General features: G+C 32.1%; 52 protein-coding genes, 1 other RNA gene and 1 pseudogene. 15 read left to right on the forward strand and 39 right to left on the reverse strand.

Going from position 1 to position 54,426, the window contains the following annotated elements:
- Positions 1 to 2,416 (reverse strand): SprB repeat-containing protein (locus HB672_RS14315; protein ID WP_208864233.1); only part of this gene is annotated, 2,416 nt, incomplete at its 3' end.
- 401 nt (positions 2,417 to 2,817) lie between these two features.
- Between HB672_RS14315 and HB672_RS14320 the strand changes: the two genes are divergently transcribed.
- Both HB672_RS14320 and HB672_RS14325 read left to right on the forward strand, forming a co-directional pair.
- On the forward strand, positions 2,818 to 3,303 hold the full coding sequence (locus HB672_RS14320) for a histidine phosphatase family protein (RefSeq protein ID WP_167770218.1): 486 nt from the start codon (positions 2,818 to 2,820) through the stop codon (positions 3,301 to 3,303).
- A gap of 127 nt (positions 3,304 to 3,430) precedes the next feature.
- The gene (locus tag HB672_RS14325) at positions 3,431 to 4,339 is read left to right on the forward strand and encodes a rod shape-determining protein (protein WP_167770219.1); all 909 of its coding nucleotides are present in this window, start codon (positions 3,431 to 3,433) and stop codon (positions 4,337 to 4,339) included.
- Here HB672_RS14325 and HB672_RS14330 read toward each other — a convergent pair.
- From HB672_RS14330 to HB672_RS14340, 3 genes and pseudogenes are all read right to left on the reverse strand, one after another.
- The gene (locus tag HB672_RS14330) at positions 4,336 to 4,917 is read right to left on the reverse strand and encodes a tRNA-(ms[2]io[6]A)-hydroxylase (RefSeq protein WP_167770220.1); all 582 of its coding nucleotides are present in this window, start codon (positions 4,915 to 4,917) and stop codon (positions 4,336 to 4,338) included. The two genes, HB672_RS14325 and HB672_RS14330, sit on opposite strands and share 4 nt — an antisense overlap.
- 10 nt (positions 4,918 to 4,927) lie before the next feature.
- Positions 4,928 to 5,482 (reverse strand): hypothetical protein, encoded by a 555-nt coding sequence (locus HB672_RS14335; RefSeq protein WP_167770221.1) that lies wholly within the window; start codon positions 5,480 to 5,482, stop codon positions 4,928 to 4,930.
- A pseudogene (locus HB672_RS14340) lies at positions 5,482 to 7,231 on the reverse strand (DNA polymerase III subunit gamma/tau). Before HB672_RS14340 ends, HB672_RS14335 begins: the two are co-directional and overlap by 1 nt.
- A gap of 125 nt (positions 7,232 to 7,356) precedes the next feature.
- Between HB672_RS14340 and rnpB the strand changes: the two are divergent.
- Positions 7,357 to 7,677, forward strand: an RNA gene (rnpB, locus tag HB672_RS14345) — RNase P RNA component class A.
- Positions 7,678 to 7,711: 34 nt separating this feature from the next.
- On the opposite strand, the gene rsmD is transcribed toward rnpB, so the two are convergent.
- Genes rsmD through HB672_RS14360 form a run of 3 tightly spaced genes read right to left on the reverse strand, consistent with a single transcriptional unit; the run spans position 7,712 to position 9,800 of the window.
- Complete coding sequence (rsmD, locus tag HB672_RS14350) at positions 7,712 to 8,257, reverse strand: 16S rRNA (guanine(966)-N(2))-methyltransferase RsmD (RefSeq protein ID WP_167770222.1); 546 nt, start codon at positions 8,255 to 8,257, stop codon at positions 7,712 to 7,714.
- The gene (locus HB672_RS14355; protein WP_244306628.1) at positions 8,258 to 9,037 is read right to left on the reverse strand and encodes a DUF3822 family protein; all 780 of its coding nucleotides are present in this window, start codon (positions 9,035 to 9,037) and stop codon (positions 8,258 to 8,260) included.
- 25 nt (positions 9,038 to 9,062) lie between these two features.
- Positions 9,063 to 9,800: a hypothetical protein gene (locus tag HB672_RS14360; protein ID WP_208864234.1), complete on the reverse strand. Its 738-nt coding sequence runs from the start codon at positions 9,798 to 9,800 to the stop codon at positions 9,063 to 9,065.
- A gap of 124 nt (positions 9,801 to 9,924) precedes the next feature.
- Here HB672_RS14360 and HB672_RS14365 point away from each other — a divergent pair, with 124 nt between their 5' ends.
- Genes HB672_RS14365 through HB672_RS14390 form a run of 6 tightly spaced genes read left to right on the forward strand, consistent with a single transcriptional unit; the run spans position 9,925 to position 15,055 of the window.
- Positions 9,925 to 11,349 (forward strand): AAA family ATPase, encoded by a 1,425-nt coding sequence (locus HB672_RS14365; RefSeq protein WP_167770223.1) that lies wholly within the window; start codon positions 9,925 to 9,927, stop codon positions 11,347 to 11,349.
- Between the two features lie 29 nt (positions 11,350 to 11,378).
- Positions 11,379 to 11,954: a DUF4126 domain-containing protein gene (locus HB672_RS14370; RefSeq protein ID WP_167770224.1), complete on the forward strand. Its 576-nt coding sequence runs from the start codon at positions 11,379 to 11,381 to the stop codon at positions 11,952 to 11,954.
- Positions 11,955 to 11,990: 36 nt separating this feature from the next.
- Complete coding sequence (gene kdsB, locus HB672_RS14375; protein WP_167770225.1) at positions 11,991 to 12,719, forward strand: 3-deoxy-manno-octulosonate cytidylyltransferase; 729 nt, start codon at positions 11,991 to 11,993, stop codon at positions 12,717 to 12,719.
- Positions 12,710 to 13,414 carry an HAD family hydrolase gene (locus tag HB672_RS14380; protein WP_167770226.1) on the forward strand — a complete coding sequence of 235 codons (705 nt, stop codon included), beginning with the start codon at positions 12,710 to 12,712 and terminating at the stop codon, positions 13,412 to 13,414. The genes kdsB and HB672_RS14380 overlap by 10 nt, the downstream gene beginning before the upstream one ends.
- 14 nt (positions 13,415 to 13,428) lie before the next feature.
- Complete coding sequence (locus tag HB672_RS14385; RefSeq protein WP_167770227.1) at positions 13,429 to 14,511, forward strand: iron-containing alcohol dehydrogenase family protein; 1,083 nt, start codon at positions 13,429 to 13,431, stop codon at positions 14,509 to 14,511.
- Between the two features lies 1 nt (position 14,512).
- A complete protein-coding gene (locus HB672_RS14390; RefSeq protein ID WP_167770228.1) occupies positions 14,513 to 15,055 on the forward strand; it encodes a 1-acyl-sn-glycerol-3-phosphate acyltransferase in 543 nt (180 codons plus the stop codon).
- On the opposite strand, the gene HB672_RS14395 is transcribed toward HB672_RS14390, so the two are convergent.
- The 5 genes from HB672_RS14395 to HB672_RS14415 form a co-directional block, all read right to left on the reverse strand.
- On the reverse strand, positions 15,056 to 15,661 hold the full coding sequence (locus HB672_RS14395; protein WP_167770229.1) for a peroxidase-related enzyme: 606 nt from the start codon (positions 15,659 to 15,661) through the stop codon (positions 15,056 to 15,058).
- Between the two features lie 20 nt (positions 15,662 to 15,681).
- Positions 15,682 to 16,176: a VOC family protein gene (locus HB672_RS14400; protein ID WP_167770230.1), complete on the reverse strand. Its 495-nt coding sequence runs from the start codon at positions 16,174 to 16,176 to the stop codon at positions 15,682 to 15,684.
- Between the two features lie 319 nt (positions 16,177 to 16,495).
- Positions 16,496 to 16,945, reverse strand: a complete 450-nt coding sequence (locus HB672_RS14405) for a hypothetical protein (protein ID WP_167770231.1) — start codon at positions 16,943 to 16,945, stop codon at positions 16,496 to 16,498.
- A gap of 14 nt (positions 16,946 to 16,959) precedes the next feature.
- Complete coding sequence (locus HB672_RS14410) at positions 16,960 to 17,322, reverse strand: DUF1801 domain-containing protein (protein WP_167770232.1); 363 nt, start codon at positions 17,320 to 17,322, stop codon at positions 16,960 to 16,962.
- Positions 17,323 to 17,326: 4 nt separating this feature from the next.
- Positions 17,327 to 18,559, reverse strand: a complete 1,233-nt coding sequence (locus HB672_RS14415) for an aminotransferase class V-fold PLP-dependent enzyme (RefSeq protein WP_167770233.1) — start codon at positions 18,557 to 18,559, stop codon at positions 17,327 to 17,329.
- Positions 18,560 to 18,711: 152 nt separating this feature from the next.
- On the opposite strand from HB672_RS14415, the gene HB672_RS14420 reads away from it, so the two are divergent.
- Complete coding sequence (locus HB672_RS14420) at positions 18,712 to 19,779, forward strand: aldose epimerase family protein (RefSeq protein ID WP_167770234.1); 1,068 nt, start codon at positions 18,712 to 18,714, stop codon at positions 19,777 to 19,779.
- Positions 19,780 to 19,869: 90 nt separating this feature from the next.
- Here the strand turns inward: HB672_RS14420 and HB672_RS14425 are convergent, their stop codons facing one another.
- The 20 genes from HB672_RS14425 to HB672_RS14520 all read right to left on the reverse strand — a co-directional run bounded on the left by HB672_RS14425 (position 19,870) and on the right by HB672_RS14520 (position 39,004).
- Complete coding sequence (locus HB672_RS14425; RefSeq protein WP_167770235.1) at positions 19,870 to 20,409, reverse strand: hypothetical protein; 540 nt, start codon at positions 20,407 to 20,409, stop codon at positions 19,870 to 19,872.
- 164 nt (positions 20,410 to 20,573) lie between these two features.
- On the reverse strand, positions 20,574 to 20,987 hold the full coding sequence (locus HB672_RS14430) for a VOC family protein (protein WP_167770236.1): 414 nt from the start codon (positions 20,985 to 20,987) through the stop codon (positions 20,574 to 20,576).
- 205 nt (positions 20,988 to 21,192) lie between these two features.
- Positions 21,193 to 22,419: an alpha/beta hydrolase-fold protein gene (locus HB672_RS14435; RefSeq protein WP_167770237.1), complete on the reverse strand. Its 1,227-nt coding sequence runs from the start codon at positions 22,417 to 22,419 to the stop codon at positions 21,193 to 21,195.
- A gap of 239 nt (positions 22,420 to 22,658) precedes the next feature.
- Positions 22,659 to 23,135, reverse strand: a complete 477-nt coding sequence (locus HB672_RS14440) for a DinB family protein (protein WP_167770238.1) — start codon at positions 23,133 to 23,135, stop codon at positions 22,659 to 22,661.
- Between the two features lie 188 nt (positions 23,136 to 23,323).
- Positions 23,324 to 23,722 carry a VOC family protein gene (locus tag HB672_RS14445; RefSeq protein WP_167770239.1) on the reverse strand — a complete coding sequence of 133 codons (399 nt, stop codon included), beginning with the start codon at positions 23,720 to 23,722 and terminating at the stop codon, positions 23,324 to 23,326.
- A gap of 262 nt (positions 23,723 to 23,984) precedes the next feature.
- Positions 23,985 to 24,773, reverse strand: coding sequence for a hypothetical protein (locus tag HB672_RS14450; protein WP_167770240.1), 789 nt, complete (start codon positions 24,771 to 24,773; stop codon positions 23,985 to 23,987).
- A gap of 617 nt (positions 24,774 to 25,390) precedes the next feature.
- On the reverse strand, positions 25,391 to 27,535 hold the full coding sequence (locus tag HB672_RS14455) for a CHAT domain-containing protein (protein WP_167770241.1): 2,145 nt from the start codon (positions 27,533 to 27,535) through the stop codon (positions 25,391 to 25,393).
- 138 nt (positions 27,536 to 27,673) lie between these two features.
- Positions 27,674 to 28,573, reverse strand: a complete 900-nt coding sequence (locus tag HB672_RS14460) for an ATP-grasp domain-containing protein (RefSeq protein WP_167770242.1) — start codon at positions 28,571 to 28,573, stop codon at positions 27,674 to 27,676.
- Positions 28,574 to 28,731: 158 nt separating this feature from the next.
- Positions 28,732 to 29,103, reverse strand: a complete 372-nt coding sequence (locus tag HB672_RS14465) for a hypothetical protein (protein ID WP_167770243.1) — start codon at positions 29,101 to 29,103, stop codon at positions 28,732 to 28,734.
- A gap of 445 nt (positions 29,104 to 29,548) precedes the next feature.
- On the reverse strand, positions 29,549 to 30,286 hold the full coding sequence (mddA, locus tag HB672_RS14470) for a methanethiol S-methyltransferase (protein ID WP_167770244.1): 738 nt from the start codon (positions 30,284 to 30,286) through the stop codon (positions 29,549 to 29,551).
- On the reverse strand, positions 30,283 to 30,870 hold the full coding sequence (locus tag HB672_RS14475; RefSeq protein WP_167770245.1) for an OsmC family protein: 588 nt from the start codon (positions 30,868 to 30,870) through the stop codon (positions 30,283 to 30,285). Before HB672_RS14475 ends, mddA begins: the two co-directional genes overlap by 4 nt.
- 105 nt (positions 30,871 to 30,975) lie before the next feature.
- On the reverse strand, positions 30,976 to 31,842 hold the full coding sequence (locus tag HB672_RS14790; RefSeq protein ID WP_167770246.1) for a helix-turn-helix domain-containing protein: 867 nt from the start codon (positions 31,840 to 31,842) through the stop codon (positions 30,976 to 30,978).
- Positions 31,843 to 32,016: 174 nt separating this feature from the next.
- Positions 32,017 to 32,718 (reverse strand): hypothetical protein, encoded by a 702-nt coding sequence (locus tag HB672_RS14485; RefSeq protein ID WP_167770247.1) that lies wholly within the window; start codon positions 32,716 to 32,718, stop codon positions 32,017 to 32,019.
- A 427-nt stretch (positions 32,719 to 33,145) separates the two neighbouring features.
- A complete protein-coding gene (locus HB672_RS14490; RefSeq protein ID WP_167770248.1) occupies positions 33,146 to 33,592 on the reverse strand; it encodes a DUF1772 domain-containing protein in 447 nt (148 codons plus the stop codon).
- A 21-nt stretch (positions 33,593 to 33,613) separates the two neighbouring features.
- Positions 33,614 to 34,915, reverse strand: a complete 1,302-nt coding sequence (locus tag HB672_RS14495; RefSeq protein WP_167770249.1) for a ferric reductase-like transmembrane domain-containing protein — start codon at positions 34,913 to 34,915, stop codon at positions 33,614 to 33,616.
- 18 nt (positions 34,916 to 34,933) lie between these two features.
- Positions 34,934 to 35,686, reverse strand: a complete 753-nt coding sequence (locus HB672_RS14500; protein WP_167770250.1) for a hypothetical protein — start codon at positions 35,684 to 35,686, stop codon at positions 34,934 to 34,936.
- A 22-nt stretch (positions 35,687 to 35,708) separates the two neighbouring features.
- A complete protein-coding gene (locus HB672_RS14505; protein ID WP_167770251.1) occupies positions 35,709 to 36,467 on the reverse strand; it encodes an AraC family transcriptional regulator in 759 nt (252 codons plus the stop codon).
- Between the two features lie 122 nt (positions 36,468 to 36,589).
- The gene (locus tag HB672_RS14510) at positions 36,590 to 37,045 is read right to left on the reverse strand and encodes a hypothetical protein (protein WP_167770252.1); all 456 of its coding nucleotides are present in this window, start codon (positions 37,043 to 37,045) and stop codon (positions 36,590 to 36,592) included.
- A 396-nt stretch (positions 37,046 to 37,441) separates the two neighbouring features.
- Positions 37,442 to 38,014: a hypothetical protein gene (locus HB672_RS14515; RefSeq protein WP_167770253.1), complete on the reverse strand. Its 573-nt coding sequence runs from the start codon at positions 38,012 to 38,014 to the stop codon at positions 37,442 to 37,444.
- A 243-nt stretch (positions 38,015 to 38,257) separates the two neighbouring features.
- Positions 38,258 to 39,004 carry a phytanoyl-CoA dioxygenase family protein gene (locus tag HB672_RS14520; protein ID WP_167770254.1) on the reverse strand — a complete coding sequence of 249 codons (747 nt, stop codon included), beginning with the start codon at positions 39,002 to 39,004 and terminating at the stop codon, positions 38,258 to 38,260.
- A 447-nt stretch (positions 39,005 to 39,451) separates the two neighbouring features.
- On the opposite strand from HB672_RS14520, the gene HB672_RS14525 reads away from it, so the two are divergent.
- Positions 39,452 to 40,519 (forward strand): tyrosine-type recombinase/integrase, encoded by a 1,068-nt coding sequence (locus tag HB672_RS14525; RefSeq protein ID WP_167770255.1) that lies wholly within the window; start codon positions 39,452 to 39,454, stop codon positions 40,517 to 40,519.
- A gap of 13 nt (positions 40,520 to 40,532) precedes the next feature.
- Here the strand turns inward: HB672_RS14525 and HB672_RS14530 are convergent, their stop codons facing one another.
- The 4 genes from HB672_RS14530 to gcvT form a co-directional block, all read right to left on the reverse strand.
- Positions 40,533 to 41,252, reverse strand: a complete 720-nt coding sequence (locus HB672_RS14530) for a YebC/PmpR family DNA-binding transcriptional regulator (RefSeq protein WP_167770256.1) — start codon at positions 41,250 to 41,252, stop codon at positions 40,533 to 40,535.
- Between the two features lie 124 nt (positions 41,253 to 41,376).
- Complete coding sequence (locus HB672_RS14535; RefSeq protein ID WP_167770257.1) at positions 41,377 to 41,667, reverse strand: 4a-hydroxytetrahydrobiopterin dehydratase; 291 nt, start codon at positions 41,665 to 41,667, stop codon at positions 41,377 to 41,379.
- 51 nt (positions 41,668 to 41,718) lie between these two features.
- Positions 41,719 to 42,549 carry a sugar nucleotide-binding protein gene (locus HB672_RS14540; RefSeq protein WP_167770258.1) on the reverse strand — a complete coding sequence of 277 codons (831 nt, stop codon included), beginning with the start codon at positions 42,547 to 42,549 and terminating at the stop codon, positions 41,719 to 41,721.
- A gap of 23 nt (positions 42,550 to 42,572) precedes the next feature.
- Positions 42,573 to 43,655 carry a glycine cleavage system aminomethyltransferase GcvT gene (gcvT, locus tag HB672_RS14545; protein ID WP_167770259.1) on the reverse strand — a complete coding sequence of 361 codons (1,083 nt, stop codon included), beginning with the start codon at positions 43,653 to 43,655 and terminating at the stop codon, positions 42,573 to 42,575.
- Between the two features lie 130 nt (positions 43,656 to 43,785).
- Here gcvT and HB672_RS14550 point away from each other — a divergent pair, with 130 nt between their 5' ends.
- Entirely contained in the window at positions 43,786 to 45,273 is a 1,488-nt protein-coding gene (locus tag HB672_RS14550) for an aminopeptidase P N-terminal domain-containing protein (protein WP_167770260.1), read from the forward strand.
- On the opposite strand, the gene thrC is transcribed toward HB672_RS14550, so the two are convergent.
- The 3 genes from thrC to thrA form a co-directional block, all read right to left on the reverse strand.
- Positions 45,270 to 46,562, reverse strand: coding sequence for a threonine synthase (thrC, locus tag HB672_RS14555; RefSeq protein ID WP_167770261.1), 1,293 nt, complete (start codon positions 46,560 to 46,562; stop codon positions 45,270 to 45,272). The genes HB672_RS14550 and thrC overlap by 4 nt on opposite strands.
- 1 nt (position 46,563) lies before the next feature.
- A complete protein-coding gene (locus HB672_RS14560) occupies positions 46,564 to 47,487 on the reverse strand; it encodes a homoserine kinase (RefSeq protein ID WP_167770262.1) in 924 nt (307 codons plus the stop codon).
- A 100-nt stretch (positions 47,488 to 47,587) separates the two neighbouring features.
- Positions 47,588 to 50,038: a bifunctional aspartate kinase/homoserine dehydrogenase I gene (thrA, locus tag HB672_RS14565; protein WP_167770263.1), complete on the reverse strand. Its 2,451-nt coding sequence runs from the start codon at positions 50,036 to 50,038 to the stop codon at positions 47,588 to 47,590.
- Positions 50,039 to 50,474: 436 nt separating this feature from the next.
- Between thrA and HB672_RS14570 the strand changes: the two genes are divergently transcribed.
- The 3 genes from HB672_RS14570 to HB672_RS14580 form a co-directional block, all read left to right on the forward strand.
- A complete protein-coding gene (locus tag HB672_RS14570; RefSeq protein ID WP_167770264.1) occupies positions 50,475 to 52,070 on the forward strand; it encodes an NAD(P)H-hydrate dehydratase in 1,596 nt (531 codons plus the stop codon).
- Positions 52,071 to 52,167: 97 nt separating this feature from the next.
- On the forward strand, positions 52,168 to 53,679 hold the full coding sequence (hutH, locus tag HB672_RS14575; protein ID WP_167770265.1) for a histidine ammonia-lyase: 1,512 nt from the start codon (positions 52,168 to 52,170) through the stop codon (positions 53,677 to 53,679).
- Positions 53,680 to 54,086: 407 nt separating this feature from the next.
- Positions 54,087 to 54,426: hypothetical protein (locus HB672_RS14580; protein ID WP_167770266.1), on the forward strand; the 340-nt coding region annotated here is incomplete at its 3' end.

Genomic DNA, 54,426 nt, shown 5'->3' on the forward strand with positions numbered 1-54,426 from the left:
CTACAGTTATAGTTTGAGTGTGAGACGTTGTATTACCAGCACAATCACTAACAGACCATACACGAGTAATTGTGTACTCAGAAGGACACGCATCAGCGTCACCATCAGTAGTTTCAGTGAAAGATACTGTTACAGAAGCATCACAGTTATCAGTAGCAGTTAAAACATCAGCAGTAGGAACGTTATCACATTCTACAGTTGCATCAGCAGGAAGTGCTTCAACAAATGTAGGCGCAGTCGTATCTTGAACAGTGATTATTTGAGTATGTGAAGTTTCTAATCCACATGCATCAGTAGCAGTCCATGTTCTTTCCAAAATATAATCTGAATCACAACTACCATTTGTTCTTTGTTCGTCAAATGTAACAACAGCATCACCACAGTTATCTGTAGCAGTTAATACTTCTGCTGTTGGTAAAGCATCACATTCTACAGTTACATCGGCAGGAAGTGCTTCAACAAAAATAGGTGCAGTCGTATCTTGAACAGTTATTGTTTGTGTATGAGTAATTTGGTTACCACATTCATCTATAGCAGTCCAAGATCTTTCTAAAATATAATTAAAATCACAACTACCATCAGTTCTATCTTCTTTAAAAACAACACTAGCAATTGTACAATTATCTTTAGCAGTATAGGTTTCTGGAACAGGTACGGCATCACACTCAACAGTAATATCACTAGGTAAAACTTCGTTAAATGTAGGAGCTGTGGTGTCTTCGATAATAATTGTTTGTGTATCTGATGCTGTTTTTCCACAGGTATCAGTTACAGTAAATGTTCTTTTTATTTCTGTAGAACAAGTATCACTTGATATAATTTCGTCTATATAAGTAATGGTATCAATTGCAATATCGTCAGAGGCATTTCCACCACCATCTAATGCAGATTGTAGTTCACTTAAAGTAATTTCCTCCAGTGTATTACTAAATATTAAATTACTAATATTATCTTGATCACATCCTTCAATAGTATAATCTCCAGGGGCTGTTATAATTGGATCTTCTTTATCTGTTGACAAAATTGAAGTACTTACCTCAACTGTACAATCCGCAGAATCTTTTATTAATATTGTATGAATTCCATAGCCTAAATTAGAAAAGGTATCACTACTTTGATAAGTAGTTCCACCATTTATTGAATAGGTATAAGGAGGCACACCTTCTATTCCTTCTACAGTTATTTTTCCAGTTGTATCATCTTCACAAACAACATCTGTTTTAGATACAACATTTCCATCCAGATTTGTTAAAGCTAAAATCAACTCAGCTGCAGGTGATGCACAATTATCAACTTTATTATAATAAAAAGCATAATATGTACCAGGAGCCGTAACATTAGTATTTGTTAAATGGTCACTTAATACTAATGGATCTACATTTGTGCTCCATGTTAGAAAAGAATTTGGAGGCTTAATTGATGTAGTTGATATATAAGTATCCAAATCTACAGTTGTAGGATCGCAAAATGTAACAGTCTTACTACTTTCAACAGTACTTGTAAATTTTGGAGGATTTGCATATCCTTCCATACTTAATCTTAAACCATCAACAAGAACAACAGACTCTCCAGGGTTACCAGTTCTGTAAAATACATTAACATTACCTGAATTATCAGATTTAAATGTCACACATATTGTCTCCCAAAAAGGATCAATTTCTGTCCAACCACCGGGATTTTGAAACCCATTATTACCGCTAGTGGCATTTGTAAGTTTTGGTGGAAAATCTGAAGCTGGATGTATTGTTAAGTCATTATGGGTATAAGTTAAGGCATCTGAAATTTGAACACCACCTGAACCAATTCCAAACTCTAAATTAGGGTTGAATTCATCGAACTCACCATTTGAATTACTATATCTTGGAATAACTGCTAATTCGAAACAAACAGTATAGTTTGTATTTGGTGATACAGCCAAATCTTGATGTATAGATTCATTTTTGTATGAAAAAATAGCAAATCCCCCTCCATCTGGAGAAGGTGATATGATTCCTGGGGTATCAATATTTGCATCTGAGTTGGAATATGAAATGTATTGTCCTTCAGAATAATCAACGGTTCCGTTATCTTTCCAGCAGTCATACATTACATTCGCAGCATATCTACTACCATCCAAGGCTGTTTTAAAACCACCCCAACCACTGTTAGGTGTGGTTTCTCCAAGACCAAATCCACCACAAGTAATAATATTACAAGTTCCAACTAAACTTGGAGTCGATGCGCTTGAACGTAGTGAAATTGCCTTTTGAGCATTGTACTTCAATGCTCTTTTCTTTAATAATGTTTCAAAGGCGGCCTTTTCTTGAACAGACTCTGTTCTTTTTGGCCAATCGGCAGATTCGCCACCTGTTTGCTGACCAAACATGGTCAACACATTGAAACAAATTAAAATTACTAGTGTAGCAGTTGTTTTCATATCTAATAATGATTAACTAAAACTTTTCGCTAAGCGATTAAATCTTTTATTGTTTGTTGATTAAAACCCAAATATTCATGTACGATCTTACACGTAATGAACTAATTCGATTATAATGTGAGGGAAGAGCACTAAAAAGTGCGAATGGATTAGAATGTTGAATTAGATTTGGGATCATTTTCATTAATTTCTATAACAAAACAAAAGATATACTGTATCGTTAACAAATATTAATGCTATATAACTTAAAAATTCGTTAAAACGATTTGGGTATACTATTAAACGGTTAATTTGGTATTTAGTCGGTTGTACATTATTTATTATTTTAGAGTGCCAAAGTAAACGTTAAAACCGAAAAAAACAACATTTTATCGATAAAAATTGCATTTAAACGATATATTATGAAAAAAATTACTTTTGTTAGACACGCAAAATCATCATGGGAGCATAATGTTAGTGATAGAGAGAGACCATTAAAAAAACGTGGAATTAATGACTCTCACTTGGTTTCAAGTTCTTTTAAAGAAACTAATTTCACTCCTGATACTATTTTTACAAGTCCAGCAGTACGTGCAAGAAAAACCTGTAAAATATTTGTAGAAAATTTGTATAAATCTAGTATTGATGTAAGAATTGAGGAGGAGATTTATGATTTTGGTGGCAGTCAACTAATCAATTTCATCAAATCTTTAGATAATGAATTGAATAAGGTTATGATTTTTGGACATAATTATGCCTTAACTTCGATTGTAAATTCGTTTGGTTCTAAGTATATTGATAATGTTCCTACATCTGGGTTGATTAAAATATCTTTTGATGTTGATGATTGGAATGATATTAAAAAAGGAATAACCACTTTAACTATTTTCCCAAGAGATTTAAAGTGATTTTTAATGAATTGTTAAAAACTACACCAAAGTTTTTAATCTTAAAAATAAAAGACTTTATATATTTGAAGTATTGATAAATCTGCTTTTTATTTTTTATGCCAACAAAAAAACACTTCAATAATTAATGCTAGTTATAAAAAAATATGCAGCTATAGATATTGGTTCAAATGCTGTTAGATTATTAATTGCAATAATTATTGAGGAAGAAGGGAAACCTGCACGCTTTAAAAAGAGTTCTCTAGTAAGGGTTCCAATTAGGTTAGGAGCCGATGTGTTTTTAAAAAACACAATTTCCAATGTAAACAAAAGACGCCTAAAGGACACAATGATGGCGTTTAAATTGCTTATGAAATCGCATAAGGTTGAAAAATATAAAGCATGTGCAACCTCTGCTATGCGAGAGGCTACTAATGGAAAAGAAATTTCACAGGAAATATTTGAACATTCTAAAATTCAAATTGATATTATTGATGGTGAAGAGGAAGCTGCTATAATTGCAGAAACGGACTTGCATGAATATATAGATAATAACAGAAATTATGTCTATGTTGATGTTGGTGGAGGGAGTACAGAATTTTCTATTATTCATAATGGCGAAAAAGTGACTTCTAAATCCTTTAAAATTGGAACTGTAAGACTTTTAAATGATATTGTAAAACGGGAAACTTGGTTAGAACTGGAAAATTGGATCAAAACCAATACAAACAAATACGATAAAGTTGATGTGATTGGTTCTGGTGGAAATATTAATAAAATTTTTAAAATTTCTGGTAAAGCTATCGGTAAACCACTTACATACTTTTATTTGAGCACTTATTATCATACACTAAAATCCTATTCGTACGAAGAACGAATTACAGAATTAGATTTAAATCAGGATAGAGCCGATGTTATTATTCCTGCAATGCAAATTTACTTATCGGCAATGAAATGGAGTAAGGCGAAGCACATCTATGTACCAAAAATTGGATTGTCTGATGGAATTATAAAGAGTTTGTACTACGAAACTATTTCTAGTAAGGTTATTAGTTAACCGTGAACGGTTTCCTTATTTCCTAAATTTTTCATGATTTGAGCTTCATATTCCAATAAATCTTGCCATTTATTATCAACTTCTTTTCGATCTCCATATTGTCTCGCATAACCTAAAAACATTGTATAATGGTTGGCTTCACTAATCATTAATTTTTTATAAAATGATGCCAGCTTTTTGTCTTGTAACTCTTCAGATAATAACCTAAATCGTTCGCAGCTTCTAGCTTCTATAAGAGCTGCATATAGTAAACGATGCACCAATTGTGTGGTTCTACTACCTCCTTTTGGGAAGAATTTTAGTAACTGCACTACATAATCATCTTTTCTATCTCTACCTAAGTTATAACCACGTTCTAGAATAATGTCATGTACCATTTTAAAATGACTCATTTCTTCTTTAACTAGCTCAATCATTTCTTGAACCAACTCAGTATATTCAGGAAAGCTCACAATTAGAGAAATTGCTGTACTTGTTGCTTTTTGCTCACAAAAGGCATGATCAGTAAGTATTTCTTCAATGTTTTTTTCTACAATGTTAACCCAGCGAGGATCTGTTGGTAGTTTAAGTCCTAACATAATTATTTGATTATGAGGTTTCAATAAGCCTTATTGTTTTCTCTCCAGAATTGTTAAAATGAATACTGTACATTTTATAGTTTTCAGATTCTGGCACTAAAAAGGAGCAAAATAGTTTATAATTATCATCACTACTCTCAAAATCGTCTAACCAAACATATTGCAAAACAGCATTTTCCCAAAAATTTTGCTCATTAGTTATGAAATTGCTTTTACTAATAATGTCTTTAAATAAAAGTTTATCATTTTTAAAGACTTTTATCTCAGATTCAAACTCTCTATAATGTGTTTCATTATGTCTATTATGCTCATTATTTGCAATAATTACAGACTTATTAGATGATGAGTAGTAAGACACTTGAATATTTGTTTTAGAATCTATTATAGTATCTGTAACAGTTTTAAGATATTGTTCGGGAACAAATTTGATAACTTCAATAGCATCAATAGATAAATTGCTTTTAGATACGCGCTCTTTATTACTTTCTAGAGCTCTATCTCTTCCATCACAGGATGTTACTATAGTTATTACTATAAGAAATAATATGATTGAGTAATTCTTCATTATATATCTAAGTCAAAGGTTTTACGCAACAAGTCTATATTTGGGTTTTTCTCCTTTAGTTTTTCATACTTTTCAATAGGCGTGTATGCATATTGTTTTTCTAACTCTTCATTAACAGTAATATCTAGAGTTACTGAAAAATTGTTCAGTTTTTTTCTAAGATAAGCTAGTAAATCGTATTGCTGTCTTTCTACTTCTACCTTATTTGTTGAATTTGGAAAAACCACGTTAATCACTGTTTCCGATGATAGTTTAGGTGTGTCTATTCGTAAAATGGAAGCTAAATTGTATTTTCCTTTTTTTTCAAGATTAACAACAAACTCTTCCCAAGCTGCTTGCATGTGCTTTTCAGAAAATGAATCTGTTGGAAGATTTTCTTCATCAATCACAACTTCCATTTGTCTAATAAGATGCTCTTTTTTCTTTTTTATACTGCTAAGGGACAGACCAGAAGTAGCTTTTGATTGCTTGTTCAAAATTATTTTAGGTCTCTTTTCAGCTAGCTTTTTTGCAATGTCTTTCTCAGGCGATGCTTCTTTAGCAATATTAGGATCTGGTTCGTTAACAACAGATGACTCTAATGGGTTTTCGGTTTTACTAGGTCTTTTAACAGGAATAGGAGTGATGCCTTTGCTTTTAAAGTATGAAGCAGGAATTATAAAGTGGCTACTGCTGTTTTTTTTTTTTTTCTCCATCATAAGTGATAGAGGCAAGTTGCATGAGGCATAATTCTACAAGCAAACGCTGATTTCGACTAGTTTTGTATTTAAGGTCACAATCGTTTGCAAGTTCAATTCCCTTTAATAAAAAACTTTGTGAAGCTTTTTGCGCTTGCTTTAAATATTTTTCTTTTGTTTGGTCACCTACTTCTAGTAAATCTATAGTTTCAGGTGTTTTACAAACTAATAAATCTCTAAAGTGCGATGCTAAACCAGCTATATAATGATGACCGTCAAACCCTTTTGAAATAGTATGGTTGAATTGTAATAGCAATTCAGGAATTTTATTTTCAAGAATTAGGTCAGTACTTTTAAAATAGGTTTCGTAGTCTAATACGTTTAAGTTTTCTGTAACAGCTTGTCTTGTTAAATGTTTTCCAGAAAAACTTACCACTCTATCAAAAATAGATAACGCATCACGCATTGCGCCGTCAGCTTTTTGCGCAATTATATGGAGTGCATCATCCTCGGCATCTACATCTTGTTGTTCGGCAATATATTTTAAGTGTTCTTTTGCATCCTTTACGGTAATTCTTTTAAAATCAAATATTTGACAACGAGATAGGATGGTTGGAATAATTTTATGTTTTTCGGTAGTTGCAAGAATAAAAATGCAATGCTTTGGAGGTTCTTCCAGTGTCTTTAAAAAGGCATTAAATGCCGATTGCGATAGCATGTGTACCTCATCAATAATATAAACCTTGTATTTGCCAACTTGTGGCGGAATACGAACCTGATCTGTTAAATTTCTAATATCATCAACAGAGTTGTTGGATGCTGCATCCAGTTCAAAGATGTTAAACGCAAAATCTTCATCCTCTCTTTCGTTACCATCGCTATTTATCATTTTGGCAAGAATTCGCGCACATGTAGTTTTACCAACACCACGAGGACCTGTAAACAATAAGGCTTGAGCCAAATGGTTATTTTCTATAGCATTTAATAAAGTATTTGTAATAGCTTGCTGACCAACAACATCTTTGAATGTTTGTGGTCTGTATTTACGTGCTGATACTACAAAGTGTTCCATTAAATAATCTTAGAATAGCAAAGTTAAAAATTCAGCTTAAATTTAAGAATTATGGTCACTAAATTTAAAGCGAGTTATTAACAATTGTCATTCCTTTTATGGCATTATTATTGTAATTTTGCATGCAAGTAGATTGCCTTATCGCAGTGACTATAAATGCCACTGAGGAAAGTCCGAACACCATAGTGCAACATAGTGGCTAACAGCCACCAGTCGTGAGGCTAGGAAAAGTGCAACAGAAAGAATGTACAGGTCATGCTGTAGTGAAACCAGGTAAACTCTATGTGGTGCAATGTCATGTAAACCAATGTTTGAGCGTAGCACGCGCGATGTTGGAGGGTAGACAGCTAAAGTTTGCTGGTAACAGTAAATGTAGATAAATGATAAGGCCGTGACACGGTAACGTCGTCATCGGACAGAATTCGGCTTATAGATTTACTTAATTAAACAAGCTCCATGATAATTCTTGGAGCTTTGTTTTTATTCTGATGTATTTTGAAAAAAGCTAAACCTATTGCCTCCATAGCTTTTGGAATAGGAATAGTTTGCTAAACTTGACAAATCGGTATGTTTGGAGTGCTCAACAATCAAAATCCCATCTTCTTCAAGTAATTCATTTTCAAAAACTAGTTCAGGGATTTTTGAAAATGCATCAATGTCAAAATCGTAAGGAGGGTCGGCAAAAATAATATTGTGCTTTTGCTTAGTTTTTTCTAGATATTTAAAAACATCGGCTTTTATCACTTGAATATCAAATTCAAATTCTTCTGCAGTTTGCGTAATGAATTTTGTACAACCATAATCTTTATCAACTGCAGTAATATTTTCAGTTCCTCTCGAAGCAAATTCATAGCTTATATTTCCAGTTCCAGCAAAAAGATCGAGTATTGATATGTCATCAAAATAGTAGCGATTGTTTAAAATATTAAACAAAGCTTCTTTTGCCATATCTGTTGTTGGTCTAACAGGTAGCTTTTTTGGCGCAGTAATACGCCTGCCTTTGTATTGCCCAGAAATAATACGCATTTAGAAACTATTTAAAAGCACAAGATTTGACAAACAATCTTCGTTAACACCATTTGCTAAGGTGATTTTTGTGCTGGTTTTTATAATTGAAACATTGCGAATATAAGTATAAGCAATTTTAAAGAGCTCATCTTCTTTAGTAACATTACCCAATAAAACAAGAGGAAACTCTTCAGGGTTTAGACCTAGTTGCTCTGCCGTAAATAATAGATAGTAAATAAAATCTTCTTTAGTAGTATAATCAAACGTATTGTACAATTGTAATTGTCCATTTTTAGTAACAATAATTTCAAAATGTGAATTGCTTACGTGTGCATACATTTTGGTATCACTAGTGTTTTTTTCTAGCTTCAGAATGGTTTCTATAACGATGGTAGAAAAATGCTTAAACTCAAATTCACCAAAAATATCGTATAAATAATTATTAATATTTACGTAAGGAACATATACATTAACACTTTCGTTTGCTGAGATTTCGTCATAAGTTATAAAATCTGAGCGAAGAATTTTAGAATTAAATTTTAAATAATCTACCAAATGGTCTTCGTTGAATAACGATTTTGGGACTAACGCTGATAATTCATTTTCATGAATAACAGTTACTGATTTGAAAGATTGTTTTAAAGTACTTTCAGTATTAAACAGGTGTGTCAATTTATCAAGCAAGTCATTAGGATTTCCTTTTTTTTCAAAAGGAAAACTTTTAAAAAAAACGACCGACTGTGTATTTGTATTCAAGATGCAAAAAGAAAGTCCACTCAAGCTAACTTGAATGGACAATGCAGTATTCTGTAATATGTTTGTTTTACTGTTCGTTTGAAAAGTTTTTAGGCCAGTTACCAGTTGTTTTAACTTCTTCCATTGATCCTACTTTTATTGCGTCACCATTTACACCATCAACCGAAACCACTTGGTTTTCTTTTGCAACAAAGTTTTTATCTTGATCGAATAATATTACCGATTTCATTGCTATTGCCTCAAAAACAGGAATTCTAAATCCATTCTCTTCTAAGAAACCAGCTTTTAACTCAAACTTAGACCCTGGCTCTGCAGACGGGATGTTCATCATTGTTTTATATCTAGGATCTGCGCCAAATAAAGAATCTTTTACAGATACGTAACCAAGAGTGTCAACAATTATTTCGTCTTTGTATGTGTCAACTCCAAAAAGTCTAGTTTTTTCAACATCGATAACTGAAGTGTCACGACGCTCTGTAATTGTAAATTCAGCAGTATCAATAAACTTAACTAAGTTGTTAAAATCACCTTCAAATCTTCCAGTAACAGTTCTATGTGCTAATTCAGCATCTCTAATATCAATTAAATTTTCAATGACTTCAGCGTAGCGCTTATCTTTTAGTTTGTTAAATTGAATTTCTCCATAAACAGACATGAAAGTGGAATATCCTAAGTAACCAATGAGTACCCAAAGGACAATCATTATTAATGGCTTAACCTTTTTTGGAACATATTTATCTATTACCCAAACGATTCCAATTGTGAGAGCGATTACAACTACAGCTGCAACAATAATATTCAACATAGTGATTTTATTAAAATTAATTAATGGACTAACGCAAATCTACAATTTTTTTTTATTCACGAAAGTTATTGTTAGTAAAAATCATTTATATCTTTGATAAATTCAATAATTGTATTAAAACTTAATGAATTCCTCAGAATTTTATAAACTTATAAATAATGATTTTTCCTTTGAGCCAACGCTTAAACAAAACATTGTTTTACAGCAACTTGCAGATTATATTATTGACACTTCACCAAATGCATTATATGTCTTAAAAGGTTTTGCAGGAACAGGTAAAACAACAATTATTGGTACCATTGTTAAAAATTTATGGAAAGCAAAAAAAAGTGCTGTATTAATGGCTCCAACTGGTAGAGCAGCAAAAGTGATTTCTAATTACTCTAAAAAAGAAGCGTTCACTATTCATAAAAAAATCTATACAGCAAGAATTTCAAACAGTGGTAAAATGTCGTTTGTATTAGCGCCCAACAAGTATAAAAAAACTATTTTTATAGTAGATGAGGCTTCGATGATATCAGATATTCCAGGTCAAAGTAGTTTGTTTGGAAGTGGATCTTTATTAGACGATTTAATGCAATATGTGTATTCTGGACACCAATGTAAATTATTGTTAATTGGAGATACTGCACAATTACCACCAGTTAAACTCGATTTAAGTCCAGCTTTAAACGAAAATATATTGAGCTTGAGTTACAATAAAGAAGTAACTATAATGGAGTTAGATGAAGTTGTTAGACAGGAGCAAGATTCTGGCATTCTATTTAACGCAACTTTATTGCGAGAAACTATAGCTGGTTCTTATTTTGATACATTCCAGTTTAATTTAAGAGGCTTTATAGATATTGTGCGACTCGTAGATGGCTACGAAATCATGGATGCTATTAATGATGCTTACAGTACTCTTGGTAATGAAGAAACAGCCATTATTGTTCGCTCTAATAAGCGCGCCAACATGTATAATCAACAAATTCGTTCTCGAATTTTATTTAACGAACATGAATTGACAGCTGGTGATTATTTAATGATTGTTAAAAACAATTATTTCTGGCTAAAGCCAACTAGTGAGGCAGGTTTTATTGCTAATGGCGATATTATTGAAGTGCTAGAAGTTTTTAGCATTAAAGAATTATATGGTTTTCGCTTTGCTGAAGTTAAAGTGCGAATGGTCGATTATCCAAAGATGCGTCCTTTCGAAACAGTATTAATGCTAGATACCATTAACTTGGAAACACCATCATTACCTTATGAAGAAGCTAATAACCTTTATCAAGAAGTGTTAAAAGATTATGAGGATGAAACATCATCTTACAAGAAGTTCTTAAAAGTGAAAAACAATAAATTTTTGAATGCTTTACAGGTAAAGTTTTCGTATGCCATTACGTGTCATAAATCTCAAGGAGGTCAATGGAACACGGTATTTGTTGAACAACCATATTTACCAGAAGGTATTAATAGGGATTATTTAAGATGGCTTTACACGGCAGTTACAAGAGCAAAAGAAAAACTATATTTAATTGGCTTTAAAGATGACTATTTTGAGACATAGTTTTTGAAATCTATTTAGTAAATTTAAGCATGACAACAGAAACTATTATTAGCATATTTTTGGGTATTGGGCTTGCAGCATCAGTAGGTTTTAGAATTTTCTTACCACTATTTGCCTTAAGTCTCGCATCCTATTTTAATGTTTGGGAACTTAACGAAAGTTGGCAATGGATTGGCAGTATGACTGCTTTAATCATTTTAGGAGTAGCAACGTTAGTAGAGGTTTTCGCTTACTACATTCCTTATATCGATAATTTATTAGACACTATTGCTGTGCCTTTGGCAGCCATTGCAGGAACAGCAGTTATGGTTTCTACGGTTGCCAATTTAAGTCCTGAAATTACTTGGGCTTTGGCTATTATAGCAGGAGGAGGCACAGCAGCAGCAATCTCTGGAGCCTCTGGAGCTACAAGATTAGCATCAACTGCAACAACTGCAGGAATAGGAAATCCAGTAATTTCAACTGTAGAAACAGGAACAGCAGTAGTTACCTCTATTGTATCTATTTTTTTGCCTATCATTGGCTTTATCCTAGTTTTAATAATTGGATTTATCATTTTTAAAATTTATAAAAAGATTAAAAGAACAAGCACTAAAATCTTTTAAAAACTGTATTTTTGAAATTAGAGAAAGCACAACCAAATGAAAATAATTTCGATGATTCCAGCACGCTATAGTGCGTCTCGATTTCCTGGAAAATTAATGCAAGACCTTGAAGGTAAAACAGTAATACTTCGTACATACGAAGCGACTGTTGCCACAAAGTTATTTGATGATGTGTATGTGGTAACTGATAGCGATGTTATTTTCAATGAAATCATGTCCAATGGTGGGAAAGCTATTATGAGTAAGAAAGAGCATGAATCTGGAAGCGATCGTATTGCTGAGGCTGTTCAGGACGTAGATTGTGATATTGTTGTGAATGTTCAAGGCGACGAACCTTTTACTGAGCGCTCTAGTTTAGAAAAAGTACTGAATGTATTTCATGACGACTCAGATAAAGAAATAGATTTAGCGTCTCTTATGGTAGAAATTAAAGATTGGGACGAAATTTCAAACCCAAATACTGTAAAAGTCATTGTAGACCAACGAAATTTTGCATTGTATTTTTCCAGAAGCCCAATTCCTTATCCTAGAGACAAACAAGCAGGCGCAAGGTATTTTAAGCATAAAGGTATTTATGCTTTTAGAAAGCAAGCACTCATAGATTTTAGTAATTTACCAATGCAATTTATTGAGGCTACCGAGAAGATTGAATGTATTAGATACCTTGAATATGGTAAAAAAATTAAAATGGTAGAGACGAATATAGAAGGTGTAGAAATTGACACACCTGAAGATTTAGCAAGAGCAAAAAAACTGTGGAAGTAGACTATAAACATATAAAAGTTATAGGCTTTGATGCCGATGACACCCTTTGGGTAAATGAAACATTCTTTAGAGACGCTGAGCTGGAGTTTGCACGTTTGTTAAGTCCATACGAAACTGCGAATAAGATTGATCAAGAGCTCTTTAAAAAAGAAATGGACAACTTAGGGTTGTATGGTTATGGTGTAAAAGCATTTGTGTTGTCTATGATCGAATCTGCTATCGAAATATCTAATGGCTCTGTATCTAATAAAACTTTGTCTAGTATTTTGAATATAGGAAAATCAATGCTTAATCAACCAGTTGAATTGTTGGATGGTGTAGAAGACGTCTTAAAAACACTTTCAAAAAAATACCGATTAATTTTAGCGACTAAAGGTGATTTATTAGACCAAGAACGAAAACTGGAAAAATCTGGATTGACAGATTATTTCCATCATATAGAAGTGTTAAGCGACAAAAAGGAAGCAAACTATTCTAAATTATTAAATCATTTAGATATTAATCCTTCAGAGTTTTTAATGATTGGAAATTCATTAAAATCGGATATTTTGCCATTAGTTAATATTAAAGCACATGCTATTCATGTACCTTTTCATACCACATGGGCTCATGAACAAGTAACTGAAGAAGAAACCAACGGAAAAGCCTATAAAACAGTAAGTAGCTTACGAGATATTATAAAATTTTTAAATTAGATAAAAAAGAATAAATGAGTTATAAAAATTTCCCAATGGTACCAAGAGTTGTTTTTGGTCGTGGTAGTTTTAATCAATTAAACGATATTATCACCCCAAAGCGTTTAAGTAGTCATGCTCCTTTTATTTTTTTGGTAGACGATGTCTTTAAGGGTAATTACTGGTTAACGTCAAGAATTCCGTTGTCTTATCAAGATAAAATTATATACATCTCAGCAAATGAAGAACCTAAAACTTCTCAGGTAGACGAATTGGTTGAACAGTTAATTCTAACCAATAAAGAGTTACCTTCTGGTATTATTGGTATTGGTGGTGGAACTATTCTCGATTTGGCAAAGGCAGTTTCCATAATGTTAACCAATAAAGGAAGCGCTAGTGATTATCAAGGTTGGGATTTAGTTAAAAACCCAGCAGTTTATCACGTTGGTATTCCAACAATTTCAGGAACAGGCGCCGAAGTGTCTCGAACAACTGTATTAACTGGTCCTGAAAAAAAATTAGGCATCAATAGCGATCACACACCTTTTGATCAAGTTGTTTTAGACCCTGAATTAACCAAGGATGTACCAAAAGACCAATGGTTTTATACAGGAATGGATTGCTATATACATTGTATAGAATCACTTAATGGTACTTATTTAAACGCTTTTAGCCAAAGCTATGGCGAAAAGGCTTATGACCTTTGCTTAGAAGTATTTGTAAAAGATGAATTATCTATCGAAACATCTCAAGATAAATTAATGATGGCGTCTTGGCATGGAGGTATGAGTATTGCATATTCGCAAGTTGGTGTAGCTCACGCCATGAGTTATGGTTTGTCTTACTTATTAGGTACAAAACATGGAATTGGTAACTGTATAGTGTTTAATCACTTAGAAGAGTTTTATCCAGAAGGTGTGGCACTGTTCAAAAAAATGATGACTATTCATGACATAGAACTTCCTAAAGGGATTTGTGCACATTTAGATGACCATCATTTTGATACGATGATAGATGTGGCACTTAGTTTAGAACCACTTTGGGAAAACGCTATAGGCAAAGACTGGAAGAAATCCATTACCAGAGATAAATTAAAAGCATTATACCAAAAAATGTAGTATGCGTTGGCTAGCAAAATTTATATATCACAAAATTTTAGGTTGGAAGGTTACAGGGTTTAACGATTTTGAAAGCGTTAAAAAAGCAGTCATTATTGCTGTACCTCATACCAGTTGGCACGATTTTTATATTGGTGTTTTGTTGCGTTCGGTTATTGGTATAGAAACAAATTACGTTGGTAAAAAAGGACTTTTTAAGTTTCCTTTTGGTTGGTTTTTTAGATGGTTAGGAGGTGCTCCAGTGGAAAGAAAGAACAATGAAAATCAAGTTGAGGCAATCGCTAGGTTATTTGAAGAAAAAGAGGTTTTTAGAATGACCATGGCACCAGAAGGCACACGAAAAAAAGTGGACGAGTGGCGAACTGGGTTTTACTATATAGCCAAAGCTGCCAAAGTCCCAATAGTGATGTTTACCTTAGATTTTGAAAATAAAGAGAACAAATTTTCAGAGCCCTTTTATCCTACGGATGATAAAGACGCCGACTTTAAATTTATGCACAAATTCTTTGAAGGTGTTAAAGGGAAAGTTCCTGAGTATTCTTAATTATTCATGACCCCAAGCACTTTCATCATCTTTATTCTTAGGAGATAAACCTAATACTTCACCATCGGTATTGACGCCTAAACCCATAACTGTACGGTTAGCATAATTAAAATAAGCTACTACTTGATTGACTTCTAATATCTCACCATCATTATAGCTTAAGCTTTTTAAATAACTAATGGTTGCTTTAGAAAGTGTATCTGCTTCTAACGTTAGTTTGTGTGCATAATCTATAAGCGCATATTCTTTTTCTGTTAGGTAATTAGCTAAGGTGTCATGTTCTATATGGTGTCTTAACGCATCAGCTTTTTTATCGTCGTTTAAAAAGCGTTTCATACCAGCAAAATGATGTTCATAGCAATAGTCACACTTATTAATAAAGCTAGTGTAAGTACCTAAAAGTTCCAGCATCCAGTTTGGAAAACTATTATTACTATGGTGCAAGGTGTTCTTGTATAAGGACATGTGTCCTACAAGCGTGTGCGGTCGCAAACTATGAATGCTCAACACATTATCAATTTGGTTGTTAGGTCCTTTTATTTTTTTATAAATCTGTTTTAATTTCCCTGTGGCTTCCTCAAATGGAATAACGTTTATCCAGCTCATTTTTAATATGTTATAAGTTACTAAAAATCACCTGAAATAATTTCCATTAGCTCAATAGGTTCTCCATCTGGCCCCTTAAAAAAGGCTTGTTTGGCCTCAACACCTTCTGCTTTTACTAATCGAATAGGAACTGTGACTTCAGCGCCAATATCTTTTAAACGATTAAAAGCTTTTTCAATATCCAGAACATCGACGCCTAAATGCTGAAAAAATGGAGATGGATTCTCTGAATTTATATTTGGAGTTTCAGATAATTCTAAAACAAAATTTTGGTCTGGAAATTTTAGAAACGCCATATTTACATCTCTACTAAGTGTAGTCCCATCGTCATTAAAAACTTCAATTTTCTTTAATTGGTTGGTTACTTGTAAATCAAAACCTGAAGTGTAAAATTTTACAGACGCTTCTAAATTAGAAACACTAAGCATTACATGATTAAATCGAGGAGAAGTAGCTTGTTTTGGCTCACACGAAGTTAAAAATAGCAATACTAAAAATAGTTTTAATAATTTCATTATAATTGTTCGTTAGTTTAACAGCTAATTTACTAAATATGTATCTAACCATTTTTAAATGTGGTGAACAACCAATTTGAGAGGCTTATGGAGTAATTAATTGCACTCTTTTCGATGAATCGCACTTAAATTTGTATTAACCGATTGGAAAATTAAAGTATTGGTACGAGATTTGTAATACTATAATTGGTTAGTACTTTTTTTAAAATGAAACATAAATTAAATACGTGAAATTCGTATCCCTAAAAAGAAACATTTGCTATTAATTAAGAATAACCATTTTAAAAGCTGCTTCATGTATATGGATGCAGCTTTTTTTTTAGTTTTTTAGAGAGGGTTTAGCTTTACATAGCTTTCCATTGACACTAACAACCTCTCCATCTACATCTATTGATGACATATAATAAAAACAGCTTCCTTCAATTTTTACCATTTCAACTAAAAGACCTCCGTTTTCATTTACAAATTTTTGATGTTCGTCTAAGGTCATTTTGGTTTCATTGTATGTAATTCGATAAGAGCAGTCATCAATCCATTCAATTATTTCAAAAAATGTTTTCCTTAACTCAAGGTCTTCTGCATCAATTACTTCTGGGTTTAGAATTATTTCAGTTTGATTATTTCCATTTCTTTCGACTCTTATTGAAATGGGTAGTGTTTCGTCTGCAGGAATTATGAAGGTGCCATTTTTGAAATTTTCACAAGTTAATTGTTGAGAGTGAGAATTAGCACTTATTAATATTATCATTATTAAAATATATTTATTCATTAGTTTGGTTTTTGCTATATACTTATTGTCCCATTTCTATACAAATTTATAGCTCTATTTAATAACTGTTCTATAGTTTTAATAGGAATATCTTCATTAGGATTCACTCTAAATATTTTCATTCTCTTTCTATTACCAGTTTCCAATTTTGGATGGTTGAGATGTTGTCCTTCAACAAAAAGGACATAAGGTTCGTTTGTTTTTTTATCTGTCCACAAATAACAAAACATCTTTTTCTTATAACAAAAACAAGGCATGCCATATTTGGTGGTTTCGCTTACGTTTTCATCTTGATTTAAAATGGTATCACGTAACACCAACAAACAGCTCTTGTTTGGTTCTTCTTTATTTAAATAGAAATTTTCGTTTTGATGCATATTGCTAATTATCTAAAGCAATTTGTAATCCTTCAATGAGTTGGTCGATTTCTTCAAGACTTGTATAATGCAAAAACGAAATTCTAATCACTCCAGGTTGCGTCGGAATATCCATATCCATTAACGGTCTCACTGCATAAAAATTTCCTATTCCCAACATTAATTTATGCTTTATTAAAACAGCATATACTTTTTTAATATTCTTATTAATTGGAATAATAGAGATAATTGGAGCTCTATTTTTAGTGGTTTCAGGACCTATTATTCTTATATCATCACGAGACCTCAAAAAGGTTAGCAATCGCTCCATTAATAGTGTTTCATGCTCTAAAAACAATCTGTTTATAGCTTTACATCTTTCTGAAGGTTCCGCTTCTATATCAAAATGGTGATTGTAAATAACATCAAAGTAATCCAAAACTCCACTAACTGCTGCAATTTGGGCATGATCTGGTCCAGCAGGTGTGAGCATGCTTCTGGTAATGCCTTCTTTGAAAAAATGTGACTGGTTTTCCATGTTACCTATCAAATCTTTATCTACATACATCAATCCTAAATGTGGTCCAAAGGTTTTGTATAACGAAAACAAGTAAATATCGGCACCTAAACCCTTCAAATCAGGAAAACCATGTGGTGCATAACCAACACCATCTACCACAGTCACAGCTCCATATTTACGTGCTAAGGCGCTAATTTGCTTCACTGGATTGACATGTCCTATTACATTAGAACAATGCGGATAAGCAATCATTTTTGTTTTATTAGTAAGCAAGCGTTTCAAATCCTCCAACTCTATTAACCCAGTTTTTGGATTTACGTGCCATTCAATAATAGTTATGCCTTGTTTCTCTAAACGTCTCCATGCACCAGCATTTGCCTCATGGTCTTGGCAAGACACAATAATATTGTCACCTTCTTTCCAAAGTGGTTGCATAGCATTTGCCAATACATACACGTTTTGTGTTGTTGAAGGTCCAAAATGAATTTCAGTTTCATCTACGCTTAAATAATCTGCCATTCGTTTATACGATGCATCCATTAATTTTCCAGCGAGTGTAGACGCAGGATATGGGTAATAAACCTGAACCTTGTTTTTCATGTAAAAGTCGGTCAATTTATTAATGACTTGTTTACAAGGGTAGGAGCCACCTGCATTTTCAAAAAATGCCCAACCTTCTAGGGTTGGTTCACTAAAAGCTGGAAATTGGGAACGAATGAATTTTAAATCGAGAGTCATAAAGTGCTGTCTTAGACGTATTGGTTAGGAGCTAAGATAATAAAGTGTAAGGGATTTTATTTGAAGAAATATCAAGATACTTCTTCTTATATTTGAATTTATTAGAAAATACAAATACGTAGTTTCAAAAACTAAAATATAAACCTTAAGCATTGTTAACAGCTATTGACAGTACTGACTTTAAAAAAAATATTGATGGAAAAGAAGTGGGTTTCTTTGTTATAAAAAACAAACATGGTATTGAAGCTTCTTTTACTAATTACGGACAACGTTTAATTTCGCTGTATGTGCCAGACAGAAATGGAAACATGAAAGACATTGTGCTCGGTTTTTCAAATTTGGAAGATTATATCAATTCTAAAGAACCGTATTTTGGAGCCACTATTGGGAGATATGCTAATAGAATTGCAAAAGGGAGATTTCAAATCGATGGAGAAGACTTCAAATTAGCTATAAACAATGGTCAAAATCATTTGCATGGTGGATCTAAAGGGTTTCATAATGTTGTTTGGACTGCGCATAAAATTAGTGCTAATGAAATTGAATTTACCAGAACATCACCTGATATGGAAGAGGGTTATCCAGGCAATTTAGAAATTAAAGTAAATTATGTATTGACTGATGATAATGAATTAAAAATTAAATACTTTGCTAATTCGAATAAGAAAACATTTGTTAACCTCACCCATCATTCTTTCTTCAATTTAAAAGGCGAGGGAGAGGGTGATATTAATGATCATGTGTTAATGATTAATGCAAATCATTATTTACCAATTGATGTTGGATTGTTACCAATTGGTAACATTGTAAAAGTTGCAAACACACCTTTTGATTTCACTAAGCCAAAATCTATAAAAAAAGCTATTGAAGTAGATAATCAGCAATTAGAATTCGGTAATGGCTATGACCATAATTTTGTATTGAATAAAGCCCCAACAAATAATGATGGACTTGTGTTGGCAGCCAAAGTAAAGGAGCCTGAAAGTGGTCGTGTTATGGAAGTTTACACAGACGAACCTGGATTACAGTTTTACGGTGGTAATTTTTTAGATGGCGAGATTGTTGGTAAAAGTAGCAAAGCGTATGTATATCGTGGTGCTTTTTGCTTAGAAACTCAACATTTTCCAGACTCACCAAACCAGAAGGGCTTTCCAAGTGCGCTTTTGTCTCCAGGAGAGATATATACATCTACTTGTGTCTATAAGTTTAGTATATATTAGGGTTTCTTATATTAGCAAAAAGGGACTAACCAGAAAAAAATCATTAAGATTTTTCGAGTACACACAGTAAAGTAATTTATTATACACGTGTTAGTCTATATTATTTATTTCGATCTTATTGTTCAATGCTATTAGCAACTCTCCATTTATGTCATAAAAATAATTTCTAGGACTACTATTTTCTTCTATTTCATAGCGAACTGTTGCTATTTGAAGACTCTCGCTTGATTCAAACTCTATATTTATTTCAACCAATTTCGATTCTTTTTTAGTAGCCATTGTGTAATCCAAAATTATGTCATATTCCAACCATTTTAAATTAGCATTACAAATTTTCTTTTGATTTAAATTTTTGATAAAATCTGCGTTTAGTTCTGTGTAATTGTCTTCACCATATATTTTATCAAAACTTTTGTTTTCAAAACTAAATGAAGCTTTATCTTGATTCCACGCTAAACAAAATGTAGTATTCCTAAACTTAATCTCAATTCCTCCATCTATAATCCAAAAGTTTTTTTTAGGAAATCCGAAATAATCATCATTTATCTGAAACAACTTAATCTTAATCAAGTCACTCGATTCAATATTTAATTGAAATTGTTTTTCGATAAAGTTTGTGTTTTGTTTCATCTAATGTATAGACTAACGGTTTTGTGTATGACTCGTTGAGTGATTAAGAAACTAAGTTAGCAAAAAAGAAACTAGCCATTACGAAAATCCTATTGATTTTTCAGAGTAGACAATTACCAAGCAATTGAGTAAACACATTGTCGAGAGCTGGCTTTCTACTTATATTAACTCCAAGGATTATATGAACCAAAGCTCCAAATATGTCCTTCAATATCCATACATGTATAGCCTCGACCACCATACGCTTCATCCTTAATTTCTATGAGTATTTTTACTCCTTTTGCAATAGCATTTTTATAATGTTCATCGACTTTTTCAACAACTATATAAGGCGCTTGAGTGTTTATACCACTCATACTATTGGGTGTATTTATCAATTTTCCGTATTCGTTATTGTTTTCGGAACTTAACATAATCATCGAATTACCATATGTTAGTTGAGCATGTACAATTGTATTATCTTCTCCTGAAACTATAAGGTGCTTCTCAAATCCAAATGATTCACATATCCATTCAATAGCTGCTTTTGCATTTTTGTAATGTATTACAGGAATAATACTTGCTTTTTTTGCTGTCATGACTTTATGGATTGTTTGTCCTAAAGTTACTAAAAATGTTTGCTTTTTGACTGGGTTTTTTCAGGTGAGTTTGTTTTGTGCAACTTGCAGTTAGTGTATTTGTATATGGTTTGTTGCAGTTAAGTATTGTAATATTGTGAATTGTGAGAAAGCCCCTGCTCTTAACCAGTTGTAGCAATTAACCACCCGTTGTTAGAGATAGTTTTTATTGCTCACCTAATTCTTTTAGTTTTGATTGAGCATCTTGATTTGCATCTATTTCGACAGCTTTTTTATAGTATTTAGTTGCTTCTAATTTGTCTTTTTGAGATAAAAAATAATTACCTAAAGCAACAAAACTTTTTGATTCATTAGGGTAGAAGTCGGCATTCATTTTTAAATACGCAAAAGCTTTTTCAGGAAGATTATGACCATCTAGCATAAAAAACCCAATATCATTTAGTAATTGCCAATCGGGTTTTACTTCACGTTTCATACGAATGCTTAATTTTTTATAATGGGCCTGAAATGGTTCTGTCAATTGCTTAATGGAATATTCTTTTGGTGTATTAAAACGCCACATTTCTGGGAATGGAAACCAAGAGAAAATAGATCGTAATCCATTATATTGGGCTGGTACAACAACGCTTCCATGATCTTCGTTCTTAAAATATTCCCATGCAAAACTAAGCTCTTTACTATTTTTTACTAATAAATCATGAAACTTTAAATTAGCTCTAATCTGTTCGGTTGGTACTGTTTTATCTTTTCTTACTTCTACCGTATCCATTGCCTTACCAATACTATTTGCTACAGCTATATACAATGAATTTTCCTTTCGGTTTCCTTTATTTAGTAATTCTTGAGTTTCATTAACTAGATTTTCTTTGTCCCACCAAAGACTTGGATCTATTGCCAAATAATTATCAAAAGAATTTTCGTGATGCAAGAATGAGTAAAGCACAAATAAACCACCTGTAGAGTGACCAATAATGGTATTGTTGTTTTCGGTTGGATATTTGTTATTTATATATGGTTTTAATTCTTCGTCTATAAATTTTATAAAATTACTAGCACCTCCAGAAGTTTTCGACTCGTGTCCGCGTTGAAAAGGTACGTTGGTATGCGTGAAATCTCTGGTTCTATCTGTATTAGTAATACCAACTATAATAGATTTTGGAATTTGCCATGGTATTAGTTGTTTTAGCATTCCGGTAATGACATAGAAATGTTGGGACGCATCTAGTACATAAATAACAGGATATTGTTTAGTATTATCAAAATCTTCAGGGATGTGTATCCAAATTTCTCTTTGCTCTTGTAGTATATTAGAATACAAGCTATCAACTGTTCCTATTACTATTTGCTTTTCCTGATTTTGACTGAGTTGTGCTATTCCTTTAAAACATAAGCACAATATGATTAATGTAATTACAATTTTACGCTTTCTCATTGTTTGGTTGAATTTTTGTTTGTTATTTTTTTTGACTAAACGATAAGCTCAAAAATAATACCAGAGACTAATTTAAATTGATTCTCTTCGAGTATTCTTCAAATTGTCTTTAACGTGTTGTGTACAATTTCGTTGTGTGGTTAAGCAACTAATTTAGCAAATACAAACCGAATAGAAAATCTGCGAGGACTAGCAATGAATTATTCATGTTGTTGTCAGTAGTTTTTATTTTATAAATACTATGATATTCTGTATTTGTCAATTATTTTTTCAATTTGAAGTCTGTGTCTTAAAATATGAACAATTGCGTGTTCAGTAATAGCTTCTAAATCGTAAGTTGTCCAAGAAGTTTTGATTATAGTATTCATTAATTCACCATATGTCAAATGCCATTTGTCTTCAAAAGTTTCAACTGTGTATTGAAACATTTTTTCAAGTTCAGATATTCCTTGTTCAGTTTTTTCAATTTCTATTTTTGGGACAACATAATTATTCCCAAATCTTTTTCTAATATAATTCGCATAACCATATCCTGAATTAATCAAATGCAAAATTATATTCCTTATTGATTGAAAGTCAACATCAGTTTTTTCATTATATACCTTTAGAAATTTAGCGTTAGGAATCTGCAAGAGTAAGTCTTTTAATTCGTTCAGAGCTTTTTCGTACTCGTCAGTTAAAGCCCCAATAGCTCCTTTCCTATATGTTCTATTCATTTTGGTTTCTGTTTCCTTTAATTATTACCAACGTGTTAGTGAATGGTTTCGTAGTGTTAGCACTAAGATATCAAAAAGAGACTAACGTGTTGGAAAATCCGCTAGGATTTTCAGATAGTTTTGGACACTATGAACTATAAACATTGTTGTATACAGTATTTTAATCAGTTGGTAATTTCATAATCATTTTACTGCAAATAAACTTCCAATGGAATTCCGTTTGGATCGCGAAAATAGAATGCATAATACGATTCTGAATATTCAGAATATTTTTTCGGTTTACGAGTGATTTTTACATTCAGTTTATTAATCAGTTCATAAATTTTATCAACGTCCTTTTCACTATTCAACTCAAATGCCAAATGGTCTAATCCGACATTACGGACATATTGTTCGCTTTCTTTATTTCGATCAAATCGTATATAAAGATTATGTTCACCTTGTTTATAGGATTTCATTATTCCAAAATCTCCTTCACTAATGTGGGTGATTTCGAATCCCATTTCAGTCAGCAGCTTATCATAAAATAATTCAGATTCATTAAAATCTTTTACGTTAAAAATTATATGTCCGATAATGGCTTTCATAGATTTTTATTGATTTGGAATATTGTGTAAAACGTGTTCGTGTTATGGCTAGTTGCGTTGGCTAGCACTAAGTTAGTAAATAGTAAACGAACCAGAGGAAAATCCGTAGGATTTTCCGAGTACACACAAAACTAGTAATTAGCTATACACGTTGTTGTGGTCAGTTATTTTATTCGACTTATTAGATTTTCTGTTTGTGATTCTATGTTCTTGAGTGAGTTTTGCTAAGTCCATTTTTCTGTAAAAGAGAGATATATTATCATTACCTATCATCTTTTTCAACTATTCCTGAAGCCGTTACTTTATCAGTATATAGGATATGTGTATATTCATTTTGTTCTTCAGGAAATTTCTTATATAAAAACATTTCATGGGATAGGGTAGTATTATAAATATTTTCCTTTCTTTCAATAGTGCTAATTTTTAACCCTGTACCGTCATTATTTAACATGCTGCCTTCACTATATACATGATTAATGGACATTATTTTTTTAGAATCAAAATTAACAGAATCTTTTAACAAGTAACCTCCAATTCTTACTTTGTCAAAAATGGGTGTAAAAGAATTATGTACATTTCCAGTTAGAGTAACTATTTTGGTGTTTGGATGTTTATTATAGATGTTACGTATTTCCATGTACATGGATGAATCTCTGGTTGAAGACGGGTAATAATTATCAATGAATTTTAAAATGATTCTTTCATTTTGGATGCTATTGTAGATTAAATCAAGCATTGATACACCATTTCTACCATCAAAATTTTCTCTGCGAAAGAAATCCAATTCTTTTAATTGGGCAATTGACATCTCATTTGATAAGTTTTCCATCTGTGAAGCACGGATTTCTAAGGCTAAGATAACTTTTTTCTCAGATTCAGTTATAAGGTTACATAGACCATAGACAAATTCGGCGGGCTCTTTTGTCCCATGCATCTCTCCAACCATTAATATTTCAAAATTTGCAATTTCATCATATATCTTGTTGCTTAACTTTGATAAGCTCTTAATTGGTATCGCGCTCTTTTTCAAATCCTTTTGCTCTTCTGTCATTCCTGCAGAATTTTCAATAGTATTTGATGTTTCATCAGATGTTGTTTGTTTTTCTGTATTTTCTTTACAAGAAGTTAATCCAATTAGAATAATTAATAGAGATAAAATCTTTTTCATAGAATAATATATTTAACCTCTACAAATGTAGAGTTTTTATTTCACTTCTACAATTGTAGAATCGTTTTATGAATAGAGCTCTTAATTTTTTAATTGGCTACAACGCAGGGCTATGTGAAGCCACGTTTTGGATTTTAAAAGTAAGCAATTTATTGCATACTTTTAGAATACAAATTAAACGTGGACAGGTTGTATATAGCTATTGATATGTACAGTTTTCCTCGATGGCACTAAAATGTGAATATTAGTTATATACCTATCTCATACGCCGTATGCAATCTGACATAGCCCTGCGATGATGTACATATCTCAAGTTGTGGGAATTGGAGCGTAGCGACAATGTAGCAACTTGAGTTCACCTTTTGGTGAATTGTACATCATCGGTCTTGTATATGAAAAGTAGCGGATTTTAAGCACTAACTTTTCGGATTATAACAGACCTTTAATTTATTCATTTTCTTTAGATTAAGCGATTAAACCGCTATTTTTTATATACGTTGTTAGCTGTAGTTTATTTTTTCAAAAACTTCTTTATACTTCTCAAATAAAACTAAATCTCCTCTTCCAATATTGGTGTAATATAAAAACTCATAAATTTTAGACTTATTTTGATTAAATATCTTTCTAGGTATCTGTTGTTGGATTTTTTGTACTTCGTTGAATATGTTTGGCCGTTCTTTAAAGTATAGTATTTTCTGTATTAAATCGTGATATATCTTTTCATATTCAGGGCTTTCGTCTAGAAGAGGAATAAAGGTTCTATGCAATAAAGAAGACCTAACATTATAGCATATATATTCAAGCCAGTTATTGAAACTACCTTTTTTTGCTACAGAATCCAAGTTGTTTAAAATGGTTAAATAAATCATTGTTGAACTGTCAATATCAATAGGCAAATAAGTTGAAGTAACAGATTTTGCTCCCATTTGTAAAAATGCATTCGCGATCGGGTTGAATGTTCCATATGTTGGTGATGTTCCACAAGCTGAAAGAAACACTAATGGTACTGTAATTAGATTGTTGATAATGTCATCGTGAGTAAGCTCTTCATTTCCAATTTTTATAAATGTCTGTTTATTAGTTGAATTAAAATCTGCGTGACTATCAATAATCAAAAAATCAGGTTTAAATTCAAGTACAGTTTTGATAAAATCTTTTACTGTTAAACAAGTTTTGATTGTGAATCCTTTTTCTTTTGAAGACTTGTCAATGATTTCTCTCCATTTTTTAAACTCAATATCTTCAGTTCCAACAATAACTAAAGTTCTTTTTATTATGTCTTGTTTGACTTCAAAGTCAATAACTGAATTGAAAGCATATGATTGTATTAAGTTGTTGTGAGTAGTCTCTGGCAATCTAGTTATATCGTGAGTGAATGATAAAGGAATTTTATTTATTCTAATCCATTCAAGTGGTAGGTCACTAATACCGACTATTTGCGAGTTCCTTTTCTTCAAATTATTTTTAAATTTCTCGCTAAAAATTTTAATAGATATTTTGTCTCCAATTTTAAATATCGTATCACTTATTTTGTTTTGAGATTTTAAAGTGAGGAATTTATGAAAATGTTGAGGCGCTAAAAATGATAGTTCTCGATAAATTGATTTGCCCAATAACGGAAGTCTTACGTAAGGCGAGAAACTGAAACTTGAAGTTAAAAAACCAATACTGTCTAGAAACTGAAATTTTTGTTTAATAAATTGAGCACCGGCGTTAACTACAATGTGCTCACTTGTAATGTCTTCATCACTACTAGTTTCAAATATATTTATATAATTAGTTGTTTGCTCAACTTGGATAGTAGCAATCCTCTTTTTTAAATCTTTATCTTTATTTCTAGGAAAAAAATCTAAAATATCAGGATTGTTAAAAGGCAAACAAAAAATAATAGGTTTAACGTCAAATTTATATGGAAGAGGAAATGTGACTTTATCATAAGTTTTAGTTAGAAAATCAAAACTTTCAATCTGTTTTAAATATAAATTTAACCTATTGTACGAATTACTCTCTTTGAGTGCTTTTTTTGCTTCTTTTTCAACAACTTGTTCTTCTGTATCGTATTTAAAAGAAAAATTACCAATAAGGTTATTGTAGATTAAATAATTATTTTTTGTTGGGATGAAGTAATCATATCTCTTTAATTGAGATAATTCTATATTTATACTTAAATACTCGCTTTCCTCGTTTTTAATTTTTAAAAGTCTGAATATTTCGTTTTTTTCCAAAATTAATGTATCCAAGAGTGAATTGATTTCGGAACCAAATTCTGAATTGTCTATATTTAGAATCCTTGTTAAAAAATCATTTTGTTTTTTTAATTCTGACCTTAAAACCTTGTCTTTTTCATCCTCTAGAAGTAATATTTTTAGGTTTTTAGTGCCGTTTATAAACTTTAATAGTTCGGTTTTATCAGTCCTTTTAAAGAAGGATATTCTATATGGTTTTGAATTAATATCATTTATTTCATTGATTAGATAATATTCTGGATTTTCTAATTGAAATATATTTTTTGGAAAGAATTTTAAACAATCTAATGAAGAACTATTTATATTTTGGGGAAATAAAAACGGTAATTGATTTTTTTCATATTCATCAATTAACACAATATATACAATGTCACTTTTAAAAGCATTTCTTGACTTCATTTATTTACAATCGTGGTAATTACAGCTAACGTGTTCGTGTATGGTTCAGTTGCGTTGGCTAGGACTAAGTTAGTAAACAAAAATGAACCAGAGGAAATTCCGAAGGAATTTCCAAGTAGGCGATAACCAAGCAATTGGCTATACACGTTGTTGTAAGCCGTTTTTTATTCCATTATAGTATTCATTTCTATTTGCATTGTCTGGAAGTCCTGCAACTTGTCCATCTCCTAATTCCATTATAATCCAACCTCCATTTTTCTTTTTTGCAACATCCATTGTAAAGAAGTTACTTTCTATTTTATCTGCAATATTTTGGAAAAAGTCAATGTCTGGTTTTTCAGAATCATAATTTCCTTCATCCCAATAATTGAAAATTTGAACGACCTTTTTATTTAAGAAAACAATTCTAAATTCTTTGGTTAAAGGCATTTTGCTTTTTGAGTGCTCAGTTAGAAATTCCAACTCGATAAACTCTCGAAAAACAATTCCCTCGTTCAAATAGTCTCCTCGTAATTCTAGAAACCGATTGACTATTTCTTGAACTTTGTTTTTATCAGATGCGTTTGGAATAAAACAAGCGTCATTCCAATTATGCTTTTCAGATTTTACATAATCTTTTACAATTATTGGCTTAATTCCAAATTCATTAGATAATTCTATAACACTGTTTTTAGATATTTCTTTAGTCCAATTCGATTTTGGTGTTTCGTCAATAATTTTGTCATATGACTCTGGTAAATAATGACAATGTTTGTATTCCGTTGGGTTGTTAATCAGCTGAATATTCTTTTTTAAAAGTCCGTTGTAGAATTGTGCGTAAATATTTGGTGTCATCATCCAACCTCGATATACACCTAATTCTATATTTTCAGAGCTTTTAATGAGCTTTAGAGCACTATTTATATTTCCATCTGTTAGTTCCTCAAAACTGAAAACTTCGGTCTCAAATCCGTTTTCTTTAGCTGAATCAAATTCAGTTTGATAATCAGGTTCGACTATTTTATTATCTATTACACTATCGCAAAATATAATTTTCATTGGTTTCTTCAAATGGCTTACAACGGTCTCGTATAAGAATAGTTGCGGGTTTACGTGCGAGGATTTTCCGCAGGAAAATCAGACGTAGTAAACATGCAACGACCTTTGGTTAAGCCCAAAATTGAGCGATTATTTTTATACATTGTTGTAACACGTTTTTATTTTTCCGTTTTTATTAATTCAACATATTTTTCATTAAATACATATATCAAAATTCCGATTGTTAGAAAGACTGCTTTATTCAATAATTCGGTCAAATTAATTTCATCTCCTAAAGCGATTTTCAAAAGTTTAGCCAAGAATGAAATTCCGTGACTTAATATTAATATTATCGCCCAGATTTTAATTCCGATTTTAGCATTTTTATTTTTTGAGAAAATCAAGAACAATAAAACTCCTTGAATCGCAATAGGAAGAAACGCTTTTAAATTTCCGCTTGATAGTCCATAAAAATTCCAACATAACAGTAGAATGATATATCCGATTAGAGAATATTCGAATGCTTTTTCCTTAAATATTACTTTTTCCATTTAGTTTGGTCAAATGTGTTACAACGCAGGGCTATGTGAAGCCACGTTTTGGATTTTAAAAGTAAGCAATTTATTGCATACTTTTAGAATACAAATTAAACGTGGACAGGTTGTATATAGCTATTGATATGTACAGTTTTCCTCGATGGCACTAAAATGTGAATATTAGTTATATACCTATCTCATACGCCGTATGCAATCTGACATAGCCCTGCGATGATGTACATATCTCAAGTTGTGGGAATTGGAGCGTAGCGACAATGTAGCAACTTGAGTTCACCTTTTGGTGAATTGTACATCATCGGTTTTGTGTATGATTTCGTTGCGTGTTTCAGCAACTAATTTAGCAAATACAAACCGAATAGAAAATCCGCGAGGATTTTCGTAAGTAGGCGAGTACTAGCAATGAATTATACACGTTGTTAGGCATAGTTTTTTCCTATATCTACCTCTTGTTTTTAGTAAAAGGAATAATCATTGGCACTTCTTTTTGATACGTTTCATATTTTTTTCCAATAACCTTTTTCAGGTCTTTTTCCTCCAAATACCTTACAGCTACAAAAATGTAAATAGTAGTTATTAGAGTAAATAGTAAATGCCCAACTGTCATAGTAGGCGTTGCCCAAAAAGCGATTAGAAAACCCAGCATTAGAGGGTGTCTAACCAATTTATATAAATAGTTGGTTTGAAATTTTGGATTTGGAGTTTGCTTATTTTTTAGATTGTCAAAGATTTGTGCAATACCGAAAAGCTCCAAATGATTAATCATAAACGTAGAAAGTAAAACAATAAGCCAACCTAGAAAAAATATTCCAGTTATAATACTAGATAGAATTGTGTTTTCGGTTTCCCAAACTATAGTTGTTATTGGTTTCCATTGCCAATAGATTAAAATTAGAGCTAAACTAGATAGTAGAATATAGGTGCTACGTTCCATAGCTTGACTAAAAATAGAATTAAACCATTCTTTAAATTTTGGTCTTGCCATTATACTATGTTGTAAGGCAAAAACACTTAATAAAATTACGTTGATAAATATGGATGAATACATTGTAGTTTCTGCACCAGAGTCTATTGATTTTGGAACAATTATATTACCTACAAACCCAATGGCATATAAAAAAGCAATTAAAAAGACAAAATAGGCTACAATTCCATATAATAAGATGATTGATTTTTTCATAATTTATTGTTTTTGGTTTTAACGTCTGCATTTAAAGTAATTGGGGTACCTTTTTTTATAGTTTGATAGACGATACAGCTACGTTTTGCTCCTTCTATTAGTTTATGAAAGAGCTTTTCATTGGTGTTTTTAGCAATAATCAATGCATTAATATGCATAGATTGAAACTCAATGGGGACAGATTTATCAATCATTAAAGTTCCTCTTACATCAACTTGAGCCGTTGCGTATATTTTTGTTTCAATAAGTTCTATTCTCAATTTATTGGAAATCAGTCTAATAGTACTTTCAAAACAAGATGCTAGCGAAGCACAAAGTAAATCTCCAGGATTTGGAAAATCGTGGTCGCCTCCAACTGCTTTATGAACTCCAATTTTAAATGGAACCTTCATTTTATCATTGATGGAAACCGATGTTCTAAATGGGTCGTGTAAATTTTTTCCAATAACCTCCGCAGAATCGGTAATCCAAGCAGAAGTGGAATTTTCTACATATTTTTCCTTAAGAACTAAATGTCTTTGGTGAACAATGGAAGTGTCTTTAATGGATTTTGTACTCTTGGTTGAAAATTCTTGATTTGCCATCACATCATTTTTTTGATTTACTAATGATGTAAAGGTTGTATTTATATTGCCAATCAGGATTTCTTAAAAGCCCAAATAATGTTCTTAAAAGTTCAATAAATATAGTTATGCTTCATTTTTGAGTATTCTATATCTATAGGGCGTTACTTTTGCTACCTTTTTAAAAGCTTGAATAAAATGGGAATTATTTTTAAAACCACATTCATAACCTACCTCACTTACGGTTAAATCTGTACCTAATAATAGTGTTTTAGAGTGGTCCAATCTTTTGTTGATTAACCACCTTCTTGGTGTTGTATTAAATCTTTTTTTAAATTCACGCTTAAAAGAAGATAGGCTTTTTCCACAAAGTTTTGCAAAATCAGCTATTTTTAAATCGTATTGAAAATTTTCTGTCATTATATTTTCAATAGTTGTTTTACTGTTTTGCATTATTGAATTAAAGAAAAACAGCAGTTCTTTATTGTTTGAGTTAAGTACGATATTGAAGAGTAATTCTTTAAATTTAATTTCCACTAATTCTTTAGGCATTTCCAATTCTTGGTTTAAATATTGGAATATACTTTCTATTAATGTTTTAAATACATCATTAGTAGTAATATCGAAAATTTGATTATACTCTTTCTTATTATGGAGTTCTCTTTTAAAAGTCGGATTCTCTGAAATAAACCTTTTTATGAAATCGTCATTAATGAAAAATAGCATTACACAATACTCACTTTCTAAATATTGCTTTGTAGTATAAACACCTTTTCTAACAAATAGGGTGTCACCAGCAATAAGTTTGTGTGTTTTTTTTGAAGTAATCCAATCCTTTTTTCCGCTAATGACATAAGTAATTAAATGATTTTCAATCCATAATTGATACTCTTCAATATTGAGAGGACATTTATATTCTACGAATAAGAAATCATTTCCAACAAGTTTGTTGAATTTCGGATGATTTTTAAAGTATTCGTATGCATTAATCACTATGCTATGTAGTTTACAGTTTTTTAAATTATGCCTAACGGTCTCGTATAACCGTCAGTTACTGGTTAATATGCGTTAATATTCGGTTTGGCACAGACGCTCGCAATTCCGAGTGGATTCGGACGCAGTCGAATCCGCCGTAATTGCGGTTATACATTGTTGGCAACTGGCTTTTCATTCCAAAACTATTAATTCTCCTTGTTTTTTGTAGGTTTCAAAGTCAATTCCATTGTAGGTAAAGTCATTGAAAACAGACATTATAGAAGTCACTTTCCATTTGATTAGTCCTAAAATTGTCATAGTCAGCATTATTACTTTATTTGAGTCAGTTTTTATTTGGGGTTCGTAATATGGATTATATTTCCCATATCTTTTTACTAACATCCAATTTCCGTTGACTTCTTGTTTGATTAAATGGCCAAACATAACTATTAAAGCAACTTTTTCTTTGTCGGTCACCACTTGTTTAATGCTTCTCCCGACAATTTTTTTTAGATATGCTTGAGCAGATTCTTTAGAAATGTCCTCGAAATCAAATTTCAGAGTTTCGTTCAAATAGTTCTGATATTTCTGTATTTCTTGAGGTAGGTTTAACAGTTGATTTGTCTCGTCTTCAAAAATTGTTTTTGTCGGATTCTCTATTGGAAATTTATCTTTCTTAGTTATTTTGTCCAACTCCACTTTATTAGAAACCAAAAGTCCGTCTCCACGCAAATCGTGTGGCAGAAATACTATTTGTCCGTTAGTCAGTTCGTGAACAAAACCATAGTTAGTTTTTAATTGATATTTTGAATCCATTACAGGGTCTTTTATTCCCATAGAATCGAGAAAATCAATCAATTCAGATGTCTTTTTTATTTCGTATGGTTCGTTCATTCAGCTTGTTGCCAACGCAGGGCTATGTGAAGCCACGTTTTGGATTTTAAAAGTAAGCAATTTATTGCATACTTTTAGAATACAAATTAAACGTGGACAGGTTGCATATAGCTATTGATATGTACAGTTTTCCTCGATGGCACCAAAATGTGAATATTAATTATATACCTATTTCATACGCCGTATGCAATCTGACATAGCCCTGCGATGATGTACATATCTCAAGTTGTGGGAATTGGAGCGTAGCGACAATGTAGCAACTTGAGTTCACCTTTTGGTGAATTGTACATCATCGGTTTTGTGTATGAGCAGTAGCGGATTTTAAGCAACTACTTTTCGGTAAGCAATATACTCAAATAAACACAAAAACGGTTTGAGTTAGCACCCAAACCGCTATTGCTTATACACGTTGTTGTGTACAGTTATTTTACTTAACGAAATAAACTAAAAGAACTACAAATGCTAAAAATATTAATCCATTCCAAATTGTTCTAACTGCATGTAAACTTCCCCAATTCAGTAAATCTTTCTTAGTTTGGTCAGAATTCGGGTCCACATTATCTGCCATTAATCTCCTATTTGTTGGCATCATATATTTTAATGTATATGGTCCATTAAGATGCATAAGAGCTGATATTCCGAACCACCACCAATTCTTTGTAATGAATGATAAAATCAAAGCCAGAACACTTACCACAATAGACATTGTTAATACGGCTTTATGTGTTTTGTCAAAAAATGGTTTAAAAACTTCAATAGCTGATGGACGAGATACCATTTTTAAAATGGGATGCACAATGATTGAAGAAGTTAAGGCAACTCCAAATTGAGCTCCCATAATTGAAATAATTAAAGTAATTAATAAATTTGTCATAATATTAGTGTTTAGTTTGTCCTATCTAAATGCGAATTCTTCGTCATAAATATTTTTGCTTGAAACATTTTTATGTTTTAACTGTTTTGTCATATTATCCTTTAAAGAATTAGGACCACAAATTAAGTAGGCCTTATCTGTATAAGAATCTATTTCTAATTTTTCTGCTGTTAAATAACCTGATGCTTTAGAACTCCAAATTACAAATTCGAATTTTGGGTTATCGTTTGAAATAGTTTGCAATTCTTCTTTGTAAGTCGCTTCTTTTTCATCGTTCACACACCAAAACAGTTTTACTTTATTTGGATGTAAATCTCTAGCAAGTGATAAAAAAGGTGTGATTCCAATGCCACCAGCAATCCATATTTGGTCTTGTTCCTTTACATATTTTGAAGAAAAATGACCATAAGGTCCTTCAACTAAAGTTTGTTCACCAATAGATAACTTTTCATTGATGTTATTAGTGTAATCTCCTAAACCTTTAATTGTAATTCTTAAGTCATTGTCGTAAGGATGACTACTAATCGTGAATGGATGTTGTTCTCGTTTGCTAATGCTTGGAAATTTGAAGAAAGCAAATTGTCCAGCAGAATACTTCAATTTATCTTCATTCGTTTCCAATGTGATTTCTGTCATTCCATATCCTAAATTTTCAATAGCTTTAATCGTGTATTTTAAATTTTTATTAAAAAGACCAAACAGGAAAGCTCTATAAACCCAAGCAGCAATACCCAAAAAAGCCATTCCAAAAACATAAACTCTTGTAATTGGTAATTCTTGTATTAAACTTTTTACCATTAAACCGTGAATTACAGCAAGAACATAGAAAACTCCCATTAATTTATGGATGTTTATCCATTTATGATAAGGGATTTTTCTTTTGAAAAATGGAACTGCTGAAAGGATAACTCCAAGAATAATTAAAATGAAAGCATAAAATCCTAGCGGTTTCCCAGGATTAAATTCTACCAAATCCCTTGGAACTACTATGAAGTGTAACAACAATAATACAACTGCTATTACACCAGAACGTCTATGAATTAGATACATTTTATCTAATCCACCAAATAATTTTTCTACCCATTTTGCTCGAGTCGCCATTAAGAAGTTAAAAGCAAAAACCGTAACCACCCAAGAAGAAAACACTTCTCCTAAAATTCGATGCGTATTTTTCCAAGACTCGTTGGTTAATTCTCCAAAGAGTAAGGTGTCTGATGACACTTCCATGAATGAGCCCTTATAAAAATATAAGTCTATAGCCCAAAAAATAAAGTGCATGCCAATGATGATCGGAAAGTATATTTCCTGTTTGAGCATTTTCATAATAAACCTGTTTAAAAATTAATTTTGCTCATATTTTGCCATCCAAAACACACCAACTTCATGAATTTTGTATGTGGCAATATTCTCTTTAAAAAATGGAAGTGATTCACATATAGCTTTTGCATCAGTCTCAGAATTAGCATTAGCATAAAAAACAAAATCGGTTTTGGAATTTGCTTTTTGAGTACCTTCAATATCAAAATAGACATTTTCTACTTTACCAGATTTCCATAATTCTAACATTTTATCGTTTTGTGCTTGAGTTAACTCATCTGTCGGCTTGCCAGTTGTTGTCCAAATGGTAACAAAAGATTTTGTCATGCCATTTTCATGAATAGTTTTATGTTTCCTGTCTAGCCATAATGTTCCAATAGGGAATAGTTTATATGTTGCAATACCTTTTTTGACTACTGTTAAATTATTTAGAATGATTTCGGCTGATTTGTATGATTCAGCTTTTAATGAAAAAGAAATATTTGGAAAATATGAAAGTTTATCAACTTTCGAATCACTATTATAGTATGCATTTTCAACAATACCTTTTTTCCAAAGCGCAGTTAATTCATTAGATATATTTACAGAATTATCTGAAACTAATTCTTCATCTGTTGTTGACCAATTCCAAACAACAGCATAGTTTTTGTTTCCAATTTCTGAAGTTTGAGAAGATGTTGATTCTACTGTTTCAGTTTCTGTCTTTGCTTCTTTTTTTGTGCCGTTGCAACTGAAAACAAGAAGACTTAGTGCTAAATAAATGATTGTGTGTCTCATAAGAAATAAATTTTTTACAAATCTATTTCTTCGATATTCTTTTTAATTGTATAAAACGGTCGTTTTGTTGCTCGTGAAGAGATTTAGGTGTTTCTCCTGTATGTTTTTTAATTTCTCGGATGAAATGAGGTTGGTCAAAAAAACCATTTTCAGGATAAAACTCACCATTACGAATCTGAATATAGGATTGATAACACTTTTGAATATTTAAGTATTTCTTTAAAGAAACACCTAAATACCTGTTTAGGTAGCGATTAATCTGTCTATTTGTCCAATAAATTTGATTAGAAACTTCAATTGCAGAAATATTTCCATCCATTTTATCAAGCAATTGCGATAACCTAAGTTTATTTCCTTGTATTTCTTTTTTAGGTTTAATTGATAGAAGTTCCTTTTGCCATTGTTCGACAATAATTTCAAAACTTGATAAGTCAAATTTGTCAATATTTAAATAACCTAAGTCCAGTTGATAAGTCTTTTGCAAAATTGAAGCAACCTCTCTATTTAGAAGAAACTCTGGCGCCAGAATCTTTAATCTAACACCTACTGAAAAAGTATTTGGCGCGAATGAAAATTCTTTTTCATCTAGCCATAAACCAGTTATAAAATAAGCAATAATTTTTTGATTTTTAATCAACATCACTATCTTAAAATAGCTGTCAGGAACAATGGTGATTTTTTCTACAGAATCACTATTGTTTTGATGCATCCAAAAAGAATGAACGAAGTCTTTTAATTCCGTTTTTGGTTGTATTTCTTGATATGTACTTTGTTCGTTCATAATTGTACACAACGGTTTTGGCTATGGTTTCGTTGCGGAATGGTTCGGCAGAACTATTCCGCCGTAAACCAAAGATAGCAAACACACAGGGAATTTCCGGGAGGAAATTCCGCCGCAATGAACTATAGCCGTTGTTGTAAGTAGTTTTTTCTTTCCGTTATTAATTCTGTTAATTTATTCAGTTTTATTTGGTCAATTTTTTCCCAATCAGCTTTGTCAAATTCTAACGTATTGAACTTTTTCAAACTCCTATACATTGGTAAAATCACAGACTCAAAATCTCCAGTCTGTTTATAAATCAGAATTCGATGTTCTGTTATTCCTCCACTTTTTGAAATATTCAGCTCAATTATTTTTCCGCTGGGTTTAAGTTCAAAGAAATAACATTCAGGTTCCATATTCCAGCATATTTCCGATTCAATGCTATTCAGCGCCAAAATAAGAGATTCGCAAAGTTTGTCAGTCGGATTTTCGGGTATTTTTGATACATTAAAATTCAGTTCAAAGTCGGAAGTTTTTAAACTTGTCGGTAACCAACCATTTTTAGGAATTTCAAATATTAGTTTTAATTTGCTCATTCAGTTTAAAATTTAATTCCCAAAAGCACAATAAAAGCGAATATTACACAAATGATGGAAAATACTTTGAAAAAGATTTTCATTCCTTTAAAAATTCCAGGTGCTTTCTCAATTAATTTAGGGTTATGTTTATTATGAAATTTTAATTGAAACTTTACAATTATTGGTCCAATGAACCAAAAAAGTAAAGCTGCGAAAACGAAAAATAATGTTGGTTTTAGATTGTCCATTATTGTGTGTCAAAATTACTTACAACGGTTTTGTATAAGATTAGTTGCGTGGTTTAGCAACGAATTTAGCAAATACAAACCGAATAGAAAATCCGCGAGGATTTTCGTAAGTAGGCTCGTACCAAGCAATTAATTTTATACGTTGTTGGCAAATCGTATTTTATTTTCAATAGACAATTTCGGTTATTATTAATCGTTTTATGAAATAGTCATTTAAGTCAACTTTGGATTCTAGCATTTGTTTCGCAATAATAAATGGGTCAATAGTTCCTGCTGCTTCTCGTATGTCAAGATATCCAATCAAATAACGAGATTTGTTAGATATCGAATTTAATGCTCTTGTATAACTTCCAACGTAATTTATATCAATCCAATTTTTTCGAGATTCGATTATAGAATCCTCATCTATCGGTTCTTTATATCTAAATGAAGATTCTGAAGTACTATATCCGAAAGTTCCGTCTGGCATTAAATATTTGCGTTTAATTTTTAACATTGGAACAGCACTATAACTCAAAGTCAATTTTTTTGGGTCACGTTCAATCCAAATTGAGTCAGGAACTCTATAAATTTCCAATCTTAAATCACTTTCTTTTAGATATTCTCTACTGCTTTTTGAAATCTCTTTCCAATATTCAGTTTTTCCATTTGATAATTCAGTCAAAAATTGTTTGTATGCGCCTTTCGTGTCTAAATTCGGATACTGTCTTTTTAGAAAGTCCGACTCAAAGTCGTTCACAAGATAAGTCAGAGTTTCGCTGTTTTCTTTTCCTAAAATTTTTTCAAATTCCGCTATATCTTTTTCATTTGAACAACTAAAAGTCAGAAGTAAAATTATGATTAGATAGATGAATTTCATTGTTTGGTTATATGTTTGCCAACGGTTTGTGTATGGTTAGTTGCGGAAAATCAGTTATGATTTTCCGACGTACTCAAAAGTAATTAATTTCGAGTGAATTCCTGCGAAGGAATTCCGAAGCAATTAATTATACACGTTGTTGTGTGCTGGCTTTTTTGTTTCATAATGTTCTAGCCAAACCAACGGTTCGGTCAGATTATGTTTATTAAATTCTAAATGTATTACTCTTCTTTTCTTTCCGTTGGTAGTTCTGTTTGACGCGTGTAAAGTCAAAGGTTTCATTAACATTACTCCACCTCTTTCTACTTCACAGATAAATTCGTTTTCTAAATTCCATTCTTTCGAGTCGGTACGAACTATTCCAGATAAGTGAGATTTAGGAATTACTTTTAGCGCTCCATTATTCCTGTCCGTTTTGTCCAAATGGATACGAATTGTTATTGTGTCTTCCAAAATTTCAATTGGTGGTTGAACTCCATATTGACCTTTTTTATACGTCCAATTAGAATAGTTTACCAATTCCGCTTTTTGGTTAACTGAAATGCTCAAATCTTGATGATAAGCAACAAACCAATTAGATTCGTTAGGTTTGTCAAAATAGATTGCTTTGGTCAGAAAATATTCTGATTCGGAAAGTTCAGAAACCAATTCCGTCAGCTTTTCATTAAACAGCAAATCGGTCAATTCCGGTACATTTTTAATTAGCTGTCTAATTGCAAATAAATCTTTTGTTTTCAAAAACGAATTTCCATCTCGTTCAGCATTTTCAATACAAGCTAAAATTCCGTTTACTTCGTAGTCCGAATACAAGTCAGCTAATACGGAAAATCCATTTTCTTCAAGTTCTATTTTGTTTCTGGCGTAGTTCATTTTTCAGCTTGCACACAACGCAGGGCTATGTGAAGCCACGTTTTGGATTTTAAAAGTAAGCAATTTATTGCATACTTTTAGAATACAAATTAAACGTGGACAGGTTGTATATAGCTATTGATATGTACAGTTTTCCTCGATGGCACTAAAATGTGAATATTAGTTATATACCTATCTCATACGCCGTATGCAATCTGACATAGCCCTGCGATGATGTACATATCTCAAGTTGTGGGAATTGGAGCGTAGCGACAATGTAGCAACTTGAGTTCACCTTTTGGTGAATTGTACATCATCACGTAAATAAGTCTGTATTTACGTAACTGTAAACTAATATAGTAATTATTTCAAAACCATTATTAATAATGCTACAAATAATAAAACTGTATCATGTATTTTGTATAACAAATTTATTATTTTTATAATGTTGTTATATAAAATACCTGTATGAATTTTAAAAATTACACATTCGAAATAGCGACTCATAAAAATCAAAACATCATCTTAGTAAAGTTTGATTTTGATCTTTCACTAAAAAACGAATTGCGACATCGTTTCCCTTCAGCTAAATGGAGCGCTACAAAAAAGTCATGGTATTTGCCAGATTTACCTTCTGTACGAAAGGCTTTAAAATTAGCAGCAAAAAATACAGTTGCTAATAATGCAAAAGAAATTCATCCTGTAAACCAAAAAGCTTACCTAGACTTATACAAACGGTTAACCTTGAAAAAATATAGCTTAAGTACCAAGCGTATTTATCTCGCTGAGTTTTTACATTTACTTAAATTGCTTGATGACTTTTATGTTGGTGATTTAACTCCTAAACGATTAAAGGATTATTTCCTTTATTGTATTCAAGTTGAAAAAATGAAAGAACGGAAAATGAATGGTAAAATAAATGCCATAAAATTTTTCTTTGAACAAGTATTGCATAGACCCAAAATGTTTTTTGATATTCCCAGACCCAAAAAACCACTAACATTACCCAAAATGTTAAGTAAATCTGAAGTAAAAAAGCTTTTTAAAGTTACAAATAATTTAAAGCATAAAATTGCATTACAATTAGCCTATGGTATGGGTTTAAGAGTCTCTGAAGTGGTGAATTTAAAATTAAATGATATTGATAGTAAACGTATGGTTGTGCATGTAAGAGGTGCTAAAGGCAAAAAAGACCGTTATGTGCCATTGCCTAAAAGTATCTTACCTGGACTACGGGAATACTATATAGCTTATAAACCAGAAACTTACCTCCTAGAAGGACAATATGGAGGTGCTTACGCAAAATCGAGTTTACAGCAAGTATTTAAAAAAGCAATGAAAAAGGCAAATATTGATAAAGAGATTGGTATTCATGGCTTGCGTCATTCTTATGCTACACATCTTTTAGAATCTGGTGCAGATATGCGTTTTATACAAGAGTTACTGGGTCATAATTCGATAAAAACTACGCAAGTTTATACCAAGGTGACACCTCGAAGTATTTCTAAAATTAAAAGTCCTTTGGATTCTTTATAGAAAAATCAAATAATTACTCTGTACTTTCCTCCATTGTATGATATACATTTTGTACATCATCATCTTCTTCAAGTTTTTCAAGCAGTTTTTCAACATCTGCAGCAGCTACAGTACTTAATTGTTTGGTGACTTGTGGGATGCGTTCAAACCCAGAAGATAGAATTTCAATATTGCGTTCTTCTAAGGCTGCTTGTATCGCTCCAAAGCTTTCAAATGGTGCATAAATTAAAATACCATCCTCGTCTACAAATACTTCTTCGGCACCATAATCAATAAACTCAAGCTCGATTTCTTCAGGGTCTAAACCTTCACTCGGAATCCTAAAATTACAGGTATGGTCAAACATAAACACCACCGAACCAGAGGTGCCTAAACTACCATCACATTTATTAAAATAGCTTCTAACATTAGCCACAGTACGTGTATTATTATCGGTTGCAGTTTCAACCAAAACGGCAATACCATGAGGTGCATAACCTTCAAAAATCACTTCCTTGTAATCACCTTGACTTTTATCGCTCGCACGTTTTATGGCGCGTTCAACGTTGTCTTTAGGCATATTTACTGATTTAGCATTTTGAATAACGGCACGCAATCGAGAATTACTGTCGGGGTCTGGACCTCCTTCTTTAACGGCCATGACAATGTCTTTGCCAATACGAGTAAAGGCTTTACTCATGGCAGACCATCGTTTCATTTTACGTGCTTTACGGAATTCAAAAGCTCTTCCCATAGTTTGTTAAGTTGTTTGTTGTTAAGTGTAAATGAGTATAATTTGTTTAATCACAAAAATATAAAAAGTAAGCAGAACAAAAAGTTCTTAAAACTGCAAACTGCTGCTGAATACTAAAAACTTTTTAATCTTCAGGCTCTACAATGTTTTCAATAGCCTCGGCTAAATCAAAATCTTTTTTGGTTACACCATTGGCGCTATGTGTGGACAAAGAAATAGTAAGCACATTGTACACATTGCTCCAATTAGGGTGGTGGTTTAAGGCTTCACACTCAAAAGCAATCCTACTCATGGCGCTAAAGCAATCTTTAAAATTCTCGAATTCAAATTCGGCATGAATAGCATCTTCGTAGTATTCCCAATCTGGGAAACGCAACATGCGTTGTTCTATTTCGTCTGGAGTCAGTCTTGACATAACTGTGTTTTTTAGTTTTTTAAAGTTAAAAAATTAATATTCATAAATCAACTACACTTCTAATTCTTCAAGAATTTCATGACTTTGTATTTGTAAATGTTTGGGTAATTTGTTTTCCTTTGGTAGCACTGCCAAGTAACGTTCGTCATTAGTCGTGTAAACGTGTTTGTATGTTGGTTTTAAATCTCCAAAGGTTTTAACAATATCATTAATAAAATCGTCATGATGCACTAAATCGTTACTTCCTAAATGAAATATGCCATACTTGTTACGATTGATGATGTAATGAATTTGTTGAGATAATTTATTATCTGAAGTGACATTCATAACTAAGTTTGGAAACACCTCAATAGGTAGTTTTTCTTTCAGTAGGAGTTTTATATCGCTTACTCGAGGAGAAAACGCTCCAAATACCATTGGCAACCTTAAAATAGCTACTTTCATTTTTGGGAGCCTGAGTAGCATGTTTTCTATTTTTATTTTAAAATGACCGTAGATACTATGACTAAGTGTTTTGTCATTCTCATAGCTTGGGTATTTGCTATAAGCATCAAATACATTTGCGGACGATAAGTAAATAAGTTTACATTTATTGATCACTAGGTATTCCGAAATATGCTGATGTGCAATTACTTGTGCCGAAAAATCGCCACGTAATGAAGAAATGATAATTGTGGGTTTAATGGCATTTAGGATGTCAAAAACATCATCTTCTTCCACATTATACTGAAAAAAATGTTGATTGTTTTCAAAAATATTGTTGTTGGTATTGTAAGTTCCAAAGGTTCTAAAATAGCCACAAAGCTCTTTGTAAATAGCGTTACCAATAAATCCGCTTGCTCCTAAAATTAGGATTCTATGTTTAAAACTATCCTGCTTCATTCATCCATCTCCATTCTGACTATCTAGCCTTTATAGAAAGGTAGTTTTACAACAGTTGCTGGTAAAGCATTTTTTCTAACTTGTATATGTATTTTACTACCAACATCCGTAAATACCGTTGGTACATACCCTAAACCAATACCTATTCCTAAACTAGGACTCATAGTTCCTGAAGTTACGTCTCCAATTTTATTTCCGTTACCATCTACAATATCGTAGCCTTGACGAGGAATACCACGTTCGTCTAATTGAAATGCAATAAGTTTTCTTTCTGGACCTCTACGTTTTTGGTCTTCTAAGGCTTCACTGTTTGTAAATTCTTTGGTGAATTTTGTAATCCAACCTAAACCAGCTTCAATAGGAGAGGTAGTGTCATTGATATCATTACCATACAAGCAATAACCCATTTCTAAACGTAAGGTATCACGTGCAGCTAATCCAATAGGCTTGATGCCATAATCAGCTCCAGCTTCAAATACTTTATCCCATACTTGCTTTACTTCACTATTTTTACAATAAATTTCAAAACCACCGCTTCCAGTATATCCAGTTGCCGAAATAATTACGTGCTCAATTCCTGCAAAATCGCCAACTACAAAGTTGTAAAACTTGATAGCTGATAAATCATGACTTGTTAAACTTTGCATGGCTTCAACTGCCTTAGGGCCCTGAATTGCTAGTAAAGAATAATCTTCAGATAAATCTTTCATATCTGCTCCAACATTATTTTTAGACTGAATCCAATCCCAATCTTTTTCAATATTACTTGCATTTACCACCAACAAGTATTGTTCTTCTTTAATCATATATACAATTAAATCATCAACAATACCACCTTTATCATTTGGAAAACAACTGTATTGCGCTTTTCCAGGAGACAATTTACTAGCATCATTACTTGTGACCTTTTGTATTAAAGCTAAAGCATTTGGTCCTTCAATAAGAAATTCACCCATGTGGCTTACATCAAAAACACCAACAGCTTTTCTAACCGTTTCATGTTCTGCGTTTACGCCTTCATATTGAACTGGCATATTATAGCCTGCAAAAGGCACCATTTTTGCTCCTAAAGCTTCGTGTGTAGATGATAATGCTGTATTTTTCATAAGAAATAAAATATTGAATGTTGAGCAAAACTAAGCAAAATTTTAAAGAAACTGTTTATAAAAAATATGTTAAAATATAAATTGTTTTTAATAGAATGTGTATTTTCAAATTCTTAAAAAATATAACAAAATGAAACATTTATTTACATTGCTTTTTTCACTTCTTTTTATAGTAAACGGTTTTGCTCAAAAAGATTTGCCAACGGACTATTTATCTTCTGAATTCCACAAAGGGAGAAGAGATTTATTACGTAGTAAAATGCCAAAAAACAGTGTGGCAGTATTCTTTGCTAATGCTGTTAGAAATAGGGCTAACGATGTAGATTATATTTACCATCAAGACCCGAATTTTTATTATTTAACAGGCTATAAAGAGCCGCATGCTGTATTAGTGATTTTTTCTGATATGCAAGATAAAGATGGTGAAAAATTCAACGAACTTGTTTATGTGCAGAAAAAAGATGCGCGAAGAGAAATGTGGGATGGAAGGCGTTTAGGTGTTGAAGGCACAAAAGAAGAGCTTGGATTTGACATGGTGTTTAACGGCGGTGAGTTTTTAAATTCTGGAATAAATTTCATGGAATTTAATAGCGTGATGTTTGATGATTTTAAAGATGATTTTCGTGATAATAAGCGTGACCCAGCAGATTTAGCAAGTTTAGTAGAGTCTTTTAAAACTCAAGTTGGTTATTATATTGAAGAAGGCGCACCTCAAGGAACTGAAGAAATGCGTTTGGAAATGGCTAAAGAAGGTGCTATTCAAACACAGCGAGCAAAAATAGATACCAAAACATTGAGAACATTAATGGGTAGTATGCGCCAAATAAAAACACCTGAAGAAATGAAATTGCTTAAAAAAGCTGTTAGAATTTCTGCGATGGGTCAAGTGGAGGTAATGAAAGCGATGAAGCCTAATATGAGTGAAACAGAAATTCAAGGAATACACGAGTACGTTTATAAAAAATATGGTACTGAGTATGAAGGATACCCAAGCATTGTGGGCGCAGGTGAAAATGGTTGTGTACTCCATTATATTGAAAACAGCAGAACTAAAGTAGAAGGCGATTTAGTCTTGATGGATTTAGGAGCAGAATATCATGGTTATACAGCTGACGTTACTAGAACTATTCCTGCTAGTGGAAAGTTCACACCTGAGCAAAAAGCGATTTACGATATTGTGTATGAAGCTCAAAATGCAGGAATTGCTGCAGCTGTAGTTGGTAACAATGGCAGAAAAACTTATGAAGAAGCCATAAAAGTGATTAATAAAGGTTTGCTTGAGCTTGGGATTATTAAATCCTTAGACGAGCGCCACATGTACTTGCCACATGGTATTTGCCATCATATTGGTTTAGATGTGCACGATTTAAATGATGGAAGTAACTTTATGCCAAACATGGTAGTGACTATAGAGCCTGGAATTTATATTCCTGAAGGTAGTCCTTGTGATGAAAAATGGTGGGGAATTGCAGTACGTATTGAAGATGATATTTTAATTACTGAAAACGGGCCAATAAATTTATCTGGTGAAGCACCAAGAAAATCAAATGAGATAGAAGCATTGATGAAACAAAAAAGTGCTTTGGACGATTTTGTATTGCCGAAACTAGACGATTAACTAATTAGATAATTTTTTAAATCTTTATAAGCATCAATTATTATTGATGCTTTTTCTTTTCCCATAACTGCTTCAATTTGTGGAGGCAAATCTATCTTGGTATTAATTACCTCTTCAACCACATCCAGAAATTTTGTTGGATGAGCTGTTTCTAAAAACACACAATGGGCATCTGGATTATCATTTAAATACGACTTAGCTCCTAAATAGCCTACTGCGCCATGAGGGTCAGCTGCATAATTAAAATCATTGTAAATCTCAAGCATTGCTTCTTTAGTTTCAGTATCTGAAAAACTAAAAGACGAGAAGTTGTCTTGTAATGCATTAAAATTGTTTTTGTGAATCTCTTGAATGCGTACAAAGTTACTCGGATTTCCAACATCCATAGCATTACTAATGGTTTGAACTGATGGTTTAGGATTATAATGTTTAGTTTTTAAGTATTCTGTAATCACATTGTTTTCATTGTTGGAGGCTATAAAATGTTTGATAGGTAAACCTAATTTTTGAGCCATCATGCCTGCACAAATATTACCAAAATTTCCACTAGGTACAGAAAACACAATTTTTTTATACTTTCTTTTTAACTGCTTGTAAGCAAACATAAAATAAAACATTTGAGGCAGCCAACGTGCCACATTAATTGAGTTAGCTGACGTTAATTGCATTTTATTAGTTAGCTCTTCATCAAGAAAAGCTCTTTTCACCATATCTTGGCAATCATCAAAAACACCATCTACTTCAAGCGCTGTAATGTTTTGACCAAGTGTAGTAAGTTGTTTTTCTTGAATGTCACTTACTTTTCCGCTAGGATAGAGAATAACTACATTTACTCCTTTTACACCAAGAAAACCATTGGCTACGGCTCCTCCAGTATCTCCAGAGGTTGCAACAAGCACAGTTACTTCATTCGTATTGTCTTGATTAAAATACCCTAAACATCTTGCCATAAACCGTGCGCCAACATCCTTAAAAGCCATTGTTGGCCCATGAAATAATTCCAATGTTGAAATATTTTCATTCAACTCAACTATTGGAAATTCAAATGATAGCGTTTCCTCGACAATTGTTTTTAATTCAACCTCTGGAATTTCAGGCAATACAAATTGCTTAATTGTTTCGTAAGCAATTTCAGCATTTGTTAACTGTTCAATGTTATCAAAAAAGTCTTTTGATAGTGGTGTAATTGATTCAGGAAAGTATAATCCTTTATCTGGAGCTAAACCTTTTACTACAGCATTTTTAAATGTTGTATTTGGTGCTTTTTTATTTAGAGAATAATAGTTCATGTTAGTTAATAATCTTTATGCCTTGAGTATTTATTTTAGAAATATGAATATCAAAATCAATATTTGTTTTGGAGTAGATTAAACTCATCGCTTCTTTAACATTTTTAGCTATTTCAATTCCTTTAGTTAAAGTAAAAATTGAAGGTCCTGAGCCAGAGATTGCACAGCCTAAAGCGCCTGCTTCCATTGCAGCAAATTTCACATCATCAAAGTGAGGAATAAGTTGTTTTCTATATGGTTCTACAATAATATCTTGTAGCGACCTATGAATTAATTTGTAGTCATTTGTATGTAAGGCGTGCACCAAGCTCCCAACATTTGCCCATTGAGCAATGGCATCTTTTAGAGGAATGTTTTTTGGTAATATCTCACGTGCTTCAGAGGTTTTTATTTCAATTTGTGGATGTATAATGGTTGCGTATAATTCTGTTGGTGTTGGTATTTGTAAGATATCTAATGGTGATGTGCTTTTTACTAATGTAAAACCTCCAAAGATTGCTGGTGCTAAATTATCGGCATGCTCACTTTTACTAGCCAACACTTCACCTTTCATGGCAAAGTAGGTGAGTTGGGTTTTGTTATAGGGTTTACCTAACAACTCATTCATGCCAAAAACACTACCTACAGCACTTGCGGCACTACTACCAATACCACTCCCAGGTTTAATACGTTTATAAATCTCTATTTCAAACCCGCAATCTGGTTTAGCATTTTCATACATTGCCAATGCAGACACGCCAGCGACATTTTTCTCTGTTTCGTACGGTAAATTATAGCCTTCAATATGCGTGATTTTAATACCTTTTTCTTTTGTTTTTCTAATAACCATTTCATCTCCTTGACTATCTAGGCAAAACCCTAAAACATCAAAGCCACAGGCGACATTGGCAACAGTTGCAGGAGAGAATATTTTAATTTCGTTCATTTATTTTAAATTTTTGCAAATACCTGTAATCTTAGTTTTCTAATTATTTTAGCTGGCACTAATAATTGCTTGCCAAATGCCCATTAAGAGCTTTCATAATTTAGTTATTAGCAATTCTAATAATATCAGCAAATAACCCAGATGCTGTTACTTCAGCACCAGCGCCAGCGCCTTTAACAATTAATGGTTGCTCGGGATAACGTTTTGTGTAAAACATGACAATGTTATCTTTTCCTTCTAAATTATAAAATGGATGCCCTTCTGGGATTTCTTTTAATCCAACTTTTGCTTTTCCATTATTAAATTCGGCTACATATTTTAATTGACAATTATTCTTGTTTGCCGATTGATAAAGGTTCTGGTAATGAACTTCATCATCCAGTAATGTTTGATAAAAATCATCTACTGATTTTGATTCTAAACCAGATTTTGAAAGAAAAGGTTCATTTAAAATGTTTTCCAAATTCATTTCTGTACCACTTTCACGTGCTAGAATAAGTATTTTTCTAGCAACATCCACACCACTTAAATCAATTCTTGGGTCTGGTTCAGTATAACCTTCCTTTTGTGCTAATTTTACAACATCGTGAAACTTTGTTTTATCATTAAAGTTGTTAAAAACAAAATTTAAGCTCCCAGACAACACTGCTTGTATTGACTTAATTTCATCTCCAGAGGTTATTAAATGATTTAGGGTGTCAATAACTGGTAAGCCAGCGCCTACATTAGTCTCAAATAGGAAAGGAGCATTGTATTTTCTTGATAAACGCTTTAAAAGGTTGTAATTATCTAACTCACTAGAGCAAGCTATTTTATTACAAGCTATTACGCCAATACTTTCACGCAAGTAATTAGCATAGTTGTTTGCAACATCGTAATTGGCAGTGACGTCAACAAATACACTATTACGAAGATTCATAGTTTTTGCAGCATTAAAAAAACCATTAATTGAAGCATTTTCGCCATTTTCTAAAAGTGATTTCCAGTTATTTAAATCGATACCATCATCATCTAGAATCATTTTTCTTGAGTTAGAAAGTCCCACAATTCGTAGGTTTAACTTTAAATGTTCTTTAATATATTTTTTCTGTTGTTTAATTTGCTCAACTAGTCGTTCACCAACATTACCAACACCAGTAATAAACAAATTCAATTGTTTGGTCTTAGTTTCAAAAAATCGTTCATGAACAACATTTAGTGCCTTTTTTACATCTTTTTTAGATATAACAGCCGAAATGTTTCTTTCGGAAGCTCCTTGAGCAATGGCTCTAATATTTACATTGTTTTTACCCAAAGTACTAAACATGCGTCCGCTTATTCCTTGATGATTTTTCATACTATCACCAACAACAGCAATAATAGCTAACTCTTTTTCTACAATAATTGGGTCTATTTTGTGCAATGAAATTTCGTTTTCAAAGGTTTTATCAATAGCCATTTTTGCTGCATCAGCATCTGTTTCTTGAATACCTATGCAAATGGAATGCTCGCTTGAGGCTTGTGTAATAAGCACAACGTTAATTTTCTCTTGTGATAAGGTTTCAAATAAGCGCTTAGAAAATCCAGGAATGCCAACCATACCGTTACCTTGCAATGTTAGTAATGCAATATCATTTATATTGCTAATGCCTTTCACTGCATTGGTATTTCCATTAGAATTTGAATCTGTAATATATGTGCCTGAATCTTCAGGTTTTAGTGTATTTTTAATTACGATAGGAATCTTTTTATTCAGCACAGGTTGCACAGTTGGTGGATACAAAACTTTAGCACCAAAGTGAGATAACTCTACAGCTTCTTGATAAGAAATATGACTAATTGGTTTTGCTTGTTTTACCAACTTTGGGTTTGTTGTAAACATACCACTAACATCAGTCCAGATTTGTAATTCCTCAGCTTCAATCGCTGCAGCAATTATAGCTGCAGTAAAATCGGAACCACCTCTACCAAGTGTTGTGATTTCTCCATTTTCAGATTTTGAAATAAATCCTGGTAAAAGTGTCACTGAAGTATTATTGGTTTCAAAATAACTTTTTACATTATTATTGGTCTGGTTAAAGTTTACAGTAGCGTTTGTGTAATTATTATCTGTAACAATTAACTCTTGTGAGCTTTTTAATTGGACATCAATACCATTTAACTTCATGGCTTCTGAAATGATATACGAAGACATTTGCTCACCATTGCTCAAAAGTTTATCGGTTGTTTTTGGAGATAACTCATTAATTAAATAAATACCTTCTAGAAGTTTTTCAAGTGAATTTAATTTAGAGTTAATATTTTCTTTTACTTCAGAATTTATTTCGGTCTTAATTAGTTCATCAATAATGTCAAGATGAATTAATTTTACTTGATTAAACACTTCATTATAAGTAGTGTCTTTTGCAACTGCTTTATTTGCTGCGTTAAGGAGTTTATCGGTTATTCCACCAACTGCTGAAACTACGACTGCTACGTTAGAATCTTGTGAAATGTTTTTAACTATTTCTATAACTTTTTGTATGTTTTTGGCTGAACCTACAGATGTTCCACCAAACTTTAAAACTTTCATTTTGGGCTTTTTTATTGAGACATTAAATTTCGTGATAAAAAATCACATAAGTACGAACGGAAAGATATATTATTTGCAACCCCAAAGGGTCGTAATAAAAGTAGAAATTGTACCAAAAGACACTATGCTTCTATTTGTAGAAGCTATATGGATAGTTATATTTTGGTTAAAATTGTTCATTTATATAATGATAGATTTCAAAAGTATTACTTTTATATTAATAAAAAAATAAATTGGATTTTTTTGTAGAATTATAAGTTGAACTTCGTTTTTTTTTTTATTTGAACTAGTTTTACCCGAGCAATTACTTTACAGAAATTTTAGTACATGAAACTCACAGCTAAATTTTCGATGTACAAGAAAATAAATATATGGATGCTACAAACCTGTACTGAGCGCAGTCGAAGTATGACCATTAAAAAAAACATATAAACACATGAAAATATTCGCTAAAGAGCAAATTTATCAGGGAGATATATTAACGACACAACGACAAAATATTTCACCAACCGATTTAATGGAACGCGCAGGAACACAAATATTTAATTGGCTTCATATACGAATGCAAGGTGCTCAAGTGCCAATTCATGTGTTTTGTGGTATTGGAAATAATGGAGGAGATGGTTTAGTAATTGCACGACATCTTATTACTCATGGTTATAATGTGTTTACCTATGTAGTTAATTGTAGTGATAAACGCTCAAAGGATTTTTTAACAAACTATGATAGAATAAAAAATGTTACCAAGGATTGGCCAACCTTATTAAGTTGTAAAGATGATTTTCCACAAATCCATCATGACGATATCGTTATTGATGCAGTTTTTGGTATTGGACTAAATAGAGCTTCTGACGATTGGGTAAAAGCGCTGTTTCAACATTTTAGAAATTCCAAAGCATTTACGTTGTCGGTTGATATGCCATCAGGATTGTACGCCGATAAAGTTCCTGAAGATGAAAATGGTGTGGTTTGGGCAAATCATACGCTAAGTTTTGCATCTCCGAAATTAGTTTTCTTTTTGCCAGATACGGCAAAATTCACACAACAATGGGAAGTGATTGATATTGGTCTAGACCCTGAATTTTTGATGACTACTGAAACTGAAGCTGAACTTATTAGCAAATACGAAGTATTGCCAATGTATCAACCTCGTGAAAAATTTGCTCATAAAGGCACTTATGGACATTCGTTAATAATAGGAGGAAGTTATGGTAAAATAGGTTCGGTAGTTTTGGCAAGTCGTGCAGTTTTGGTAGCGGGAGCAGGGTTAGTAACCAGTTATATTCCAAATTGTGGTTATAATGTATTGCAAACTGCACTACCAGAAGTAATGGTGATTACAGATGAAGATGAACATATAATTTCAAATATTAGTTTTGACATAGAACCAACAGTTATTGGCATTGGGATAGGAATAGGAACAGACAAAAAAACCATTAGTGCTTTTGAAGCATTTTTAAAGAGTAATAAGAAGCCATTAGTAATAGATGCAGACGGTATAAACATACTGTCTTCAAAAAAAGCCTTGTTAAAATTATTGCCAGAAAATTCAGTATTGACTCCACATCCTAAAGAATTAGAACGATTACTAGGAAGCTGGAAAGACGATTTTGATAAACTTAAAAAAGCAAAAGCTTTTGCAAAAAAATATAAACTTGTGCTTGTTATTAAAGGTGCAAATACCATTGTGGTATTTCAAGACAAGCTATATATTAATACTTCTGGTAACCCAGGATTGGCAACAGCAGGTAGTGGTGATGTACTCACAGGAATAATTACAGGATTGATATCGCAAGGTTATGATGCTTTAGTTGCGGCTATTTTTGGCGTGTATTTGCATGGTCGCTCAGCAGATATAGCACTAGAAGACTTTGGCTATCAAAGTTTAATTGCAAGTCATGTAATTGATTACTTAGGTGAAGCATATATAGATTTGTTTAAAAAACCAGAGCAACCACAACAAGAACAACAGCCAAAAGATCAACCTGAAGGTAAAGGACAAAAAGGTGCTGACGAAGAAATGTATATATAAGGACTTGATTCTTCATTCATATTTTAATTACATTATACTTAACATTTATTTGGATATATTTTCCTGAATGCTGAATTTTGAAAATCAATACAACCACATGAGCAACATACACTATATTACAAGTGATACTATAGACCTAAATATTATTAATGATATTCTAACACTTAGGAAAAAGTTACAACTTTCAACAAAAGCTCAAGATAGCATAGTTAAGTGCAGAACCTATTTAGATACTAAAATGGCGTCTCATAAAGATCCTATCTATGGTATCAATACTGGTTTTGGGTCATTATATAATGTAAAGATTAATTCTAAAAACTTAACCAAGTTACAAGAAAACTTAATGAAGTCACATGCTTGTGGAACAGGAGACGAAGTTCCTCGAGATATTGTTAAGCTTATGTTGTTGCTAAAAATACAATCTTTAAGTTATGGTCATAGCGGAAGTCAATTAGAAACTGTAAATCGTTTAATTGATTTTTATAATAACGATATTCTACCTGTTGTTTATACTCAAGGATCGTTAGGAGCTTCTGGCGACTTAGCACCATTGGCACATTTATCTTTGCCTTTAATAGGAGACGGAGAAGTATGGTATAAAGGGGAAGTGAGAAAATCAAGAGAGATACTTACTAAATATAATTGGAAACCTATAGAACTTAAATCTAAAGAAGGACTAGCATTATTAAATGGCACACAATTTATGAGTGCTTATGGAATCCATTTATTATTAAAATCATTTAAGCTTACTTATTTAGCAGATGTTATTGGTGCGCTTTCTATTGATGCTTATGATGGCAGAATTGAACCTTTTAATGAATTAGTTCATCTAGTGCGCCCACATAATGGACAATTAAAAGTTGCAAAACGTATTAGAGCGTTTTTGGATGGCAGTGAATTAATAACACAAAAAAAGAAACATGTACAAGATCCATATTCGTTTAGATGTATTCCTCAAGTACATGGAGCTACAAATGACACTTTAGAATTTGTTAAAAAAACCTTTGTAACCGAAATTAATTCAGTAACCGACAATCCTAATATATTTATAAGTGAAGATAAAATTATTTCTGGCGGTAATTTTCACGGTCAACCTTTAGCATTGGCACTAGATTATTTAAAGATAGCTATGGCAGAAATTGGAAACATTTCGGAGCGAAGAACATTCCAATTGGTTTCAGGTAATAGAGGCTTGCCTCCATTTTTGGTTGATAACCCTGGATTAAACTCAGGCTTTATGATACCACAATATACAGCTGCAAGTATTGTGAGTGCCAATAAACAATTAGCTACACCTGCAAGTGTAGATTCTATTGTCTCATCAAACGGACAGGAAGATCATGTAAGCATGGGAGCCAATGCTGCAACACAAGCTTTTCAATTAATATATAATGTGGAACGAGTGTTAGCAATTGAAGTTTTAAATGCTTCTCAAGCCTTACATTTTAGACTACCTTTAAAGACCTCTCCGTTTTTAGAAACATTTCTTAAGGCATATAGAAAAGACATTCCTTTTATTAAAGAAGACGAATTTTTGCACGACGATATTGTAGCATCAATTTCCTTCCTAACTACCGTAACTATTGATAATGAGGAGTTTTTGAGTTAGAAATAGCTCCTATTTTTCGTTTAAATACCTAAATATTAGTTGAACTCATTTGGAATAACGTTGAAGATGCTCTAATTTTGATTTTGATAAGTATCTCGTATATTTATTAAAAAGTTCAAACAATTTTTTGTGAAAACCTACATCACTTTAAAATTGTTTTACTACCCAAAAATAATTGTTTAATAGCACAACAATTTATTGATTATTAGCACATTTTATTATTAGTGTCTAACTTTTGTTAGTCATTGATTTACAACAGGTTACGTTATTGTATTATATGCAATATTGTCATCATGTTTAGCCCTTGGTCTACTGTGTATTAACAGTACCTATTTAAGTAATGTAGATAGCTGAAATGCTATTGTAAAATGTTAAAATAATTTTAATTAAATCTAAATGTTATGTTTATGAACAATTTTACCAAATGTTGTAGCTCTTTAGGGAGTTTACAAAAAAAAGGCAAAGCAACACTAGTGTTGTTTATGTTTTTAGCATTAACGAGCTTATCTTACGCGCAAGGCACCGGAGCGAATAACACTGGTGGTGGCGAGGAGTTAGGTCCTGTTAATGGCTGTATGCACGAAGTGCCAGCAATGAAATCAGTGTCAGAATTAATGGCTCCTGGTTACTTTGATGGATTTTTTGATGCATGTCACGATTCAGATGAAGAATTTCAAATTCACCCAGTAGCTCCACAACAAGGAGTTGATGGCGAATGGGGAGTTGCCACTGGATTTGCAAAAGGAA

The organism is Gaetbulibacter sp. S0825, from assembly GCF_011777505.1.
Lineage (GTDB): Bacteria > Bacteroidota > Bacteroidia > Flavobacteriales > Flavobacteriaceae > Pontimicrobium.

Coding starts and splice junctions, on each gene's coding strand:
- HB672_RS14320 (WP_167770218.1), top strand. CDS start 2,818: ATGAAAAAAATTACTTTTGTTAGACACGCAAAATCATCATGGGAGCAT.
- HB672_RS14325 (WP_167770219.1), top strand. CDS start 3,431: ATGCTAGTTATAAAAAAATATGCAGCTATAGATATTGGTTCAAATGCT.
- HB672_RS14330 (WP_167770220.1), bottom strand. CDS start 4,917: ATGTTAGGACTTAAACTACCAACAGATCCTCGCTGGGTTAACATTGTA.
- HB672_RS14335 (WP_167770221.1), bottom strand. CDS start 5,482: ATGAAGAATTACTCAATCATATTATTTCTTATAGTAATAACTATAGTA.
- rsmD (WP_167770222.1), bottom strand. CDS start 8,257: ATGCGTATTATTTCTGGGCAATACAAAGGCAGGCGTATTACTGCGCCA.
- HB672_RS14360 (WP_208864234.1), bottom strand. CDS start 9,800: ATGTTGAATATTATTGTTGCAGCTGTAGTTGTAATCGCTCTCACAATT.
- HB672_RS14365 (WP_167770223.1), top strand. CDS start 9,925: ATGAATTCCTCAGAATTTTATAAACTTATAAATAATGATTTTTCCTTT.
- HB672_RS14370 (WP_167770224.1), top strand. CDS start 11,379: ATGACAACAGAAACTATTATTAGCATATTTTTGGGTATTGGGCTTGCA.
- kdsB (WP_167770225.1), top strand. CDS start 11,991: ATGAAAATAATTTCGATGATTCCAGCACGCTATAGTGCGTCTCGATTT.
- HB672_RS14385 (WP_167770227.1), top strand. CDS start 13,429: ATGAGTTATAAAAATTTCCCAATGGTACCAAGAGTTGTTTTTGGTCGT.
- HB672_RS14390 (WP_167770228.1), top strand. CDS start 14,513: ATGCGTTGGCTAGCAAAATTTATATATCACAAAATTTTAGGTTGGAAG.
- HB672_RS14395 (WP_167770229.1), bottom strand. CDS start 15,661: ATGAGCTGGATAAACGTTATTCCATTTGAGGAAGCCACAGGGAAATTA.
- HB672_RS14400 (WP_167770230.1), bottom strand. CDS start 16,176: ATGAAATTATTAAAACTATTTTTAGTATTGCTATTTTTAACTTCGTGT.
- HB672_RS14405 (WP_167770231.1), bottom strand. CDS start 16,945: ATGAATAAATATATTTTAATAATGATAATATTAATAAGTGCTAATTCT.
- HB672_RS14410 (WP_167770232.1), bottom strand. CDS start 17,322: ATGCATCAAAACGAAAATTTCTATTTAAATAAAGAAGAACCAAACAAG.
- HB672_RS14415 (WP_167770233.1), bottom strand. CDS start 18,559: ATGACTCTCGATTTAAAATTCATTCGTTCCCAATTTCCAGCTTTTAGT.
- HB672_RS14425 (WP_167770235.1), bottom strand. CDS start 20,409: ATGAAACAAAACACAAACTTTATCGAAAAACAATTTCAATTAAATATT.
- HB672_RS14430 (WP_167770236.1), bottom strand. CDS start 20,987: ATGACAGCAAAAAAAGCAAGTATTATTCCTGTAATACATTACAAAAAT.
- HB672_RS14435 (WP_167770237.1), bottom strand. CDS start 22,419: ATGAGAAAGCGTAAAATTGTAATTACATTAATCATATTGTGCTTATGT.
- HB672_RS14440 (WP_167770238.1), bottom strand. CDS start 23,135: ATGAATAGAACATATAGGAAAGGAGCTATTGGGGCTTTAACTGACGAG.
- HB672_RS14445 (WP_167770239.1), bottom strand. CDS start 23,722: ATGAAAGCCATTATCGGACATATAATTTTTAACGTAAAAGATTTTAAT.
- HB672_RS14450 (WP_167770240.1), bottom strand. CDS start 24,773: ATGACAGAAGAGCAAAAGGATTTGAAAAAGAGCGCGATACCAATTAAG.
- HB672_RS14455 (WP_167770241.1), bottom strand. CDS start 27,535: ATGAAGTCAAGAAATGCTTTTAAAAGTGACATTGTATATATTGTGTTA.
- HB672_RS14460 (WP_167770242.1), bottom strand. CDS start 28,573: ATGAAAATTATATTTTGCGATAGTGTAATAGATAATAAAATAGTCGAA.
- HB672_RS14465 (WP_167770243.1), bottom strand. CDS start 29,103: ATGGAAAAAGTAATATTTAAGGAAAAAGCATTCGAATATTCTCTAATC.
- mddA (WP_167770244.1), bottom strand. CDS start 30,286: ATGAAAAAATCAATCATCTTATTATATGGAATTGTAGCCTATTTTGTC.
- HB672_RS14475 (WP_167770245.1), bottom strand. CDS start 30,870: ATGGCAAATCAAGAATTTTCAACCAAGAGTACAAAATCCATTAAAGAC.
- HB672_RS14485 (WP_167770247.1), bottom strand. CDS start 32,718: ATGAACGAACCATACGAAATAAAAAAGACATCTGAATTGATTGATTTT.
- HB672_RS14490 (WP_167770248.1), bottom strand. CDS start 33,592: ATGACAAATTTATTAATTACTTTAATTATTTCAATTATGGGAGCTCAA.
- HB672_RS14495 (WP_167770249.1), bottom strand. CDS start 34,915: ATGAAAATGCTCAAACAGGAAATATACTTTCCGATCATCATTGGCATG.
- HB672_RS14500 (WP_167770250.1), bottom strand. CDS start 35,686: ATGAGACACACAATCATTTATTTAGCACTAAGTCTTCTTGTTTTCAGT.
- HB672_RS14505 (WP_167770251.1), bottom strand. CDS start 36,467: ATGAACGAACAAAGTACATATCAAGAAATACAACCAAAAACGGAATTA.
- HB672_RS14510 (WP_167770252.1), bottom strand. CDS start 37,045: ATGAGCAAATTAAAACTAATATTTGAAATTCCTAAAAATGGTTGGTTA.
- HB672_RS14520 (WP_167770254.1), bottom strand. CDS start 39,004: ATGAACTACGCCAGAAACAAAATAGAACTTGAAGAAAATGGATTTTCC.
- HB672_RS14525 (WP_167770255.1), top strand. CDS start 39,452: ATGAATTTTAAAAATTACACATTCGAAATAGCGACTCATAAAAATCAA.
- HB672_RS14530 (WP_167770256.1), bottom strand. CDS start 41,252: ATGGGAAGAGCTTTTGAATTCCGTAAAGCACGTAAAATGAAACGATGG.
- HB672_RS14535 (WP_167770257.1), bottom strand. CDS start 41,667: ATGTCAAGACTGACTCCAGACGAAATAGAACAACGCATGTTGCGTTTC.
- HB672_RS14540 (WP_167770258.1), bottom strand. CDS start 42,549: ATGAAGCAGGATAGTTTTAAACATAGAATCCTAATTTTAGGAGCAAGC.
- gcvT (WP_167770259.1), bottom strand. CDS start 43,655: ATGAAAAATACAGCATTATCATCTACACACGAAGCTTTAGGAGCAAAA.
- HB672_RS14550 (WP_167770260.1), top strand. CDS start 43,786: ATGAAACATTTATTTACATTGCTTTTTTCACTTCTTTTTATAGTAAAC.
- thrC (WP_167770261.1), bottom strand. CDS start 46,562: ATGAACTATTATTCTCTAAATAAAAAAGCACCAAATACAACATTTAAA.
- HB672_RS14560 (WP_167770262.1), bottom strand. CDS start 47,487: ATGAACGAAATTAAAATATTCTCTCCTGCAACTGTTGCCAATGTCGCC.
- thrA (WP_167770263.1), bottom strand. CDS start 50,038: ATGAAAGTTTTAAAGTTTGGTGGAACATCTGTAGGTTCAGCCAAAAAC.
- HB672_RS14570 (WP_167770264.1), top strand. CDS start 50,475: ATGAAAATATTCGCTAAAGAGCAAATTTATCAGGGAGATATATTAACG.
- hutH (WP_167770265.1), top strand. CDS start 52,168: ATGAGCAACATACACTATATTACAAGTGATACTATAGACCTAAATATT.